Here is a 57,671-nt window from a genome sequence, read left to right as displayed (position 1 = left end):
CGGTGACGATCATGGCACCACCAACCTCGTTCAACGCCGCAACGACCTGCGACAATCCCTGATCGACCGCCTCACAAGCTTTGATCGCAGCCTGCAGATCGCCCGTGTGACCAACCATGTCGGGATTGGCATAGTTTGTGACGATCAGGTCATAACCCGCCTCAATCGCTTCAACGAATTTTGCCGTCACTTCGGCCGAAGACATCTCGGGCTGCAAGTCATATGTCGCAACCTTGGGTGATTTCGGCATATACCGGTCTTCACCTTCCTCTGCCGTTTCCTTACCGCCATTCAGGAAGAATGTGACATGAGGGTATTTTTCAGTCTCGGCCAGACGGAACTGACGCAGCCCCTTCTTGGCAACCCACTCACCCAAAGTGTTCACGATATTCCGCTTAGGGAACACGGTTGTCATATAGGCATTGTGGCTATCGGAATACTCGACCATCCCAAGCAGAGCGGAAAGCTGCGGTCGCGGTCCGGTGTCGAACTCCGTGAAGTTGGGCTCGCCAATCGCACGCAAGATTTCCCGGGCCCGGTCCGCGCGGAAATTCAGGCAGAAAACACCGTCGCCATCCTGAATGCCGTCGTAGCCCCCAAGAACAGTAGGTGCGATAAACTCGTCTGTCTCAGATTGGTTATACGCATGATCCACAGCGCCATGCGCGGTTGCAGCTGCCCGGCCTTGGCCTTTGACCATCGCTTCATAGGCCTCACTCACGCGTTCCCAACGATTGTCCCGGTCCATCGCGAAATACCGCCCGCAGACCGTGACGATGCGTGCCCCATCAGGCAATCGATCTTCAAGCTCTGCCAGATATGTATATGCAGATTTCGGCGCCACATCGCGCCCATCGGTCATAGCGTGCAGTGCAACTGGTACACCCGCATCGGTGATTGCCTGTGCAGCAGCAACGATATGATTCAAATGGCCATGCACGCCGCCATCCGAAATCAAACCCATCAAATGAGCCGTTCCACCTGAGGCTTTCACCTTCGCGATGAAGGCCTGCAATGCGGCATTGTCGAAAAAACTGCCATCTTCAATCGCCAGATCAATCTGCCCCAGATCCATCGCAACAACGCGGCCCGCCCCGATATTTGTGTGGCCGACCTCGGAATTGCCCATCTGGCCGCTGGGCAAGCCGGCGTCAGGTCCATGTGTAATCAGGGTCGCGTGCGGTCCATTGGCCATGATCGCATCAAAAGTCGGAGTGTTCGCAAGATACGGCGCGTTGGACTGCGTGTCTTCGGACAGACCCCAACCATCAAGAATGCACAGGACGACGGGTTTGGGGGCGGTCATTGCGGCTCTCCGGATTTCTGCTCTGGTCGGTCTTGTATCGCCTGACCTCGTGCAATTGAACCGCATTTTGCGCGCTATCGGGCAGATTTAATACTCGGGCCGTTTAACCTTTGTTCACGAGGTCCTTGAACGGGCGCGCTTTGCGGCCACGATACTTAACGGTCAGGTCCAGTGGTGCATCGTTTTCATCATAGACCCCAACGACGATCCCCCTGCCCCGACTTTTTGTCCGCATCTCGATCAATTGCCGTTCCGACCGGGTCGTGCGCTGCGACTGGCGGCGTGTCCAGGCGAAAAGGTGGTCGTACATTTGGGCAATAGTGTCGGCGTGCTCAGCACTGTCACCCAAATCGACCAACTCGTTGGGATCATTCTCAAGATCAAACAGGATTGGTCGATGGCCACCTTCGCAGTGGATTAACTTCCACTTTTTGTTGGCCGCCATAAACATGACAGCGTCCCGGACCGAGGCATTCAGCATGTCTGCAATCGGTGATGCAGAATAGTCGTATTCGCAGATCACAACATCGCGGAGTGTTTCTTTGTCCTGCCCGTGCAGGATCGGAAGCAAAGAATGCCCCTCAAGGATATGTCCCGCGACCTCACCACCCGCCACATCGACAAATGTCGGAGCAAGGTCGATGGATTCAACCAGCGCATCACTGACGGTGCCGCGCGTTCCGTCCGCTTCGGGTGACGGATCATAGATGATCAGCGGCACTTTTGTTGAGGCATCCTGAAAAAACGTTTTCTCACCCATCCAGTGGTCACCCAGAAAATCGCCATGATCGGACGTCAGCACGATCATCGTGTCATCCATCCGGCCAGTATTCTCCATCCAGTCAAACAGCCGCCCCATCTGGTCATCGGCTTGTTTGATCAGCCCCATGTAAGCTGGGATCACTGCCTCCCGCACGTCCTGTCGCGAGAATGCTTGCCCCACTTTAGTATCCATGAATGCCTTGAGAACCGGATGTGCATTCTGACGTTCCACTTCTGAGCGCACCACCGGCAAAACATGTTCCTGTCCATACATCGAGGCATAGGGCTCGGGAACAATGTAAGGCCAATGTGGCTTGATAAAACTCAGATGGCAGCACCAGGGGCCATCATGGTTCTTCATGAACTCCATGCCCCGATCGGTCAGATATGGGGTTTCGCTGTCCTCTTCCGCAATGTTGGCCGCCTCGGTTGAATTCTTCAAAAACCAGCCGGACAGGACGTTGCCGTCCGCATCCAACCCTGAATTGGCAAAGTCGTGCCAGGGATTGTCACTCTCATAACCCTTGGCAGCCAAATACTTGTTGTACTCTTTCGCACCGTCAGGATCGTAAAAGCCATCAGGTCCTTCGGGCAACATGCCATCGTCGCGTTCAAAAACATCAAAACCGCATTCAGCCACGCGCGCGCCGATCAAACTGTCGGGTTCCAGACCTAACCGGGCCATGCCTTCTGCATCCGCGCGCATATGGGTTTTCCCAACCAGCCAGCAGTCCATACCGGCCTTACGCAAATGATCCCCCATTGTGATCTCGCCGACCTTCAGCGGAATGCCATTCCATGAAGCGCCGTGCGAATGCACGTAGCGACCTGTGTAAGTCGACATGCGCGAGCTGCCGCAAATCGGGGATTGGATATAGGCCCGGTCAAAGCGGACGCCCATGGCAGCCAGCCGGTCGATGTTTGGCGTGTGCAAATGTGGATGCCCGTAACAGCTGAGGTAATCCCAGCGCAGCTGATCGAACATGATGAACAGGATGTTTTTGGCTTTGGCCAAATCCGCGCCCTCCCCGATATTCCTCGGGGATTACTTAGCCATTTCCACCACTATAGCGAAGCATAAACTGCGCTCAGGCCTGACGCTCCATCTGATCAAGCATCTTTTTGGCGCGCTTGCACTGCAACTGATCGCGCAAAGGCGAGTTGGGATCGACATCCTTCTGGCAGACCACGCATTTATCCGCGCCCGAGATTGCGTTCAGACCACCGCAGCTGCCTTTGATTGTCTTGCCCATCAGCATGACACCCAAGGACATGCCGACAACGATGATCAAAAGCAGAAAAAAGGCTATGATAAAGGTGCTCATCCCGGTTCCTATCAATCAGTTGGTGCCCAGTGCGTCTTTGAACGCGGTGCTGTGAACCGTAATATAGGCATCGTCGCCGCCTGTCACATCCCGCGAGATGAAATACACGGCAAGTTTATGTTCTTCGGCCAGTTCCAGGCCCTTTTCCTGACCCAGCGCCAACATAGCCGTCGCCCAGGCATCGGCCATCATCGCATTTTCGGCCAGAACTGTGACGGACGTTGTGCGATGAGTGATCGGACGACCCGTCGTTGGGTCAATGACATGCGAATACCGCACACCATCCTGTTCAAAGAAATTCTTGTAGTCGCCAGAGGTCGCCATGCCGAGATCGTCCAGCTGCACAACCAACTGTAGATTCTGCGCGCCCGCTTCGGGCTTTTCAATCCCGATCCGCCAGGATTCTCCCTTGTCGTTTTGCCCCATGGTGACCAGATCACCACCGATCTCGACCATGTAGTTTTCGATCCCCGCATCGCGCAGCGTCGCAGCCACGGCGTCGATGCCGTATCCTTTAGCGATTGCGGACAAGTTGATGCCAACGCCAGCGTCCGATTTGGCCAAAGTCCCGTTTTCGCTATCCAGTGCCAGCAGACGGTCCTGTCCGACGCTGTCCAGCGCCGCCTGAATCTCAGCGTCGGACGGTACAGGATCTTCCGGCTTGCGCGGGCCAAAGCCCCACAGCTCGATCAGCGGGCCAAGCGTGACGTCAAACGTGCCGCCGGATTTCTCGTGCACCTCATTTGCTGCATCGATGACCAGCGCGAAATCTTCGGAAATTTCGGTGGCTTCTGTGCTGGTCGATGCCGAGAATGTCGAAACCTCAGAGTTTGGGTCCCAATTCGACATCTTGGCATTCACATCTGCCAGCGTCTCTTGGACAGCAACGCCCAGAGCGGCTTCGTCTACATCCGTTCCGATGGCGGTGACGTTGAAGGTGGTTCCCATGGTCTCACCGGACAAACGCACCACCTCGGGCTCTTTGTCAAAGAGACATCCGGAAACAAGTGTTGCGACAGCCAGAACAGGCAAAAGGCGCATCGAGAGACCTCCTGAGGAAAACCGTGCCCGGCATATGCCAGCGGCCCCGTACAGAGTCAAACCGACTTCACAGCTTTAGCGGCAGGAATCCCAAAACCAGCAACCCAATTCCGGCAGGCACCCCAAACAACCAGGCCTTTTTCTGCCAACCGACGGGTTGCTGTTTCCAGGCCATTCGAAAGTTATGCCCACATACGACCACGGCAAAGAAAATCAGCGCTGCGATGGGTGGGGTAAGGTAAAGGTCAGACAACAGGCCGGATATCCTTGTTTTGCGGCAGTTTTCCCCGGTTTGGGCAATTGCACCCTATACAGACCGCATTGCTGCGGTAAGGTGTAGGGGAAGCCATCTCAAAAATAAGAGGAGATTGCCAATGGCCCCAACCTCATATCAGCCCCCCACCCGTGGCGACAAGGCCGATACAAGCACGCACAGTCAATCGGTGGAGTCCAATCTGTCGCACACTCAGACGACAGTTGCGAAATTGCTTTCGGGCAAAGGGGATGCTGTATTTGCGGTGCGCCCAAATGACACGATCCATTCGGTCGTGAACACCCTCAAGGACAAGCGGATTGGTGCCGTAGTTGTGACCGATCAGAACGGCACCCTTCAGGGTATTCTGTCCGAACGTGACATCGTACGGCGCATGGCCGACACGCCCGGCCAGACCCTACCGCAATCCGTCGAGGATCTGATGACGCGCGAGGTCAAGACATGCTCGCCGGACGATCTGCTGAATGATGTCCTGAAAACGATGACCGACGGGCGTTTCCGCCACATGCCGGTTCTGAGCGACGGAAAACTGCACGGCGTGATCACGATCGGTGACGTGGTCCATTTCCGGCTGAAAGAGCTGGAATATGAAGCTTTGCGCATGAAACAAATGATCGTCGGCTGACCGGTCCGGAAGAAAGTCCTTTGATCTTATCTGACCGTAAGCATGGGCGATGACCTGTTATCGTAATGGGTAAGGCAGAAGACTCATATCCGGATGACGGCGGATTTACTCAAGACTCAGGTCGTCGATCCACGGTAACACGTCTATGAGCCCCCCCCCAAAAAAACCGGCGCTAATCAGCGCCGGTTTTTTGTCAATTACCCGCCGAAATCGTCCAGCATGATATCTTCGCGGTCCACACCCAGATCCAGCAGCATGTTGATAACCGACTGGTTCATGATCGGTGGGCCACACATATAGAACTCACAGTCCTCTGGCGCAGGGTGGTTCTTGAGATACTCTTCAAACAGGACGTTGTGGATAAAACCGGTGTAGCCTTTCCAATCGTCCTCGGGCTGTGCATCTGACAGGGCGACATGCCATTCGAAGTTGTCGAATTCCTTGGCCAGATTATCGAAGTCCTCGACAAAGAACATCTCTTTCTTCGAGCGCGCGCCGTACCAGAAACTGATCTTGCGGTTGCGGTTCTCAAGGCGCTTGAGTTGGTCAAAGATGTGGCTGCGCATCGGTGCCATACCGGCACCACCACCGATGAAGACCATCTCTTTCTCGGTTTCGCGGGCAAAGAACTCACCGAACGGACCCGAGATCGTGACCTTGTCGCCCGGCTTCAGGTTGAAGATATAAGACGACATCTGACCGGCAGGGATACCTTCCGATCCCGGAGGCGGCGAAGCAACCCGGACGTTCAGCATGATCATGCCCTTTTCGTCTGGATAGTTAGCCATTGAATAGGCACGCTCGATTGGTTCGCTCACAACCGACTCGTACTGCCAAAGGTTAAAGCGATCCCAGTCCTCGCGGTACTCTTCCTCGACGTCGAAATCAGTGTATTTTAACGCATGCGCAGGCGCTTCAATCTGGATGTAGCCGCCGGCGCGGAAATTCACATCCTCGCCTTCCGGTAGATCCAGCGTCAGCGCCTTGATGAAGGTTGCCACGTTTTCATTCGAGCGGACGGTACATTCCCATTTCTTGACGCCGAAGACCTCTTCAGGAACTTCGATATCCATATCCTGTTTAACGGCCACCTGACAGGAGAGGCGGTCGCCGCAGGCAGCTTCACGCTTGGTGATGTGGCTTTCTTCGGTCGGCAAGATAGACCCACCACCCGAATGCACACGCACACGGCACTGCGCACAGGTACCACCACCACCACAAGCAGAGGGAACGAACAGTTTCTCAGCCGCCAGTGTTTGCAGCAGTTTGCCGCCCGCAGGAACCGAGATGGTTTTCTCGCCGTTAATAGTGATGTTCACGTCACCGGTCGACACCAGTTTCGAACGAGCTGCCATAATGATGGCAACCAGTGCGATAACAATCAGGGTAAAAAGGACGACGCCCAGGCTAAAAGTTTCCATGCGAGCCTCCCCTTACAGCTTCACGCCCGAGAAGGACATGAAGGCCATCGCCATCAGTCCCGCGGTGATGAAGGTAATACCTAGACCCTGCAGACCATCCGGAATGTCCGAGTACTTCAGCTTTTCGCGCACACCAGCCATTGCAGTGATCGCCAGCGCCCAACCAAAGCCAGAAGACAGACCATAGGTTGCGGCTTCGGCGAAGTTATAGTCACGCTCAACCATGAACAGAGACCCACCCAGGATGGCGCAGTTCACCGTGATCAGCGGCAGGAAGATTCCCAGCGCGTTGTAGAGCGGAGGGAAGTACTTATCCAAGACCATCTCAAGGATCTGAACCATCGCCGCAATCACGCCGATATACGAGATCAGGCCGAGGAAGGTCAGGTCCACATCGGGGAAACCAGCCCAAGCCAGCGCGCCCGGCTTCAGCAGATAGCTGAGCAGCAGGTTGTTCGTCGGCACGGTGATCGCCTGAACGACCATCACCGAAATACCCAGACCCAGTGCGGTCGAAATCTTCTTGGACACGGCGATGAAGGTACACATGCCGAGAAAGAAGCTAAGCGCGAGGTTTTCAACAAAGATGGCCTTCACGGCCAGTGAAATCAGACCTTCCATCAGTGGGCCTCTACCTGCTGAATTTTGTATTCACGTTCTTCGACCTGGTTCGGCTTCCATGTGCGGAAGGCCCAGATGATCAGACCGATGATAAAGAACGCGGACGGTGGCAGCAGCAGCATGCCGTTGGGCACGTACCAGCCACCATTGTTGACGGTTTCCAGAATTGTGACGCCAAACAGTGAACCGTTCCCGAACAACTCGCGGATGAAACCAACCAGCAGCAGGATCAGGCCATAGCCCATGCCGTTGCCCATACCGTCGATGAACGACGCGACCGGCGGGTTCTTCATCGCAAACGCTTCGGCGCGGCCCATCACGATACAGTTGGTGATGATCAGGCCGACGAAAACCGACAGGGTTTTCGAAATCTCAAAAGCGTAGGCCTTAAGGATCTGGTCCACCAGGATCACCAGAGAGGCGATGATCACCATCTGCACGATGATCCGGATCGAACCCGGGATCTGGTTGCGCAGGCACGAGATGAAGAAGGACGAGAACGACGTCACGAAGATCACCGCCAGCGCCATCACCATCGACACCTGCAGCGACGAGGTCACCGCCAGCGCCGAACAGATACCCAGCACCTGCAGGGTAATCGGGTTGTTGTCGACAAGCGGGTCGACCAGCATCTCTTTCTTGGTCTGGGACATCAAATCTCTCCTGCTTGCAGTTTGGCCAGGAAAGGAGCGTAGCCCGCATCACCCATCCAGAATTTAACCAGGTTATCGACACCTACCGAGGTCAGCGTCGCGCCGGCCAGCGCATCTACATAGAAGTCGGGACCTGCAGTTGGCTGGGACTTTGATACGGTGATCTGCAGATCACCCGCATCATCCCGCAGTTTCTTGCCATTCCACAGTGCTTTCCAGCGGGGGTTGTCCACCTCAGCACCCAGACCCGGCGTTTCACCGTGCTGATAGAACTGAAGGCCGTAGATATCGTTCCCGTTGTTTTCCAGCGCGATAAAGCCATAGAGCGTCGACCACAGACCATAGCCGTGCAGTGGCAGGATCACTTTGTCCAACGCACCGGAATCGTCGCGCAACAGGTAGACGACGCGGTACAATGCCTTGCGGCCAATGCCCGCCGGGTCATCATTCAGCGCAACGCTCAGTTCCGGGTCACTTGCCGCGGCCAGATCGTCGAAGGTTGCCGGATCAAATTGATCGTCAACAAATGCGCCCGTCGACAGCTCAAGAACGTGCGGCTCGAACGCGGCGAAAGCCTCGGAGACATCGGTGCCAGGTTCGTAGACACCGGCAACCTGCAGAACGTTGATCTGTTTGTCTTTTAATGCGTTGGCTTCCTGAACCGGGCGCAGGCTAACGGCCGCGGCGGACACCACCATTGAAGCCACCAGACAGACCGCGACGGCGATAAAGATCGTTTTACCGACCGAGTCCGGCGAGGCCGCCAGAAACTTGGCAATCGCGCCCTTGGGTTCTGGGGATTGCGTATCAGACATGGCGACGCGCCCTCCGTTTGATGTTTGCCTGAACGACGAAATAATCGATCAGCGGTGCAAAGACGTTACCGAACAGGATTGCCAGCATCATGCCTTCGGGGAAAGCGGGGTTCACCACACGGATCAACACAACCATGATACCAATCAGTGCGCCGTAGATATAGCGACCCATGTTAGTGTGGCTGGCCGAAACAGGCTCAGTCACCATGAAGGCCAGACCGAAGGCGTAACCGCCGACGACGACATGCCAGTACCAGGGCATCGCGAACATCGGGTTGGTGTCCGACCCAATCAGGTTGAACAGCAAGGTAAGACCTATGGTGCCTGCCAGACAGCCGACAATCAGGCGGAAATTGGCAATGCGCGTCATCAACAGAAATGCCAGACCGATCATACAGGCCAGCGTCGAGGTCTCACCAAAGCTACCCTGCATCTGACCCAGAAACGCGTTCCACCAGGTAAGTCCCTCGGTGGCCAATGCCTGATACCCTTCCGAGGCGGAAACGGACAATGCCGTTGCGCCCGAAAAGCCATCAACCGGGGTCCAGACCGTGTCACCCGACATATTCGCCGGATAAGCAAAGTACAGGAACGCTCGACCGACAAGCGCAGGATTCAGGAAGTTTTTGCCAGTACCGCCAAAGACTTCCTTACCGATGACCACACCGAAGATGATGCCCAACGCAACCTGCCAAAGCGGCGTGGATGCGGGCATGATCAGCGTGTAAAGCATTGAGGTTACAAGGAAACCTTCATTCACCTCGTGTCCACGGACGGTCGCAAAGATAACCTCGAAGATACCACCAGCGACCAGAGTGACGATGTAAATCGGTAGGAAATACATCAACCCGTGAATCACATTGGCAAAGATGCTGTTCGGGTTCAGTGAGATACCGAACATCTGCAGGATGGCAATCCGCCAACCTGTTGCAGAATCCGGACCAAGCGCGGCAATGGCCGAGTTCGCCTGGTATCCGGTATTGTACATTCCCCAAAGGATACATGGGATCGTGGCGATCACGACATAAGTCATGATCCGCTTCATATCCACATAAGACCGCGCATGGGGTGCAACGGTGGTTACGGTTTTCGGAGTGTAGATGAAGCTTTCGACCATCTCGTAGATGGGGAAATACTTCTCGTACTTGCCGCCCTTGGTAAAGTTCGGCTCGATCCGGTCAAAGAAGTTGCGCAAACCCATTCGGATCAGCCCTCCTTTTCAATCTTTGTCAGGCAGTCGCGCAGCGCCAGCCCATATTCATATTTCGCCGGACAGGCAAAGCCAACGAGGCCAAGGTCCTCTTCGTCCAGCTCCAGCGCACCCAGTGCCTGTGCGGTATCCGTGTCCATGACCAGCAAAGCGCGCAGCAACTGTGTCGGTAAATAATCCTGCGGCATCAGTTGTTCGAACGTGCCGGTCGGCACCATCGCACGACGCCCGCCATTCAGGTTCGACGTGAAGGCAAACAGTTTTTTGGCAAAGGCCGAACCCAGTACAGGCTGAACCGCATATTTCGATGGCATCGGAAGGATCCAGCCCAGCGTATGCTGATCATGGTCTTCGCGGATGATGCTGATCTGACGCGCGAAACGGCCCAGATAGGCTTGTGCCCCCTCAGCATGACGGCCCGACAGGATCGAGCCCGAGATCACACGGGCCGTGCCGTCCACATTGATTTCGTCACGGGTAAGATCATCGGTCGATGCCCCCATGACGGTGCGGATCAGGCGCGGCTGGCGCGCGCCGGGACCGGACAGGGCAATCACGATGTTCGGGTCCAGATGACCCGTCTGCATCAGACGGCCAATTGCGATGATATCCTGATAGCCGATCGTCCAAACCTGTTTTTCACCGGCCAGTGGCTCAAGGAAGTGGATGTGCGTTCCTGCCAGACCGGCAGGGTGCGGTCCGGAAAACGCTGCCGCTTCGACACCCGGAACGTCGGCGCCCGGAAGGGCGTTGCCCTCTTTTTGGCACAGATACGTCTTACCCTCGGTCAGCTTGGCCACAGCGTTCAGGCCGGCAGCAAAGGCGTCACCTGCATCTTGAATAATGATTGCAGCATCAGCGGCCAGAGGCTCGCTATCCATCGCCGTGACGAAAATCGCCGCGGGCTTTGTTCCCGGTGCGGGGATCTTTGAGTAAGGACGCGTACGGAATGCTGTCCACAAACCAGCAGCGCAAAGGCGTTCCGTCACGCCCTCGGCGGTATCGGCGTTGCCCACACCAGAGAAATCCAGCCCTGCATCGTTGGGGTCAGAGACTTCGATCACGACGCTCTGCAATACCCGACGTGCGCCACGGTTGATGGCCACGACCTTGCCACTGAGCGGGGCAACCATCATCGCTTCGGGCACGTCCTTGTGGCAAAACAGCGGTGTCCCCCGCTGGACCTCTTCACCCTCCTGAACCAGCATACGTGGTTTTAGGCCCAGATAATCTGCCCCCAATACCCCTACTGAACTGAATTCAGGACCTGGTTGAATCGTCTGCTCTGGTGCGCCCTGCACCGGCAATTCCAACCCTTTTTTCAGTTTGAAAGTTTGCATGTCGCTACTGTCTTCCAAGCCTCTTTCCTGCAACACATCATTCCTGCCACCGTATAGTGGCACAAAACGATCTGTATGTGGGAGCCTGCGAGCAAAAAAGGCGCATTGCACCCGTTTTCGTTCCAAGCTTCGTTTTGATCACGGACCCTTTACGCGGGGACGCTGCCAAAGGCAAACCCGTTACCGCTGAAATTGCCGATAAATTGTCAATTTAACTTGAAGGCGTGCATTTTAGACCTGCTGATTTTGCGTATCGCCCCCGCAACACTTCCGGTGTAAGCACCGAGGATGGAACCAAACGACGATTTTGAGATTTTTCTGGTGGCAACGCCCGGCCTCGAAGCCCCACTGCATGCGGAAGCGGTCGAGCAGGGATTCGCAAATGCAAAACCGTCGCCCGGCGGCGTGACTTGTCGCGGTGGCTGGCCGGAAGCCTGGCGCGCCAACCTTTGCTTGCGTGGTGCGAACAAGGTACTGGTGCGATTGAGCGGGTTTCCCGCTGTACACCTGGCACAGCTGGACAAACGAGCCAGAAAGTTTCCCTGGGCAGATTTTCTGCGCCCTGATGTTCCGGTCAAAGTCGAAGCTATTAGTCGCAAATCCAGAATATATCACGCGGGCGCCGCCCGTCAGCGTATCGAACGGGCGATAACCGAGACTTTGGGCGCACCCATTTCATCCGATGCGACCGTACGCGTCATTTTGCGCATCGAAAAGGATCTGTGCACCTTTTCGGTCGACAGTTCGGGCGAGCCACTGCACAAGCGTGGCCACAAACCAGCCATCGCCAAGGCCCCGATGCGCGAAACGATGGCTGCGATGTTCTTGCGAGAATGCGACTTCGAAGGGACCGAGCCCGTTCTGGACCCGATGTGCGGCTCCGGCACCTTTGTCATCGAGGCCGCCGAAATCGCACTGGGATTGCAACCCGGCCGATCACGCAGCTTTGCCTTTGAAAACTTGCCGAGTTTCGACCCGGTCCTTTGGTCCTCGATGCGCCAGCAAAAGCCAGTCGCATACTCCGACGTGATTTTTCATGGCTCAGACCGCAACGGCGGAGCGATTGAGGCATCGACCAAAAACGCCGCCCGCGCCGGAGTTTCTGAACTCACCAGGTTTCAGACGCACTCAGTCAGCGACATAAAACCCCCGTCAGGACCTTCGGGTCTTGTTATCGTCAATCCGCCCTATGGTGCGCGGATCGGGGATGAAAAACGCCTGCGCTCCGTTTACGGCAGTCTGGGTAAGGTACTGCAATCCAGATTTAAAGGCTGGCGTGTCGGCATCGTCACCAGCAACCCAAGCCTGGCCCGATCCACCCGCCTGCCGCTGCTTCCCCCCGGACCAGTTGTGGACCACGGCGGCACAAAGATCCGGCTGTATCGAACCGAAGTGCTGACCTGAAGCGAGGCTCGGGAAAGTAGAGCCAATTCGTGCAACCGACACGAAAAAGCCCCTTGCACATCCAAATATGCAGGTATAGATCACGCGCCACGGTCGGAGTGTAGCTCAGCCTGGTAGAGCACTGTCTTCGGGAGGCAGGGGTCGGAGGTTCGAATCCTCTCACTCCGACCAATACAATCAACCAATTAGTCAGGAATGAGCGGTACAGCTATCGCCGCATACCCGGAGTTAGCCCGGATTATTCTGTTTTCAAAGTCTGGATTCCGCCGAGGAGGTGGCCACTCGTGTCGGTCACGGCATGCAGCTTTGTGTTTATACCACTTTTGGTTCGCCCTTTCAGACGTCCACGGTCGCCGTTTTGAGCCACAAGCTGGAAGCCGTACGGGGCGCCCTGCAATCGGCTGCGTCAATTGAGATCGTCTTGCTACCCAGTTCTGCGGCAGCCAGCCCTGTCATAATGCGCGCAAAGACACCCATGTCATTCCATCGCTTCCAGCGATTTTTGAGCGTGTTCCGTGGGCTGCATTCATTGGGGGAGCCAAACTAGCTCAAGCCACTGCGATTGATGAAGGCAACACCACTTAGAACCCGTCGATCACCGACGCGCCGCACACCATGGCTTTTCGAAAGGTATGGTCGCAGCCGCGCCATTTTATCTTCGCTCACCCAGAAAGGATTACTCGTTTAACCGACATTCGCCGGGACCGCGAAGCCCCGATCTGGGCGACCCTGCATATGCCAGGCGAAATAGTCATCGGAGACGAGATGCTTTGACCGTTTACACTGGGTCATAACTGACTGCCGCTTCGAACTCGAACATAAGCCCGAAGCACACCAACCGCGTCGCACTCAGCAGGGCCATCGGAAGTGAAACCCTGTTGGAGGCCAGCAACAAATCGTTGGAAATTGTTGCAAGTTAACTGGAATGCAGGCAGCGTTGAATGAATTGCAAGAAATATTTGTGCCCCCAAGGTCATCCGTTCGTGAAAACGTCACACGAGGCAATGGATAGTACCTCCTAAAGCAGGAGCCATGTCATGGAATACAATAGGCTTTTTCAGTTGTTTGTTGTTCACAGCGAAGTTGAAGATGAAACAGTTTCCGGACGGTTGTTACGGGCAATAATACGCGCAGTGCGTGAGCGCGGCTATGAAGTGTTGACAGCGCAGTCTACAGAACAGGCCAAGTTTCAAATTCAGAATGATGCCTCCATTGCATGTTTTTTGATTGGCTGGGATGGCGGCGACCAAGGCCTGAACAGCGAAGAAATATTGGAATGCATCCGCCATCGGGGGCTGGAGGCCCCCGTTTTTCTGCTGACTGAAAGGCATCGGATTTCGGACCTGACAGACCACATACTAGAGCAAATTCGGGGCACGGTGTTCCCGCAGGAAGATACGCCTGATTTTATCGCAAAATATGTCCTTCGGGCCTACCGTGAGTACGTTGAGGGGCTGAAAACACCCTTTTTCGGCGGCATGATCGACTATGTCGAGGCGGGAAATCAGATGTGGCTCGCCCCGGGCCACAATGGCGGCATCTTCTACGAGAAAAGCCCTATTGGTCGTGTCCTGTTCGACTATCTGGGTGAGAATTTCTGGCGCGCGGATTTCAATTTTGTACCGGATCTGGGGGACATTTTCGGGCCAACCGGGCCATTCCTTAAGGCCGAGCAGCAGGCCGCCGAAATCTTCGGTGCGGATCGCACGTATTTTGTTTTGAACGGAAGCTCGACCTCGAACAAGATGGTCAACGGCTCATTGGTGGCGCCTGGTGATCTGGTTTTGTTCGATCGCAACAACCACAAATCTCATCACCATTCGGCTTTGATGCTGAACGGTGGTATTCCGATCTATCTGCCCGATGACCGAAACTCGTTCGGTATGGTGGGGCCCATCGAATTTGACGCTTTGGACGAAGACAAACTGCGACAGCAGATCCGGGACAACCCGCTGGTCACTGATCCGGATGCCTGGAAAAAGGACCGGCCATTTCGGGTCGCCTTGCTTGAGAACTGCACCTATGACGGCACCATCTATCAGGTTGAAACGATCCGTGAAAAGCTTGGGCATCTGTGCGATTATCTGCTGTTTGACGAAGCCTGGGGTGGGTTCATGCGGTTCCACCCGATCTATCAGAACCGATATGCCATGGGCTTGGAAAATCTGGGAACAGATGATCCCGGAGTGTTTGCAGTGCAGTCCACGCACAAGCAACTCGCGGGGATGTCGCAGGCCTCACAGTTCCATGTGAAGGACAATCACCTCAAGGGACTGGACCGGCGCGTCAATCACAAGCGGATCAATGAAATTTTCATGATGCACACCTCGACTTCGCCATTCTATCCCATGTACGCCTCGCTTGATGTCGGCGCCCAGATGATGAAAGGCAAAAACGGCACATTCTTGTGGGACGAGGCGCTGCGCCTCGGCATCGACATTCGAAAAAAAGCTCGGGAACTCGCGCACGGCTTCAGGGAAGACGATAGCGATCCCAGGAAAAACTGGTTCTTCGATCCGTTTGTGCCCGACAAGGTCACAATCGCGAACTCTGCCCATTGCGAGAATATGACCGACACCACCTGGGAGAAACTGCCAACTGATGTGCTGGTCAATGAGCAGCAATGCTGGTGGTTCCGCGAGGGGGCGGACTGGCATGGCTACACTCGGATCGTAGACGGCTATGCCATGGTCGATCCGACAAAGATGTTGTTCCTGACACCCGGCGTAGATCGGAAGACAGGCAATTACCAGGATTGGGGCATACCTGCTGCGATTTTGGGTGCATTCTTGCGAAGCCGTGGCATCGTTCCGGAAAAGACAGATTTCAATTCCATCCTTTTCTTGCTGACACCGGGTCTGGAACGCAGCAAGGCGGGTACATTGCTGGCTGAATTTGTCAGCTTCAAGCGTTTGTTCGACGCGAATGCTCTGGTTGAAGAGGTTTTGCCCGATCTGATACGGGATTTTTCTGAACACTATTCGGGCATGCATATTCAGGAACTCGCGCAGGGTCTCCACGATCTATACAAAAGACGCGATGCCAAGGCTTTGCAGAAAAAGCAGTTTCAGCAAGCGCATTTCCCGGAACTAGCGATGAGCCCGCATGACGCACACAGCGCGTTCATTGCCAATCACGCCGACTATGTTCCGATGTCCGAAGTCAAAGGCAGGGTGGCGGCCACGTTGGCGCTGGTTTATCCGCCCGGTATCGGCGTCGTTGTTCCCGGCGAGCGTTATGATGATCGCGCACAGCCACAAATCGACTACTTTATGCTGTTTGAGGAAACCGAAAACCTGTTTCCCGGTTTCGAGAACGAAGTTCAGGGTGTCTATCGCGAAGAAGTGGACGGGGCGATCCGCTATTACACATATGTTGTCAGGGAATAAATCCGTGGAACCCGGTGTGTCCTGAGTTACAATCCCCTGAAATTCCAAGGGTTATCTACAGATAACGCGGAGGTTCCTTGACCACGGGAAATCAACCCACGGACAATATCGCTGACGTAACAGCCGGTCCCAAATCCCTTGGGGTCTGGACCTGTACGGCACTGGTTGTCGGAAATGTCGTTGGATCGGGGTTCTTTTTAGCGCCTGCTGCACTAGCACCGTACGGATCTGTGGCCGTGATCGGATGGATCATTATGTCCATTGGCGCGCTGTGTCTGGGTCTGGTGTTTGCCCGACTTAGCCGGATTGCGCCCGAAACCGGCGGACCTTACGCTTATGCCCGGCTGGGGTTTGGGGATTTCGCCGGTTTTCTTGTGGCTTGGGGGTATTGGATTTCGATCTGGGCAGCATTGCCAGCCATCGCCATTGCCGCGACCGATTATCTGCAGGTCTTCCTACCTGCGATCAAGGGGTCGCCCGGCCTAAAGGCCGTCATTTCGCTTGGGTTGATCATCGGCGTGGCTTGCTTAAATCTTGCGGGCACAAAAGAGGCGGGGCGGTTTCAGCTGATCGTTGTTGGCCTGAAGCTGATCCCGTTCATGGCCGTATCCTTCCTGGGCTTGTTCTGGGTAGATTGGAGTCAGTTTGCACCCATTAACCCTACGCCCATGTCGTTTTTCCTGGCTTTGGCCGCGACAGCGCCGTTCATCATGTTCGCTTTTTCCGGTGTCGAATCCGCCACAGTTCCGGCCGGAGATGTCAAAAACCCGCAAAAAACAATCGCGATCGCCACCATCGCAGGAACCTTGATAGCCGCCGCGTTGTATACCTTTGGAACTCTTTCGGTGATGGGGGTGATGGGCCGATCAGCCCTGGAACAGTCCAGCGCGCCGTTTTCTGATGCTGCGGGCCTGATGTGGGGAAGCTGGGCCGGCTATGTCATTGCCGCCGCGGCGGTGCTGTCCTCGCTTGCCGCTCTCAACGGTTGGACCATGGTCATGGGGATGGTGCCGCTGGCGGCAGCGCGTCATGGTTTGCTGCCGCCTGTATTTGCCAAACTGAACAACAAGAACGTCCCGTCCAAAGGCATCATCATTTCGGTCACACTCGCTGTGGCAACGCTGATGCTGCAATCGTCCGGGTCCAAGGCCCTGATCAGCATCTATGAGTTTGTGGTGCGCCTGTCGACGGTTGCCGACATGGTACCCTACGTATTCTGCTGTTTCGCCGAAGCGATCATTCTGTTGGTATTGGGTAGACGTCAGGGATACCTGAACCCAAAAACATATCTGCCGGTAGCCGGGATTGCGTTTCTGTTCTCGATGGTCACGATTTTCGGCGCCGGAGCCGAAGCAGCTATGTGGGGGCTGCTACTGCTGCTTACCGGACTACCGGTCTACGTCTTGATCCGGACAAAGTGGACAGGCGGGAACTGAGAATCAGCGCGCTATTGGACGGTAAAAACTCACGCTTTGTAGACTTGTGGCAAACGCCCATCAAACAGCATCCAGATCGCCACGGCGGCAAGGGTCACCAGCAAGGCCGCCACCAGCAGTTCCACCTTGTTAAATGCAGGCCCGTCATGGGCACCTTCGCGGCGCGCCCAGACGAACACCGGTACGCCGATCGTATAGATGATTGCGCCGGCGAGCATGAACTGCACGCCCGCCGCGAATACCAGCCAAAACCCATACAGTGTCGCCAAAACGCTTACGACAAGAGCCGTCCGCTTACCGATCCTCGCCGTTTCCGGATATCCGCCCGTCCACATCAGTTTCCAAAGAAATGCGGCCGAGCCAATGTAAGCAGGCAGGACGACAACTCCGGTGATAGACAACATCACGTTCCACGCATTGTCCGAAAAATACACCAGTATCATCGCCGCCTGCATGATGAAGGTAGAGATCCACAGGGAAACCGATGGGATACCGGCCTGATTGGTCTTCGCGAACAGTTTTGGAAATGTGCCGTCCTTGGCGCAGGCCCAGGGCAGTTGCGCAACAAGCAACGTCCAGACCAGCCAGGAACTGAGCAGCGCGATGATGACGCCCAGGTTGATGAATATCTCTCCCCATAGACCCACCAAGTCTCCGAGGATCGCAGCGGTCGAGGGTGGCGCCAATTGGGACAATTCTCCTTGAGACAGGACGCCGAACGGCAAGACCGAAACCAATACAAAAAGACCTGTCGCTACAAGAAATCCGAGTAATGTTGCCCGGCTCACGGTTGCCGCATCCGCCTTGTCCGACATGACAACCGCGCTCTCAATCCCGATATACATCCATAGTGTGACAAGCATCGTGCTTTTGACCTGGTCAAGGACGCTGCCAAGCGGTTTGTCATGAGTTTGGTTGTCCGCCACGTTGCCCCAGAAATCCGAGGTGAACAGACCTTTCCCAATCGAAAAGTAGGCAACAATCAACAGGAACAGAATGAGGGGAACGAATTTCGCGATCGTTCCGATATTGTTCAAGATCGCCGCACCACTCGTGCCGCGCATTACCAGAAAACACATTCCCCAGATGATTGCAGAGGCCGCAAGAATGGCTTGCCAGGTGTTTCCTCCCTCAAAATAAGGTGGAAAGAAATAATTCAGGGCATCCATGAGCAGGACCGCATAGCCCACGTTGCCGAAAACGACCGACAGCCAATACCCCCATGCAATCAAGAATCCGACCAGCCGTCCGAAACCGGCCCGCGAGTACATGTATATCCCCGAAGTCATCTCGGGTCGAACGTCCGCCAGGACCTGAAAACTTCTTGCCAGAAAGAAGATGCCCAAACCCGAGACAACCCAGGCTATCAAAATGGCCCCGAGCCCTGCCGAGGCGGCCATATTCTGGGGAATATTAAAAACACCTCCCCCGAACATGGCGCTGACGACAAGCAACGTCATGGCAAAGAGACCAAGTTTCTTGACCTCTGCGGACTTTGACGAAGCCGCGCTTGAAGATTCTGAACTGCCGGAATGCTCTGTGTTTGACATAGTTCTCTGTTCTTCCGCGATGAGCTGGCATTCCCAACTGGTCGTGCCGAATAAATAGGAATTGAACGTAACTTATCGTGCTGCCGTGATCGTAGTCTCTAAGTCTGAGAAAAACCAATACCGTTAAACGGATGCGTGCCTGTTGGTGTTAGGGTCTCCAATAGAGTCTTCGCCCAACCTTAACATGAACAATCAGGAGAACAGCAACATGACGACTCCGTCCCGGTTCATGTGGTAGCCTCAACGCGGTCCAAATTCCGGTTCACGATGAATACTCCTGAACAAAAACGCAGACTTTTTGAAGTCGTCGGAGAAAACCCGCAGGCTCATCTGAGCCCGTACTGTTGGCGTAGCCGCATGGCGCTTGCTCATAAACGTCTGACGTTTGCCTCAGAGCCGTGGCACATCACCGAAAAGCAGCGGATTGAGCGTTCGGGCGGTGTCACTGCGCCTGTGTTGGTGGATGGTGGAATGTGGGTTCGCGACAGTTGGCAAATCGCATGCTACCTTGAAAAGACTTATCCCGATTTTCCGCTTTTTGGCGGCGCAGTGGCGCAAGCGCTGTTTTGCAATAAATGGGCGGATAACACACTGCATCCCTTGATCTTTCGCGCCGTCATTGCAGAACAGTTTCCCTTGACGGCGCGCTGCGACAAAATCTACTACGAGGAGAGGACCCAGCGAAAATTCAAGAAAAGCGTGGAAGAAATTGGCGCAGACCCCAAACCTGCGCGTCAGGCTGTAGTACAGGCGCTAGGCCCGCTTGAAGACACTCTGGCCGAGGTCTCATTTCTGGGGGGCGGAACCCCGGATTATTCTGACTACATCTTATTTGGCACATTCCAATGGGTCAGGGTTGTCAGCCACAGACCATTCTGGTCGTCAGACAGTGTATTGCACAGATGGTTCGAGGCACTGTTGGACGCGTTTGACGGAATGGGACGGGCACAACCGCCACGCAGCGAACTTTAGGGCAATAATGAAGATCGGTTGGTACGAATAAAATCTGCCGTGCGGAAGACGAGAGCAGCCAGTGTAGCCGTTGGATTGATCGCGCCCGGTGTGGGAAATAGGCTCGCACCTGCAACGAACACGTTTTCGACCTCGTGAATTTGCCCAAAGGAATTGGTCACCGAGGTCGTTGGATCGCTGCCCATTATCGTGCCGCCGATCATGTGCATGGGGGCTCGGGGGCCAGCCCAGGCTTCCCTGGTTCCGGCAGCTTTGAATATCCGCAATCCTTCGGATTTCGCCAGTTCCGACCTGGCAACATTTTCCTGCGGCAGCGAATTGATGACACGCGCCTGGGGCAATCCATAGCGATCTCGTTTTGACGGATCGAGGGCAACGCGGTTTTCCGGGATGGCGTCCTCTTCACAAAGCACGGTCATGTTTCCGTAGTGCGAACTGGCTCTGTGCAGATAGTTATTCAGGGCATCGCCAAACAATTCAGGTTTGGCCAGAGCTGTTCCAAGAAGATCATTTGGCTTCGCCGCTTGCGCAACCAGCCAAGCCCGACTGCCAAACGCGTCTTTCGCCGGCTGCTTTTTGTCGTATCCGTCAAGGCACAGGGTGTTGGCCCCCGTCACACCCGTATGTGGTTCCGTTTCCTGTTTAAACAGACCGTGAATCGTTGTGAGCGCATGAGACGTGAAATAGTGGCCAAGTGTCCCGCTGCTATTGCCCAGCCCGTCCGGGTACTTATCATTGGATGATAATAACAACAGGCGGGCATTCCAAATCGTATGGCAGGCGGCGATGACGACGTCGGCGGGTTGAAAATTCTCTTGCCCATTCTCATCAATGTAGACGACACCGGTTGCTCGAGATCCTGATGGGTCGGTCTCGATACGTGTGACGTAGGCATTGTGGCGCAACTTAACACCGGCCCTTTTCGCACGCGGCCACTGCAACACCAAAGGGTTTGCCAACGCCCCGATCGGGCATCCGGCATCACACCAGCCATCCAGAATGCACCCAGCTCTGCCATCATATGGAACGCTGTTCACCGCCAGCGTATTCGAGGTGAGTGTCAGCCCCTCGGCGTCAAATCCTCTTTTGATGGCTGCCGATTGGCTGGAGATGGGAATGGCCGGCATCGGATAGGATGCGCCCGGAGGGGCGCTAGGGTTTTTCCCACCAGAGACACCAAAATAGACCTGCGCGTGATCATACCAAGGCCGCAACTCCTCATAGCTGATCGGCCAGTCCAAACTGCGCCCATATTGAGAGCGGACACGGAAGTCATCCGGGTGTAGCCGATACCAATTGGCGTACCAATGAAGTCCGGCCCCACCTGTGCCCCATCCCATTGCGAAATTTGCGGCCCCGACGAGGTCCCCGGTTTCCTGAACCTCAGGCCCTGCCCACCGAAGTCGCCGTGACCAGATTTGTGAGCTGATCATTTCCGAGAGTTTTCTTTCGGGCCCAGCCTCCAATACCAGCACGTTGAAACCTGCCTCACCCAACTCAGCCGCCATTGTACTGCCAGCGATACCCGAGCCAGCAATGACGACTTCAACCTTTTCGCGTGAAATCTTCGCCATTTGACCTCTCAGTGCTGCCAGGGCTTTACCTGCTTTGAACTACCAGGGCTTAGGTGGCAGAATGTGCGCTAAATAAGGTATCCCCAGATCCGCGAACCCTGCTTCGGTGCCATAGACCACATCAACAGCGTCACTGCGTGAGATGAAGTAAAAGAAGTTTGGATCCGGATCGCGCCAGACCTGCATTTTCGACGCCACTGCCGCCGCTATCATTTCGTTTTGCTGACTCTTCTTCAGCTGAAGAAAGGATGCGCCAAATCGGTGATGGCTTTCTGCGTCAATCCCAATGATGCCCTTTCGGTAAAAACCGACCATATCGTTTGCGTTCAGGTATCTCAGCAGCAGCAGGGATGACGCCTGATCCCCTGACAAATTTTGGTCGACGAATTTCGCTACCCCTGCATTGCGGGCACCGGAAACAATAACGTCGCACCAGGCCGCAAGCGCATCGGCCTCACCATGTGTGAATTGTTTGTAGCTTGTTTGTTCGACAATCTTCGCCTGCGCATTTCGAGAAAGAATGCGCACGAATATGCTTGTCCAGATCGAAGCCCGGATCATGCGAGTCACAAAGCGTCTACGGCTCATCATTCGAACTGCCTCCGCTAATTGCGTAGGGAAACAGTATCTTCGCAACTATACTCTTCTTGTCAAATTGTCGGATTATGCAACGCCTGTAGAGCGCCGCAAAGATTCCTGTTGTCTCGCCCATATTGACAACGAAGCAAGAGAGACTTCGGTCCTTGATACGTGCTTCATTGACATTCGCCGAGGGGAACAGGTTTTTAGCGAAACTTAGCCTCAGGGCTTCTACCCAGCAAACAACGAGACCCGCGCGTGCGATTGCTGACAGGAAAGTCTTGGATCATTGGTCGCACCTCGCCGCCAGTCTTGCAATTTGCCGAACACGATCATCACAAGCGGGACACCGCTATCCAAGGCCTGTGACATCATCTATCGGGTTTCAGAAGACGTCGATCTATCCCTCGCCAGGCACAGCCTAGGATCCAAGGCGAACGTGACCCCGAACCCTACCCTTTCGGTCAAAAAACAAAAGCAACTTTTGCAGAGGATTCAGGAAACTGCCACCGGAGCAATCTCCGGGCCACTTCTGAATTCGCCCGCGAGACAGTCATTTCTTATCGCGTTGCCAATAACCCTGGACCCGACCTTCTAAATGGCTGTTGGTGAACGGACGTTACGATGACTTCAATTTGTTACATGATACTCAGACGGCCCGAAAGTTTCACTTTCTGTCCGACAAATTTTTTTTGTTAAGTTAAGCTGCTCCCAAAATGTGACATAGCAATTGGCAGGAAGGGGGCGGACCTATGGTTGATATTTCCAGGCGAAAGAACTTCGCTATTACGGTTGCCGAAGAAGCAGGTGCGCAAGCGCTGAAGTACTTTGCCAATCGAGATACTTTGGTAATCGACCAAAAAGGTTCGCAAGACTGGGTCAGCGAGGCGGATCGCAACGTCGAAACCTTCATACGCGCGCGGATCGCCAGTGCTTTTCCCGATGACGGGATTTATGGCGAAGAACACGCGGCGAAGACTGGATCAAGCGGGTTTGACTGGGTGATCGACCCGATTGATGGAACAACGAATTTCGTCAACGGCATTCCAGCCTGGACGATTGTCCTAGCGGGCGTTTCGAACGGAAAGACGCAGGTCGGTGTGATTTTCGAACCGAACGTAGATGAAACCTATGTTGCCATGAAAGGCAAAGGCGTCACTCTGAACGGGCAACCAATTCAGGTCGCTTCAAATGTGGGCCTGGCCAGTGGAACAGTGTCGGTTGGGTATTCGAACCGGGTTGAAGCATCCAATGTGATTCCGGTGATTTCAGCTCTGGTCGGACGCGGTGCTCTCTATCATCGCAACGCAAGTGGCGCTCTGTCGTTGGCGTATGTCGCAGCGGGACGCCTTCTGGGATACATAGAGGAACACATGAACGCCTGGGATTGCCTCGCCGGTCAGTTGATGATCGTGGAAGCCGGTGGTGTGATCGAGAATCAGGATGCCGAAAGCATGATCCAGTACGGTGGCCGTGTTATCGCAGGAACTCCGGATGTTTTCGACACGTTGAAATTGATCTGCGATGACGCCTGGGCCAAGTGACGTCTGTCAGGCAATCGGCTGCCACCCGCTTTCAGGTTGCAATGTCGCAATATCCGCGGTCCAGAAGTGGCCCTGCCCCGGTTGATCAAACCGCCGGTGGATTTCCTCGCCTGCAAGGTGGCACCACAGAAGTGTCCCAACCGCGCCATGGGTGACAATGGCCAAGTCTCTTCCGTCGTGGTCTTCGACGATTGACAGAACCGCTCGAACGATGCGCATTTGCGCAGCCTCGGCTGTTTCCCAGCCGTGATAGCTGGATTTTGCTGATGCAAAGAACGTGTCCGCGGCGGCCTCAAACAACTCCGGCGGAAGGAAACCGGTCGCGCTTCGGTCGTTCTCACCTAGTTCAGGGTGGGTGTTCACCGTCAGGCCAAGGGGCGTTGCAAGGATGGCTGCTGTCTCGGACGCCTTCCTCTCGGTACTGGTCCAGATATCGGTCACCGATGACATAGCCTTATTCTGCGCAAACGCTTCGGCTCGGGCGCGACCTGTTTCGCTCAAACGCCACTCGGTGATCGGGGTAGCAGGCTCGACGACAACCTCGGGGTGGGTGACGACGACAAGCTTTCCCACTCTACCCTTCCGGCAACAGAACAGGGCCGCGTTCGGCAAAGGACATTTTGACTTCGGTGCCGGTCTCCAGTGGCTCGTCCACGTCATCCTGCACGGCAAACACCTGCCCGAATGGGCCGGTTAGCGTGTACTCCATACGCACACCGACGTAAGTTGCCTTGGCGACTGTTGCAGTGATACCAGATTCCAACCCAATCAAAATCCGCGACGGTCGCACGGCCAGCGTTGCGGGCCCCGGTGTCAGATCGCGCGAGGGGAGCGTGTGACGATACCCCTCGATCTCGATGGTGGCCTGATCGCCTTCAACAGCAACAATTGTGCAGCCAATCAGGTTCGCCTCGCCAATGAAGTCGGCCACAAACCGGTCAATCGGTGCGTCATAAAGTTTCCGAGGCGTACCGATCTGAGCGATGGCGGCGTTTCGCATGACGACGATTTCATCCGATACGGCAAGAGCTTCTTCCTGATCGTGAGTCACATAAACGACCGTCAGGCCCAGATCCTGTTGAATGGCGCGGATATCTTCGCGCACCTGACGGCGTAACTTTGCATCAAGGTTCGACAGGGGTTCGTCAAAGAGCAACACCTGAGGTTCCAGAACCAAAGCCCGCGCGACGGCGACACGCTGTTGCTGCCCGCCCGAAAGCTCACTTGGTAGGCGACTGTCAAAACCCTTGAGGCCAACAAGTTCTAACCCATGCAACGCACGCGAGCGCGCCTCGCGCTTGTCGAAACCGGAAAAGGTCAACCCGTACATGACGTTTTCCAGCACGCTCATATGTGGAAACAGCGCGTAAGACTGAAACACCATCGACACGTCACGGTCGGTAGCGGGCAGTTTCGTCACGTCCCGGTCACCGATCAGAATCCGGCCCGACGTCGCCATTTCCAGACCCGCAATCATGCGCAAGGTCGTCGTTTTACCGCAGCCAGAAGGACCCAAAAGCGTTACCAGTTTGCCCGCTTCGACGTGCAGGTTGATGTTGTCGACGGCGACCACATCCTTGCCGAACACTTTCGAAACCCCCTCGAAACGGACTGGCGCGGCCTTACTTGCAATTGTCGTTTCGCTCATGTCGTTTTCTCAGCTCCGAGTTGCGTGCGTCGCCCGATCTGAACGCGGCCCACGAGGAATTGCAAAAGCCCGACTGCCGCCAGCATCACGAAGATCAGCGTTGTGGAATATGCGATTGCAAGACCGTAATCGTTATTCTCGACCCGACCGATGATATAGCTGGTAGCCATGTCATACTCGGCCGAAACAAGGAAAATCACCGCAGAAATGGCCGTCATTGCGCGGACAAAGCTGTAGACCAGCGCAGCCAGTATAGCTGGCCGCAAAAGCGGAAGGATCACGCGCCTGAAAGTTTGCCACGAGTTCGCACCAAGCGTCAGTGAGCTTTCGTCGAGGGATTTGTCCAGCTGCGACATCGACGCGATACCGGCGCGAACCCCAACCGGCATATTGCGGAAGATAAAGCTGACGACAAGGATAACGCCCGTGCCAGTGATCTCGATCGGGGGAACGTTGAATGCCAGGATATAGCTGACACCGATAACGGTGCCGGGAATAGCGAAGGATAGCATCGTGCCGAATTCAAATGCATTCTTGCCCGCAAAGCTTTGCCGCGTCAGCAGGTAGGCCGTGACCAGGCCCACGGCGGCAGTCAATGGCGCGGCAATGGCGGCGATGGTGATCGTGGTCCAGAAACTGTCCCAGGCGGCTCCGGTCCAGCGAATGCCCTCTTCCTCGAAGCGGACCGAAAAGGCTGTGACGTAGTGCTTGAACGTCAGCGAGTTATCGACGCCCCACAGTTCGACGACACTGCCATAGATGATCATCCCGTAAACCACGGCCGTGAAAACTGCCCAGGCAACAGCAATGCCCAGAACCGGTATGGCCAGGCCGCGTGGCATCAACGGATGCACACCGGCATCGCCTTTGCCGGAAACGGTTGTATAGCTCTTTTTGCCCAACCATGCGCGCTGAGCATAGAAAGCAGAAAGTGTGAAGAACAAAAGCACCATGGCCAGAACAGCAGCCCGACCCTGATCGTATTGCGCACCGACTATTGCGAAGAAAATCTCGGTCGACAGCACATCGAAATTTCCGCCCAGGACAAGTGGGTTGCCAAAGTCGGCCATGGATTCGATGAACCCCAGCAGAAAGGCATTGGCGAGACCAGGGCGCAGCAGCGGCAGGGACACGGTTTTGAATGTTTGCCAACGATTGGCCCGCAACGTTTGCGCGGCTTCTTCCATCGAAGGCGACACCCCTTCGACGACCCCTATCAAAACCAGAAAGGCGATAGGCGTAAATGCCAGTGTCTGGGCAATCAGCACCCCGGGCATGCCGTATAGCCAGCGTGTAGGCTGCACACCAAAGATCTCGGCAACAAATCTGGTGACCGAACCGGAAAGCCCGAACAACAGGATTAGCGCAAGACCAATCACGAAGGGCGGTGTGATAATCGGCAAGACCGTCAGCGCGCGCATCCCGCGTTTAAAGCGGAATCCCGAGCGTGTAACGACAAGCGCAAAACAAAGGCCAAGTGCGGTCGTAATGAAGCCTACGAGAATCGCAAGAAACAAAGAGTTCCAAGCGGCACCGCATTTGGCACCGGCAAAACAGCCCAGACCCCAAAGCCGGTCATCAAAGAATTTCGAGGCAAAAACCGAAACTGAATAAGCGCCTTCTTCTGTAATGAAAGCTGCAAACAGCATCTTCGCAATCGGGAAAAAGACGAAAACCGTGACAATGGTGATCACACCGCCAATTGCACTGACAACGAAGACATCGCCGTTTATGGCTCCGCGCGCGGCAATGCCCTGCGTCAGTAGAAACAGAAACGCTGTGGCGCAGATCATCGCGCCGTACCCCATGCCGAACTGACGGATCTTTGGCTCTCCGAACAGCTCCTTCATCCAGTCGAAATTGAACCCGCGAATGCCAATTGAAAATCCCTGCGCAATCAACCAGCCAAAACCCAAGGCACCGGCCAAAATCAGGATGCGAGCATATTGCGGGTCGGACTTCGGTTTGCCAAGCACCAGTAATGGCAAGGCAAGCGGGACCAATAGCGGCGCAAGCCAAACCTTTTCCCCCTGTCCGATCAGGAAAGCGGCGGGAGCATAATCTTCGTCGAACGGATATCCGTTGACCATCCACGCGAATGACCAAATTCCGTCCTCTACCATGAACCATGGCAGCAGGCAGAAACCGACCCACCCGGCAATGATCCAAAAGATCAATACCGGATGGGTCGTTTTTGGTGTGGTGTCAGTCACTTACTGAGGCAGAACAGAGACCTCTTCGTCCCATTTCTGCAAAAGGCGCTTGCGTTCGTCTGACGAGCCGTACTTTTTGAAATCATAGTCAATCAGCTTGATCTGGCTCATGTCTGGCGCGCTTTCAGAGGTTTCCGCATTCTTGTTGGACGGAACCTGGAAGGCGTTAACCTCAAGTGCTAGGTTCTGGGCCTCGGGGCTGAGCGCCCAGTCATAGAACTTTTTGGCCTCTTCTTCATTGCGGGCACCGTCGATGATCGACATCGAACCGATCTCGTAACCTGTGCCCTCGCATGGGGCCACAACCTTGACAGGAAAACCTGAAACGGCCTGCTTGACCGCATCGTGCATAAAGACGATTCCGATGGTGTTCTCACCCCGTCCGGCGGCCTTGATAGGGGCCGAACCCGACTTGGTATATTGGTTGATGTTCGAATGCAGGCCCTTCATGAACTCAAAGCCATCATCCTCACCAAATATCTGCACCATCGAGGCCAGCGTTGTATACGCGGTGCCCGAGGAATTCGGGTTCGCCATCTGTACATGCCCTTTGTACTCGGGCTTCAGCAGGTCTTCCCAACATGCGGGCTCGGGCAGGTTGTTCGCGGCCAGAAGGTCCGAGTTATAGCCATACCCCAGCGCGCCGGAATAAATCCCGATGGTCTTGTTGCCTGCACTCTCGGCCTGCGAGATCGCCCAGTCGTGAAGCTGATCACGCATCGGCGACATGTACTCCATCGTCAGGCCCTCTTCGGCAGCCTGCAAATGGGGATCACCGGTACCACCCCACCATACGTCGCCTTTGGGGTTCGAACTTTCGGCGCGAATTTGAGCGAATGTCTCACCCGACGACTTGCGGGTCATGTTGACGTCGATGCCAGTAGCATCCTCGAAACTGCGGGCCATAAGCTGACACCAGTCTTCCTGCGCCGAGCAATAAAACGTCAGCTTGTCAGCCTTGGCGGCACTTAGTGAAGCGGCAAAAGCGAGCAGCGATCCTGCCAGCGTAATCGTCAGTTTTTTCAAAGTCTTTCCTCCCCTATGTCCCGAACCGTGAATGTTAACGGGATACCGGTAATCTTATCATTGGAGGTATTTGCTAGAAGTGCTGCTTGGTCCTAAATTCGTTGGCCAGAACAAGGTCCGACCTGTCCCCCCATGATGGGAACAATCTCACCACCGTACCGTCGGTTCTGCAAGAAAAATCAACGAACACCCTTTTTGGCCCACCATGAATTGAGTATTCAAGTTGGGTTGCAGGAGTAAACTGGACCGGAAAAGCCAGCCTAATATCCGCACCGACTGAAAAGCTGTTTGGCAGGCTTGTGGTTCATGCCACCTCGGAACGAGAACACTTTTTTGATTGATCCGAGTTTGAGGTTTCCATACCCGCGCACAGCTTGTTCTGTCCGATTGAAACGAGCTGTCAACGCGGCCCGGCAAGTCGAAGCTTGCGCAACGCAGGCAGGAACTTGTTTTGTTTATCTACCGAACCTGTTGCGGCCATTCCAATACAGTATTTCGAGCATCGCTTGGTTGGGTGCAGGTGCAATTCGCGCAGTATTTTGTCGGCGATTCCATTGCCGCGCGCCGATTTGGTCTCGATGATGAACATATCAGGTTGTACCGCCCGAGAAACTCCGCCAGCCTCAAAATGTAGGCTGGTATCGATCGTCATCCGCTCTCCACCCTCTTTGGCAACCAAAGTTATGCGCTCATACCGCATGGCGATCACCGGGTGCAGCATCTTGCCAAAGTCTTCCGAGTAGATGTCGCGGTAGTTTTCTTCGACAAACTCAGCAGCCTGCCGGTTCATCGGGTTGGCAGGATCGTTGATCTTCAATCGTCGTTTCACTGTAATTTTACGCCTGTCTTTCAGCTTGACTTCAAGATAGCTGAATCCGGCATCCACGTACTCTCGAACCCGAACCTTACAGCGTTTGCGGCGCCCTTGATGATGGTCGTAGTAACCGCGCAACTCTTCATCGTCATAATAACTGGTTGCATAGGTGAAGGCCCGCTTGCCGCTGATTTCCAACACATCGAAATGCTCGGAAAACCTTTCCAAAGCGGGCCTGAAAGCATCGGCGGGCAGAATGTATTTGTTGTCCAGCCGTTCGAGCATGGCCGCTTTGCTGTTAAGCTCCCCAAGACTGATTGCCGCGAAACTCATGAGCGTCTGTGCGATGTTGGTATCCATGACGGTTTCCTGTAACTGGGCGCTTAGCTTTTGCGGAAGAAAACGTTGATGCGGGCCATGTCGTTGATGTAGTCGAGCGCGGTGATTTGATAGGACATCACGTCTACTCCCAACCGCTCTGACAGGTCTGCGCGCATGGCCCCGGGATCTGACAGAGCATGCGCGTCGATCTTGTCCAGCGTGATTTTGACACCATCCGCGGATTTCAGAATGCGCGGGTGGTCAAGCGCCCAGGCACCCAGAAGGACCAGCGCGACGATCACTCCGACAAAAGCCAGCTCTGTGCCGTGAATTGAGCATATGACCGCGATAGCGATAGAGCCGAAGAAATAAGTAATCTCGACTTTCGAGATTTGTTCGGACCGCAACGTGAACAGTGCCAGAATTGCGAACAAACCAAATCCTGCCGCCAGGCTGAATTCAACCGAAGATAAAACAGTCAATACGCCAAAGGCGAAGACGTTAAAAAGCGAAGCGGCAGTCACCAGTTCTTTGTCGCGGTAGCGACGGTAATACAACCCAAAGACCAACGCCATCATCGCGATGATGTTGACTACAAAGCGAATGGGAGTTTCGGGGGCGAGCGTAGTTTCCAACATACATATTGATCCCTGTTGCGAACCCTATTGAGGGCACTTGATGGATCAATTTTTCTCGTAACGTCTGAACTCATCCTGATTGTCAAATTGACTGCATGTTACAGTTTTATGAAAGTTTTATGACACCGAAATTTGTGTGTTGGCCTTGCAGACGCTCTCATCGGAGGATGAGAGGCTGCTCAACAAAAGCCCGCAGAGTGTACGGATTACCTGCCAATTTCAGCCATGGTTGCTTGCACTACGTAGTACCGTTGAGAATTGGGGGGATGGGTGCCCAAAAAGCGATCGCCTGGATCAGGAATTCGGGCAAAATACAACGCGCCCTTAAGCGGATCATAACCGGCATTGTAGGCAATGATCGTACCCAGCTTATCGGCTTCCAGTTCGAAATTTTTGGAATAACTGCGCCCACCAACAAAAGCCCCGATATCTTGCGCTGTGGCGATTTCATTCAAGCCGGTTCCCGCGAGTGTTGCGAGGCCACCTAATAGCACCGCGCCAGCTGCCGCGTTTTGGGCCTGACGCGCTAGATGTCCCTGAACATGATGAGCGGCCTCATGTGCCAAAACAAATGCAAGCTCATCAGAGTTATTTACATCACGTATCAGCGCTTGCGTCATCGTCAGAACCGGGCGCCCCGTCTTGTCCAAACTCTGATACGCGTTGGAAGGCGCGTTCTTGTTGGGATCTATCCGGATCAAAAAGTCGCAGTTTACCCCCTGAGTGCGACGGCTACATTCACGCTCTGCAACCGGCTCAATCCGGGCCACAACCTGACGGAATCTTGCTTTAGCCTGCTGAGCACTCACAGGTGTGCCTGCTCCTACTGGCTGAGGAATGGGTGCCGAAGGCGCGGTGGTGGTTGAAATGCATCCCGACAGCACCAAAACCAACAAAACGGGCAACACTCGCGTCATGAACGAACCTTTCAATCGACTAAAGGGACCGCAATTGAGACCTTGGTCTTCCCAAATGTAAAGCGTCGCGTTGGTCTGAGTGGGCTTGCGGCGCGCTCTCGCGCAGAACTGGCAACTTTTTTCCAGAGCTTTTTGTTCGAATCCCGAAATAGATTCAGCGCAAGTGCAATGGCATTCAGAACCGCACAAGACCGAACGCCTCATGATTTGAGCTTTGCCTTCGAGCCAATCCACAGAGGCAAAGCTCAGGTCATACGATATCCGACGTTTCTGAGTGTCACGATCCGCTGACCCTCAGCACCGATTTTGCGCCTAAGGCGCCCGACATAGACGTCAACAACATTGGTCAACGGGTCTTCATTCATGCCCCAAACCGAGTTTAAAATCCGTTCTCTGGACAATACGCGCCCGACATTGGTCAGAAACAGAAGAAGCAGGTCGCGCTCTTTTTTGGACAGCTGAATTTCCTGACCTTCGACTGAAACCTGAAGCGAGAGCCTGTCAAATGTTAGGGTTCCACACGATATAACAGTGTCGCTCAGATCATTCGCATAGCTGTTGGCGCGACGGTGCAGCGCCTCCACTCGCGCGATAAGCTCGTCAAAATCGAACGGTTTGGGAAGATAATCGTCCGCACCGATCTTTAGTCCTTCAACCCTTTCTTCAGGGCTATCCAAGGCGGTCAACATCAGGATCGGGATCTTTGATTTCCGAGCGCGCAACTTGCGACACACATCTTGCCCTTGAATACCCGGCAACATCAAATCCAACAAAATGATGTCGTAATTACTGGCGGCCACGTGTTCCAATGCATCTTCGCCGCTCGGCGCATGATCCACGGACCAACCTTCAGCAGATAACCCACGCCGAATAAAATCAGCAACGCGCGTTTCGTCCTCGACCAGTAAAATATTCATCTTGTGCCCCAGCTGTCGTTTTGTGCGAAACCGTGAAAATGCAAAACGGCGTGCCGCAACTCCGGGTCCAAAATCCGTACGCTGAATAAGAAAGCGAACATCAACCCGTCTCCCGCAATACGTCAGTTTTCACAACTTTCATCCGAGGTGCTTTGGGCAAGGTTATTGTGATCCTTAACCCGCCCTCTTCGCGATCGTGAAGGTCAACTGTGCCACCATGAGCCTCGACAATCGACTTCACCACCGGAAGCCCCAGTCCACTGCCTTCGATCCCCTGCCCCGAAGCGTTTGATCCCCGAAAAAACCGATCGAACGCTTGTGACTTTTCCGCAGCGCTCAGGCCGGGTCCGTCATCTTCGATTGTAATCGTGCAGGACGCCAGCCCCTCATCCAATACTGCGCTGATTGTCGGGCCTCCGTATCGTCGTGCATTCTGCAGCAACGCAAGTACTGACTGGCGAAGCCGAACCTCATCGACCGAAGCTATTACCTTACCATCCGGACTTTCGACCTGAACCGGATCAGGGAACATAGCCACGGCATCACGCACTACCTTTCGCAGATCCGTTTCCTTGCGATCCAGTCTGAGTTGACCGGCCTCAAATCGGGCGACGGTCAGCATATCATCTACGATTTGATTGGTGTGTTTTGCAGAATCCCGAATACGCGCCAGCGAGTCTGATGCGTCTTCTGACAGCGTTTCCGATGTCCTTAAGGTAACGTCGGCCTCTCCTAGGATTATCGCCAATGGCGTCCGTAGCTCGTGGCTGATGTCGGCCATCAAACGCTTGCGATTCTCTTCGCCGGTCTCAAGCTTATCGATAAGTTGTTGAAGCTCATATGTTCTGGCTGCGACGGTATCCTCAAGCTGCCTGTTTTGCTCAGCACGGCTAGCCTCTCGGGCAGCCAAACCTTCGGCCATGCCATTCAAAACGGTGCCCAATTCTCTGAACTCACGGCTGCCGCCAAGGCTTACTGGCTGGGAATAATCGGCTCTGCGCAAACGGCCGATACCATCTGCCAATAATATGAGCGGTCTTCTGATTTGGCGGTTGAACGACACGACCGCTACAAGCAGGACACCTACGGCGGCCAGCACAATCATGTAAACCAGTCGTTCATTCCATTTTCTGAAGGCTGCTGCCTCGGCCAGAACTTCTTCGACCTCCTCTACCTCTTCACCGAGTGCGGCCTGGATCTTTTGATCAAGTTCGTCATCAATGTCACCGTCCAACAGGGCAGCAAGACGTTCAATCCGGACAAAAGTTTCAATCCGGCTGCCTTCTTCTGACAGGTTGGCGATGACTGCATTGACGTATTCAATGTCGTCTTCAATCTCATCAAGAAGTTCGAGCTCTTCGATCTCCTCATCGCCCACCATCTGGATTTCGCGCGCGATCGTCATTCGGATCGCATCTAATGTCTGAGCAATTTTTGTCTGCAGCGCGGCTTCGCTGACTCCGTCGTCCCGATCACCGATGAGAAGAGCGTCGCCGTGTTGTTTGAACAGTCGGTATAGGTCTGCCTCAAGCCGCAGATGCAGGCCATAAGACTCCTGTGCCAGCGATATTCTAGCGTCCCACCATCGGGTCCTTTCAAGGCTGTACAGGGCAAGACCAGCCAGCCCACCCAAAAAACCGACGAGGACAGCCGCATAAATCCCAAACAATGTAGATGAACGCATATCAGACGACCTTTGAATTCTGATTCAAGTTAGGCGAGACGACATCTTCGGCCAATACGATGGTGGCCAAGGACAATTTCCGCAGAGCTTTGAGTAATTCAGTCTGGTGATGCTGGCACGAAACCCACCTGATAGAAGCGATGACGACGATGTCGGCCTTGCCAAGTACAGCGCGCACCAAATCCAAACGCAGAGTCTGTTCTGGTGACAGCCCGTTTCCATTTTCCGCCACCCGTTGATCAAGGCCGTTGGGCGCCGCAAGAAGCTCGGACAACCCGAATGTTTGCATGACCTCTGAGACCCTCGGATCGTTCGGGCGTTTCCGACACATCAAAGTTGCAGATCGGCGCAAACTTCCTTGAAGCCCGATATGTTCGTCCCCCACAAAGGCAATTTTTGGGGCATGACGGTTCGTGCCGTAACAAACATCGATACCTTCACAATCATCGAGCCCGACGATGCACATAGCGATGTATTTTGCATGCTTGCCCGTCAAAGTTGAAGTTGAGCCGGGGGCGGCTACGAAAGTGACAGGCGTTCGGCCAATTTCTCCGATGACTTTGATTGCAATAGGTTCGCCTTGCTTTGTACCTCCTCGATTCACTTGCGGTTCTGAAAGCAGTTTTTTGATCTTTTCTCGCGCCACGCTCCAAGCACAATAATGGTCCCATGCAGAGGCAAGGTTTTGCAATGGCAGGGCAATCAAGGCCAAGACAGAAAGACTAGCTGCAACCGTTGCTGGCGCAATGTCGTTCCGGCTAGCCTGCCAAAGCATCAAAAGACCCGTGAGCGCTACACCCAGTTGAAGTACTGCCTGAAGACTGGCGGTTCTGCCTCGGCGTGCCAACGCGTCGCGACGCAGCGACGCGCCCTGCTTGTCAAGTTTTCGCAGTTCGCGTTCGGTTCGACCCATCAGGTCCAGTTCCGGCGCGATGGTTATACGCTCAATCATGGAAATCGCGATATTGGAACGATTGCGACGTAGTTTCTGATGCCGACGTGCCAGATGCCAGGCTAGCAACCCCATGACAAGCAATGCGCAACTGAGCGAAGTAAGGCCATAGATCGCAAGGACAGGATCAAGAAAATAGAGAATGGATACCGCACCCGGAATGACAAATGCTGCGGACAAAACGTCTGGCAGACCACGACCAAACCAAAGGCGCGCCGCAGATAGGTCCCCGACAAATCGCAAGGATAGTGCGCCAACACGGCGTTTTTCATGCCGAGATTTGGGAAGCCTTGCGATCTGCCTATAAAGTGTGCGGCGCAAAGAAATCGCGTAACTTTGGCCAAGCGCTTCGGCGCGATATCGTAAAAAAAACAAACACGCAGCTGCAACTGTACCGGACATTGCCAATTGCAGGACCGTTCTCAATGTCAAAGCTTGGCCTGCATGAAGCGCGGCAAAGGCATCGCGTGTTGCAAACGCTGCGAACGCGAGTGCAATCGCCTGCACAACACCGCACAAAGTAAGGAGGACCGCATCAATGATGCGGTCCTTTGTGGCCAGTTCCGTGAGGGGGGTCATGCGGCCACGTTTTCGGTTTCACGTCGCATGAGCGGTGCGACATGCTTGGCGATCGTCACCGGCGACCAAAGGTCTTCGCGCGACAATATTGGGCGGTTGGTTGCTTCTGCGGCTTCGGTGGCGGCCATTGGAGAGCAGCTGACCAAACCGGAGATCGCAAACGGGCTGAGTCCCACCTTTTCAAGGACGGTCACGCCGCCCAATGCACTCAGCGCGTCAGGTGCCGCGAACAGGATACCATCCAACCGATCTCGTATGCGCGAAGACTGTAAAATGGCCCGTGTTTCCCGCTGGAACACACCATCAGCGATCTCAACCACCACGATTTCGGCGCCACGCGATGCTGCGGTCGCAACCAACGTATCAAACCCTGTTTCAATCGTTTCAAGTGGCATTCGGTATGTGGTGGCCATTCCGGCATCCGTAAAGTCAAGCGCCGGGGCACCCCCGTCTTCGAAACTGTTGAAATCACCAAAGGCGCCGGTCCCGGTCGCTTTGACACCAGCGACGGAGTATCCCGAACGCATTAGGCCGTGACCAAGGCTTGAGGCTGCTGTTGTTTTCCCCGAATTCATCGAGGCCCCGAAAACACCTATGACGGTGACTTGCTCGTTGCTTGGCAGTGAAGGTAACCCATAGTCTGACACGTTTATCACGTGACCTGAGGCATTTGTCAGAAGGCCGATGGGCTTCAAACGCGTTGGTTCATCCATACGGGCATGCGCGGCATCCACCCGGCCGGCAACACCGCCACCTGCAACCAGATCGACAAGATCGTCATCAATCACAGCACTGGCAAGAAACTGATCCGGAGCGTATCGGTCGCCCAGACAAAGGACGACGTAGTCACCCGGGTAACTGACCGAAGAACGCCGTTCGGCCAATTGGATTTTCTTGTGATGGCCGATCTCAACAATCTCACAGAGGATCAGATCCCCTGCCTTCGCGGTGCCCATCTGCGTGGAAAGCCCGCGCACATCGGATCGGTCAACTCTGCGAGTTGTAAATGCCCATTTTGCGACTTCGCAAGTGATGGGGGAGAGTTGCGGAAACTGTGTCATGCTTTACTCCGTGACTGGCTGTTCAATGAAATCACTGTGCCAGTGCGACGTGAGAAGAATTGCAAAGGTGAATGAAGGACTGGCCTGCGATCAGATGAACAACAAATGAATACTCGCCGTTGGCACGATTTTTCTGTGCCGGACCATCTACAAACAAGACCGATCTCCGTCTCATCACCCCCAAGGTCAGTCGGAGTGGGTTAACCAGAGCGGGTCGTATTGGGTTAGTCATCGTCGCCGCCATCATCACCATCGTCATCACGTTCGTTGTCTTGGTCTCTTTCGTCAGGCCCGTCATCGTCATGATCCCCATCTTCACGCTCATCCCGCTCACTACTTCCACCCTTTCTGTCGGCCTCGCCCCCCCGTAGTTCGGTGATCGTGATACGATCATCTCCGTCGCGATCGATCTCCTCAAGAAGCCTACGGGCACCGACCGCTCCAAACGCTGCGGTGAGTTCATTCAAGCTCAAAACCCCGTCGGAGTCCGTATCCACAGACCGAAAGCTGGCTGTTTGCGCTGAGGCATTGCTGAATTGACTGGCGCTAACCAAAGAGATGAGGACTAAGACTATGACGCAGGGATTTTGGCTGAATATCCTTGGCTTGCGTCGCACCATCCTACTTTCAGTCTTTGACACAGTTCACCCATTGCCCGTTCGCTGTTTCTGTGAACCAACGTTCTTCTATTCCAGTAGGACAATATGGCTTGCTGAGATGAAATTTGTTTAGTTGGAAAGTGAACGTCAGATGAACATCGCTATCCAGTCGAAAAGGCGGTTTGGCTAAGGGTGTCGAAGCCTGGTGAGACGAGCGGCTCAAACTTGCGTTCCTGCGATCCGCAGGTTCCGTGACGGAAAGGCGCGGTCGAAAACACCGACAACAGGCTGCTAAGAAACCTTTGTCGCTCCACCGCTTCCGGCAGTTATGGAGCGTCCTAAGGGACCCATATTCCTTGGGCGCATCACACCAAAGTTAACCGTTAAAATCGATAAAGTAATCCCGCTGAGAACGCGTCTGCATCAACGCGAGGCAAGATGCGCGGAACTGTAGGTGAGCCAATTGGAGCTTGATGCAACGCTTACTTTTGTCCCCTCGATCTGTAACTTATCTCGTATGACAATTTACAAGAACAAAGAACCACATTTACCTAGGTAAATGGCAGAACGCGAATTCGACCCCGCAGCCAATAGCTGGATGGTGAGACGCTGGCCTGTGATTCACCTTTGGCCCGTGAGGTAACCGATCAGTCGGTTTACACGCTGCGCGATGTCTTCTGCGGTAAATGGCATCCCGGCTATGCTTTGCTGGATGTAGTACCGGTAAGCGCCGTCCAGCATCACATAGATTTCCACACCACGCACATCATTCACCGCGAATTTTTTTCCAAGCTCATCACAAATCTCGACAAAGCGGGCCTCGACGTCAGCGACCCGCTGCCTGAGCTGGTTATCGAACATAGCCTGGTTGCGGATGTCGTACCAAAGCCTGTGTAGATGTGCATAGTTGACGATCGAATGGGCAAACAGTTCGACATATGCCTTGCGCGCCTCATGCGGGCTGAGGTTTGCAACAAGAATGTCGTTCAGCTGTAACGTGAATCGATCGACCGACAGGTCGACGCAATACAGCAGCAATCCCTCCTTCTCGGGAAAATAGTATTGTATTTTGCCAAGTGATACGCCGGTCGAGGCAGCAATATCCCGCAAAGTAGTGTTCGCGTATCCAGCCCGCGCTATTGTCGCTATCGCGTTCTCAGCAAGCTCGCGCCGTTTCTGTTCCCGGTTCTTGTCGCGCTGTTTAGCGCGATTCTCTGTCAAGTTTTGCATCATCGACCCGTCATAGCGCAAATCCCGTAAAAGTGTGAGCGGAACCCAACTATTTGTGAGAACTGGGTCAAACCACTGAAAATGCAACGTTTACCACGCAAGATTGTTTCAATTCAGTCGTACAATACAATTGTATTGAAAAGATTCGCTTTCTATGCAACAAAAGATTGTCACAAGCGACAAACAAGCCAGCCAACTGGCAAGCAACAGGGACAGATCTATGACCAATCCGGGATACTTTCGGATCACTGGCAGGGCGCGAGCAGAACAGATTGTTCTGGCGCGCGACGCGGACTCAGAAAGAGTGCGCCGAAAGCGTTCAAACTAAGAGCTCATCAAATGTCCCCAAACGTTGAGGAGGAAGCAGACCGGCACTACCCGCACCACGAAAATCAAACTCGATAACCGGCCTAACGCTGGGCTGCAAAAAACGACAGGGACTATGAAAAATCGCGCAATCGGCTTGTTCGCCGAACCAATTGGTTTTGCCTGCTGCATAGCCGTCCGCATTGGGGACGCGGCGAAGTATTCAATCGGAAGACCACATTCCGCTGTCGCACGTGGATGCGACGACATCGCTCTGCGCGCCTCCCTACTGCACAACAAACAGCCCTACAAGCCGGAAACGCACCCATTTGAAGACATGACATTGGATGGTTGCACGACGATACGCCGCTCGCGGCGTTTTCAACCGACCGATGCGCCCTGTGCGCCACGGCAACATCAAATCTTCTCGGCAGAATTAAAGAACTAAAGCCGAGGAAAGGGAGGGAAGAATGAAGAAAATCGCAACACTTGCATTGGGCGCGGGCTTGATTTCAAGCCCCGTACTTGCAGGCGGGATCGAAGGGTTCCCATCGGCAAACCGGTTCCTTTTCGAGCAAGGACGCTATGTCGAGATCACCGGAGGATGGGCTGACTCGAAAACCGAAGGTACCGAATTCGGCCAGCCCACGGGTGACGTCACACCCAGCATTAGCGGACTGTCCCTAGCGTACAAACAGGACATCGGTGACAAATGGGCAGTCGCAATCCATGGCTTCAACTCGGTCAACTATAAATTGCTTTACCCAACCGGAACGGGCGCCCCGTCCGCTGGCACCAACGTCCGGTATCGTGGTACCGAAGTCGCCCTGATGGCGCGGTACAAGTTCAATGAGAACTTCAGCGCTTTTGCCGGTGTAAGGTTTGAAAAGATAAACGATTTCAGCGGCGCGCTGATCAATCCCTCTCTCAGTTACTCGCTGGACTCCGAAGGGGACTTCAACCCCGGATTCCTTGTGGGTGCCGCGTATGAGATCCCGTCGCTCGCGTTTCGCGCCGACCTGACATACTACTCGGAAATCGATCACGATCTGGACGGTGTCGAACAGCTGCAACCCCTTTCACCCTCCGACGTGACCACGCAATTGAGCACCCCTCAGACTGTCGCTCTGAACGTGCAAAGTGCGATCAGCGGTCCTTGGGGTGCCTTCGGATCAATCCGCTGGAGAAACTGGGATGACGTCGCCGTAGAGTCCCCGGTACTTGGTGGTCCGCTTGCGGAATTTGCTGAAAACTCAATCGACTACCAGATCGGTGTCGGATACTTGCTGAACCCAAAATGGTACTTCTATGGCATTCTGTCCCGGTCGCAACCTGAAGGCGGTTTCGTTGGCTTTGACTACGAGGGCGGCGGCAAAGGTATCACACTGGGTGCCGTACATTCGATTGGACAGACCCGAATACTGGTCGATGTCACATATGGTACGCTCGGCGATGTGGATGAACCTGATGCCGGCCTGCAAATCCGGGATGTCTCGGGCACTGCAGTACGTGTGAGTTTGTCGCATAATTTCTGATCAAGTACCCGACCGCTGTAGCGGTCGGGTTCAGCACACTGCCCGGCGAATGGCCGCCACCATTTGTCCGTTTCATCGGCGGCCATCTGCTTTCCTAACGCTGTTGTTAGACTGCGTTGTCTAACATCTTTGACAAAAAACGATCCTTGTGATCTGCTTTGAGTGTTCGTTCACTTACTGACCTGCTGCAAGATTTCCGGAGGAGAAAATGAGTACCCGCACTGAAAGACCACCGGTCAGCATGCAGCTGTTTTATGGGGCTGGCGGCATTGCCAACGGCATCTTGTCAAACGGGCTGAGCTTTTTCCTGCTCATCTACTACAACCTAGTGATCGGGTTGCCAGCCGAGACAGTGGGCTTTGCACTTTTTATCGCCCTGATGTTCGACGCGGTTTCGGATCCTGTTGTTGGCTATCTGTCCGACAACACTCGTTCACGAGCGGGCAAGCGGCACCCGTTCATCTACGCAGCTATTATTCCCGTCGCCTTCCTTTTCTGGTTCATTTGGAACCCACCAGCAGCCCTGACTTCTGAGGCCCAACTGTTCTGGTTCCTGCTGATCACAACAATCCTTCTGCGAACTGCGATGACGTTGTTTGACGTTCCACACAACGCGATGGTGCCAGAATTGACCAAAGACTATGGCGGGCGAACCATGTTGTCTGGTCTAAAGGTGTCGGTCACCTGGATTGCCGGTCAGATCATGGTCATCGCGATGTATGTGATCTGGCTCGTTCCGACCGACACAATGCCATACGGCATCCTCAACCAGGCTGGTTATCAGGAAGCCGGGCTTGTTGGTGCAATCCTGATAGCGTTGGCTATCGCTTTCACTGCACTTGGCACGCGCCAATGGCAGGACAGAATGCTGGATATTTCGCATGATGCGACTTACAGCGCTTCAGGTTTCTTCAAACAGTTTCTGGCCGCATTCAGATTGCCAGCCCTGCGCGCGATCTTTGTCAGTTCGGCAATTTTTGCTGTGGGTGCCGGTATCGGGGCGGCTTTATGGACCTATCTGACGTCGTTTTTTTGGGAACTGAATAATGATCAGATTGCCTTGATTCTGATGGCAAACCTGATCGGCGCCGTGATAGCAGGACTAACCCTGAGGCCTATCGCGAGGTCCGGAGACAAAAAGTCGAGCGCGATCTACCTTTCGATCCTCTCGGCAGTTGTGGGTGTCGCCCCTTATATGCTGCGGGAAATTGGATTTTTCCCTGCAAACGGCACCGAGCTTTTGATTTGGTTGCTATTCGTTCATGGCATTCTGCAAATTACCCTGATTGTCTGGACCACATCCCTGTTGACGTCGATGACGGCGGATGTCGTCGAATTGGGCATCAGCCAGAACGGATTTCAAAACGAGGGGATCATCACCTCGGTGATCACCTTCGTGCTTAAAGCTGGTACTGCTGGAGGCTTGGCAACCTCCGGGATGTTCCTGGCATATGTTGGCTTTCCAGAAGCGCCGGACCAATCAAACCTAACGGTCGAAGTTACGCGTGCACTTGGATGGAACTATGCCTGCCTTAGCCTCGCAATTTACCTGGCCTCGATCGTTGCCCTGATGTTCTACCGATTGGACAAGGCGCAGTTCGAACAGCTTCAGGCGATCCATGAATAAATAGACGCTTGCGCGCGGAACCCCGTTCGCTCTGCGACGTAAGCCAGAATGAAGCACACCCCCTTAACGCCGGCAGTTTGCAGAGACACAGATAGTCCTCCGTCACACTCACTTTGATGCTGGCACAAACCCTGAAGTAAACAGAGAAGTTCAATGCAATACCTCAAATCTCACCCCTTTTCCTGGATCATTTTTCTATGCCTGCTAGTGGCGACGTGGTTTCAGATCTACTCGATATGGGGGCTACTATTCATGTGGTGGGCCGCGTCATCCTTTATGACTGGTCAGGCCTTTTTGATTGAAACAATCGACAGCCGGGAAAACCCGCCGCTCTTCTACGCCATTACGATCATGTGGTTTGCCTTCGGGCTGCTTTATGTCGTGCAGGACCTCGCATGGCGTCTGTTCGGAATTTACATCGGTTAACTGTTCAGGAGAAACTCAATGACCAAGACTGCATTCATCGCTGGCCTAATGGCGATTGCGGGATCTCAGGCTGTGGCCGGGGACATTCAGATCGATATCTCTGGTGTCGACGCAGGGCGCGGAGGCGTCATTCACGTCCTGGCCTTTGACGATAAGACGGCGTTTGACCAAAGCCAGATGGCGAAGATCGTCGGCTACGCAAAAATCCCGGCATCGGGCGGCTCAGTTTCCGGAACGCTCAAGAACCAGAAACCCGGACAGCTTGCGATCATGATCCACCATGACCAAAACGACAACGGCCAGTTCGAGATGAAAGGGCCGATCCCGCAAGAAGGTTGGGCGTATTCTAAGGGTGCTGGCGTCAGATCGATACCTGTGTTTGAAGACGCGGCGATCGAATACGATGGCAATAACTCATCGCTTGGCTTGAAAATGAATTACGCCAATTAAAGCGATCTATAGCTTGTTACCCCGACTGCCCCGGAAACGGGGCTTTTTTTTCGAAAATCGGGTCTTTCGGGTTGAAACAACGTGGTCAGATTATAATTTGTCTTACATGACAATAAAATGCTGCCTCACTCATGCTTGACAGGATTGAAGGACCGCCATCCACATGAAGTCATCTTTGGAAGACACTAGTCGATTTTTGATGCAAGCCACACTTGGGGCAGATCAGAAGCTGCTGCAACAAGTCAGCAAAATCGGCCCGGAAAACTGGTTGAACGATCAGCTGGACGCCTCAATCGAAAAAAAAAGGCCGTTCGAAAAATCCACCCGCAAGATTTGGAAAAGCTTCCGAAAGCGTTTGAAGCGCGCGCATGGTGAATGGGCGATCAATGGCGACGGCAACAACCCCGCCCTGCCCTATAAGTGGTATTTCCACATGGCCTGGTGGAACCACACCCTGACGCAGCGCGACGACCTGCTGCGCCAGCGTGTTGCACAGGCTCTGTCCGAGATATTGGTCATCTCGGACGCATCATCTCTGGAGCTCGATGCCATTGGGATGGCGAACTACTATGACCTGCTCTACAAACACGCATTCGGCAGCTATTCTGACCTTCTGTATGACGTGTCCATGCACCCGATGATGGGTATCTACCTGTCTCACATGACCAACCAGAAGGCCAACGAGGCCAAGAATATCCATCCCGATGAAAACTATGCGCGCGAAATCATGCAGCTGTTTTCGATTGGCCTGTTCGAACTGAACCCCGATGGAACCGAAAAACTGGATGCCAATGGGGATCCGATTCCGACCTACGATAATCGTGACATCAAGGAATTGGCCCGTGTTTTCACCGGACTACTTCCAGCGGCTTATAAGTACGAGTGGGACACGTCGTTCTGGGAAAGCAGCTATAACGGCTATCCTGTTCAGTTCGATGACGGAGTGGAAACGGCCTATAAGACGGTGCCGTTCATCGACGCAACCAAACCGATGATCGTGGAGGAAGCGTATCACGACCGCGGTGCAAAGTCCCTGTTGAACGGTCGCCTGATCCTGCCTGGCAACCAGTCCGGTCCGCAAGAAATTCGCTCGGCCGTCACCCAACTGGTTGCACACCCAACCACCGCGCCATTCATAGCGACCCATCTGATCAACCGACTGGTAACCTCCAACCCGTCGCCCGCCTATGTCGAGGCGGTGTCCCGCGCATTTGGTCGAAACGGAGACCTTAAAAACGCGGTCCGCACAATATTGACCTACCCGCTGACCAATGAAGTTGCCGCAAAACGTTTGTCTTCGGCCTACAAAACCTCAAACAAGGTTGTTCAGTCCCAAAAGCTGAAATCGCCGCTGCATCGCGTCACGCAGATTCTGCGCGCGTTCGGAGCACATAACCAGACCGGTAAACTGTGGCTGCTGGGCGATGACATTCAAGAGGCGCTGCAGATGCATCCATTGTCCGCGCCCACGGTCTTCAATTTCTACAAACCCGACTTCACTCCGCATGGTGCATTGCAGGAAATGGGCTTTCGCGCACCCGAGTTCGAACTGCACACAGCCGCGACCTCGGTCGCATATGTCAACAACATCTACTACTGGTTTTTTGGCGGTTATCTGCCGTTGGTCTCGACCCAGATCGGTTCTGGGCCTGAGCAGATGATGGTTATGGAGTTTGACCCCGATACATTATGGGCCAATTCCAAAAACGCGCTGCGTTTCGACTTAAGCGAAGAAATCAAAATTGCAAAGAACCGGGGCCGTCATGATGAGTTAATCGACAGAATATCGATTCTGTTGACTGGGCGGACAGATGCCAAAGCGCGCAAACGGATCAAGCAGGCTTATGTGCAATATTCGGACAATCCCGAATGGGTGGTCCAAACCATCGCCTTCATGATCGCAGTTTCCCCAGAATTCACCGTGCAAGAGGCCTGAGCCCATGCTGACCAAATCCTTTACCCGCCGCCAGTTCCTGGCTTCGACCGGTGTGACTGCCACGGGCGCAATGATGGGGGCCGCCCTGCCCGGTTTGGCGCAAGCCGGAACCAGAATGATTAAGCCTGCCAGAAAAGCACTTGTGTTTGTGATGTTGGACGGTGGTAACGACAGTTTCAACATGCTGGTGCCGAACGACAAGATTGCCCACGCCCAGTATTCAGAAACACGGGCCAACCTCGCCCTTGCGAGGGGTGATCTGCTGAACCTTGATACGCCCAAAGACCGGCTTAGCCGCAGCTTTGGCCTACATCCATCCATGCCCGAGGTCGCCGAACTGTTCAATCAAAAGCGCCTGTCTTTTGTTGCCAATGTCGGCCCACTGGTCGAACGGGTTAGAAAACAGCAATTCTATGATGGCTCCGCCGCGCTGCCCTTGGGATTGTTGAGCCATGCGGACCAGTTCAAACACTGGCAAACCTCACGCCCTGATTTACGCGTCAATGACGGTTGGTTCGGATTTTTTGCCGACGACTTGCAGCCTTCGAAGTCGGCACATGAGATCGGGATGAACATATCACTGGCCGGGAACAACATCGCTCAGAACGGAAAGGTCGACCTGCCCTATGCGATCACGGACAAGGGCAGCGTTGGCTTGTACGTGAAGGAAGAGAAAAGCCCACTCAACGATTTGCTACTGGACAGTTTCAACCGGATGATGAACGCCGATCAAAATGGCGATCCCTTCCGCGAGACATATCTGAACCTGACCCGCGACGCGCAATCCAAACACGAGACGTTCAAATCAGCAACCCGCGGGATCAAGATACCACGGTCCTTTCCGTCTTCGGACCTTGCGCAGCAATTGCGCATGGTCGCCAAGACGATTGCCGCCTCGGATCGGTTGGGTCACGAGCAGCAAACGTTTTTTGTACGCTATATCGGTTGGGATCATCATGATGAGCTGTTGGCGAACCATGCCCGCATGCTGCGTGTGTTGTCCGAAGCGTTGGGAGCGTTTCAGGCAACGCTTGACGATATGGGCCTGGCGGATCGCGTCGTGACGTTCACCGGATCAGATTTTGGTCGAACGTTGACGTCGAATGGCAACGGCACAGACCATGGCTGGGGCGGCAACACCCTGGTCATGGGCAACCCGGTCAAAGGGGGGCAGATCCTGGGGGATTATCCCGAACTTGGCCTGGCCGGCGACAACTCGCTAGATGTGGGCGACGGCGTGTTGATTCCAACGACCTCGACCGATCAACTGTATGCTGACCTGTCCCTTTGGTTCGGTGTGCAAGCTTCGGCATTGGACACTCTGTTCCCAAATCTCAACAGATTTGCGGATGTGGCAGGCGGAGAAAGGCTTGGGCTTTTCACCTAGCTCTGCTTACCCCGTGCACCCTGCCCACCGGGGTGCGCGGGCATCGCTTGCGTCAGACCTTCTTTTCAAACGATGGACAAACCTTCAAGAAACGTTATGCGTAAGTAATGCTTAAATTCTTGGGTCAAAGTAAATTGTCTAGGTTGACAATCTATTTAAACTAAGTTAATTCAAAAGATCTGTTTCTAGACAAAGGTATTCGCATGGGCCGCCCCTCTGTACAAGATCAACGAAAAAAGGAGGTCCTCGATGCATTTATGAATTGCGTCGTGCTGTACGGCGTCGAAGGGGCCACGCTTGAACATATCGCGGCACAAGCCGGGCTAAAACGTCCGTTGATCCGGCACCACCTTGGCAACCGCAAAGCCATGGTCCTGGCGCTGGGTGAGCACATCGCTGAAACGCTCACCAATCAAAGCGAGGCGCTACGTGTTGCACTGACAGATCACCCGGGCGTCCGCAATCTGATTGAGGCCTTGTTTAACTCAGATGGCGAGTTGGATCCGCGAACCAACATTTGCTACCAGGCGCTGATAAACTCAATCGAGATCTACCCGGAACTTCGCAAGCCATTGCTGGATTCGATGGAGGTTTTTTACAAAGTCGCTGTAGATATCGTTCTTGCCTCACACCCCAAAGCGGACAAACAAGCCTGTGAAATCGTCGCGCACGGGATCGTAAACCTGTACATCACCACGGATGCGTTCATTCCGCTCAAGCCGCCAAAGACATGGGCTTATTCATCCTACTTCGCCGCGCTGAAATTGGCTGAAACGCTCGAAGACAAATCCTGACCACTACGGCCCGGACCATGGCCCGGTCAATCGTAACTGACCGCAAGCTTGTCCGTTGTGGCGACAGCCTGGCACGACAGCACGGCACCACTCGCAATCTCACGATCATCCAATGCGGTTCGCGCGCGCATATGAACTGATCCCTTTTTCAATTGACACCGGCATGCGCCACAGACGCCCGACTGGCAGGAATACGGCGGCTCTAACCCCGCTTGCTGAGCGGCCTCAAGGATCGTTTGGCCGGACGCCACCTGAACCGAATGGCGTAGACCGTTCAGCGATATGTCCACGACGGCATCAACACCTTTGACACTGTCATCGGTCTCTTGTGCGCCACCGTAACTTTCCATGTGAATCCTGCTGGCGGGTACGTCCAGAGACATAAGCGCTTCTTTCACCGACTTGTTCATCCCACCGGGCCCACAAACATAATACTGCGCATTTTGGGCGTAGGGTGGGTGTTCGGTTACCAGCGCTTCGATCGCACCCTTGTCGACGATGCCTTTTCGCCAGTATTGAAAACTGGACCACATCGACGGCTTGGACAGAACGTGATGCACCGTAAGGCGTTCGTCAAACGCCTGTTGATACTCGGCAAAAGTATCCTTGAACAGGATACTGTCAGCATTCACATTGCCGTAGGCCAGATGAGCAAATGACCACGGTTCCGCCAGCAAAACCGACTGCAGCATCGAGTGAATTGGTGTGATGCCGCTACCTGCACCAAAAAAGTAGTGCGTGCGTCTCTCAGTCGAGTCGGTATCCAGACAAAAGCTGCCAAATGGAGGCATAACGTCGATCACATCACCCGGCTGAACCGCATCGTTGATATGGTTGCTGACAAGCCCCTTCTTCACCCGTTTGACCGTGATCTGTAGCGGATCACCTGAAACGGGCGAAGACGAGATGGAATAGCTTCTGCGCACTTCTTCGCCTTTGATCGAAAATCGAAGGGTCAGGTGCTGGCCAGCACGCCAGGCAAACTCTTGCGCCAGATGTGGCGGCACGTCGAACATGACGGTTTTCGCCTGCCCACCAATCTCATTGCGCGTTTCAAGCACCTCAAGCGGGTGAAATTCTATGGTCATAGGAGCCTCCGAAATTGATGCCATGCGGATGGGCAGGATGTGTGATGCTACCCGATGCGCACCGGGCTTTTGAATTGAAAGAGCTATGCATTGGCACCCTGTTTCGATGCCGGGGCGTTGATCCTCTCCGTGATTTCGGACAAACGCGCGAGGCTTTGCAGGACCATCGGCAATACTACGACCGATTGCACAAACTCGAACGAATAGGTGACAACCGAGAAGATTTGCCCGGCCGTCGCCCCACTTTGCGTCGCCGCGAACCAGAGGTTGAAAGCCAGCATGCTGAGCAGAACAGAAAATATCGCACCGTAGACCAGCGCCTCGGAATCCGACAATCGAACCTCATGCGCGCGCAATCTGAACAAATGCTGGCCGATCTTTTTCAGATCCAAGCTTTGCAGCGCGGTCACCTGTCTTTCGGATTGCTGGTTCAGCAACCCGTTCAGCCGGAAAAAACGACGTGAAAACAGAGTAAAGATGATCAGGATCAGAACCGCGGCAGTCCCCGCGGCAGTCGCAAGTGCCCCGTGAAACGACATCAGAATACCGACAGACACCAATACCTGCACCAACGCGCCCATGGACTCAGGCGCTTCACCCTCCAGGAAATCTACCAACTCACGCGCCATCAGAACGCGCGCATTCAGCACAGAGACCTCGCGCCCGACATCCCGTTTGGCCTGCGCCTTTCCCAACTCAACCCGTATCGTACCATAGGCCCGGGTGTCATAGACGCGCCGAAACGTCGACACGATTAACAGCGCGGCCATTGCAATGCCGAAATGTATGAACGACGTATGATCCCCCTTTGACAGCCCATCAATCGAATAGCCGATCAACAAGGGAAGGAGTGCAAACAGCGCCGTTTCTACCAGGGTCAGACCCCAAGTCATCGCTATTTTTGCGCGGAACACCCGCAGCAAAGTCGCAATAGACAACCGGTCGTCCGGCGTGATCATTTTTCCTGCAACCAATCGCGGACGACCCTTTGGTGCTGCACAACAGGGCTTTCCCCAACTGCCGCTGGCCCAACCTCAAAATAGGGCGAGGTCAGCGATTTCTGCTGCTGCTCACAGGCATAGATGTCCTCTTGCGTAAAGTCACCCGAGGCCATTGGGTCATTTTCATCATGAGCATCGTCGCCGTCGTATTTGCCTTTGATGCCAAAATTGCTCCAGAAGGAGGCCGACCGAGTAGCCTGTTTCGTGAACTCCCACCCTGACACGTTGGCAACCCGTGTCCTGTTCAGAATCCGCGTCCTGTCCGGCGCAAGCGGGGTGATGATAAAGACGTTCCACACGTCCTCGGAAGCGCCAATTCCAACCCCAGGAAACAGCATCGGCACCCACGCACCATTTTGATCCTCAGGAACGACACGCGGCATCTGCAGTTTTTTGTTCTGGTCCTTGGCGAACTCTTCGACCGGCGGCTCCCAAAAGATGTAGTGCGGACCGTACCAGCCATACTGCGCCTTGGCGTGGTCATACATCTGCAACGTGTTCGAATGCAGGTGGCTCAGATGGTAGACGTCAATGTAATTCTCTACGACGATCTTCCAATTGGCCTTGATCTCGTAGGTGTGGGACGTGTCCTCGTGCTCTACCAGTTCTTCTGGTACGTGCGACCCGACCTTGTCGTCCACGTCACCGAACCATTTCATGATCGATCCAGCGTTCGGGTCGGGATGCACAAACAACATGCCCTTCCAGATATCGACCGAAGCATGTTTCAGGCCAAGACAGGACTTGTCGACCGATTTATATTCGCGATGCTCATCCGGGACCGAGATCAGGTTGCCTTCAAGATCATAAGTCCAGTCATGATATGGGCATGTCAGCGCCTTTTGGGTCTTGCCCACTGCACGGATCAACTGAGTACCCCGATGCCTGCAGATGTTGTGGAAGGCCCGCAACCTGCGATCCCGGCCCATGACAATAAACAGGTTGTTCAACCCTGCCTGAACCGAAAGGTAGTGGCCTGGCTCGGGCAAATCTTCCATAAAACCAGCAAAACGCCACGTTTTAGAGAATATCTCTCGCTGCTCCCGGTCAAACCACTCCTGCGACGTATACGCGTCTGCGGGTAACTCATGGTACATTTGTGGCATGTTGTCCCCTCCTAGGGCCGTCGTCTTCACGGTTGGCAAGCTGATCATATTGCTCATGGCAACAGCGTTTGAAACAAGCCTGATCTTATGATGCTTCGAAGCGAGATAGGTAAACAAACTATCGCTGTCAATGATGACAATATAAAGAAAGTGAAGAGACGCCACAAGTAAGCGCAGTTTTGCTTTATCCGCCGCATCCATCGGTGTCGTCTTGCGCACAAATCCGTGACGCAACCGGATTGGGACTAGAGCGCGGAACTAGCACTCAACAACCCGCTCAAGTCCCGATATTGAACGGCATCCCTTTTGAGACGGACAACGCCCATGCCTTCATATAAGATCTGTGTCGTTTTTGCGCTGGCGTTAATGCTGACCGCATGTGCCGGCAGTTATAGTCGGACAGCGCTGGCGCCCACAGCCGAGAATTACGAATCCTTCCTGCCGGTCGGCGTTACATCAGACAGTCGGTATTTTGAGGATGACAGTCACGACCGCTTGGCAAGCCTCAATAGAGACATGCGCAAAACGCTGGCACAGGTTCCCAACGGTCGCGGCCTGAACGTTCTTGCCTTGTCAGGAGGCGGACAACACGGAGCTTTTGGGGCAGGCGTTCTAAATGGTTGGAGCGAAACAGGCACGCGCCCAACCTTTGACGTGGTCACCGGAATTTCGACCGGAGCAATAATAGCGCCCTTTGCTTTTCTCGGTTCGGACTATGATGGTCCCCTGAAGCGGTTCTATACCGAAACCGCGACCAGAGATGTCGTGCGGCTTGATGTTTCGGGGGCTGTGTTTGGCCGCGGTTTTCTGACCAAAGCAACACCGCTGAAAGCGGCAATCCGGCAAGAGCTGACAGACGACCTAATCCGCAAAATCGCAGAGCAGCATAGACAGGGTCGTCAACTCTTGATTGGCACCACCAACATCGACGCAGAACGGCCTGTTCTGTGGAACATCGGGGCGATGGCCCAAACCGACACCCCGCAAGCGCGAGATCTGATCCGGAATGTCATCCTGGCCTCGGCCTCAATACCGGTCGTGTTCCAACCTGTTACTATCAAGGTGACCAATGGCGAGGTTCGACGAGAGGAATTACATGTGGATGGTGGTCTGACCCGCGAGATCTTTGCCTACCCGTACGAGTTGCAGATGCGTCAGTTGTTGCGGGCCGCAGGTCTGAGCAATCGGAAGAACCGCATTTGGCTGATTCACAACAAAAAACTGGAACCGACCTTCGATCCGTTGCCCGGCAATGCAACTGCAGTGGCCAACCGGGCATTCGAGATGCTGATCCGCTCGCAAAGTCTTGGCAACATCGAAAGCATCTTGGTCCTATCCAACCGAGACGGGTTTCAGGCCAACATCACCTATATCCCCAAGGAGTTTCAGAAAAAACCGAAAGAGCCTTTCGACCCTGAATACATGAACGAACTCTTTTCTGTCGGATACTTGGCCGGACAGCATCGGCATGGTTGGATCTATGATGTTCAGGATTGGCAGTGACGACGCTTGACCGTGCTTACGGTTATTGGCGCGGTCATTCGAGAAGACATTTGAATAAAGCGCAAATAACTGCCAGATTGCAGGGGAATTTATGAGAAAAACGCATAGATGGTAACGCCGCGCCGCCTTTTCCCTTCAATCTCATCACTCCGCGCTCTGGAAGCATTGGACCGGCTTGGTTCGGCTTCTGCGGCCGCCGATGAACTTGCTTTGACCCAAAGCGCAGTCAGCCGCCAATTGCAAACGCTGGAAGCCCAGTTAGGCGTGGACCTGATCCGCCGGGACCGCAAACGCCTGCTACTTACGCCGGTCGCTCAGGAATACGTAACCGAGATCAGGCAAGGCCTGAACCAGATCGCTCAGGCCTCATTAAAACTTCATGTGGCACCTGTCGGCGGAACATTGAATCTTGCGATCCTGCCGACGTTCGGGATGCGATGGCTGGTGCCCAGACTGCCCGAATTTGCTCGCCTACATCCTGAAGTAACGATCAATATGTCTACCCGCCTGCGGCCATTCAGCTTCACATCGGAACCCTTCGACGCCGCGCTGCATTTTGGCGAACCTGACTGGCCCGGTACAGACCGGCTTCTGCTGCGGGTGGAAAGTGTGTTACCTGTTTGCGCACCAACCTTGCTGCCCAAAGGCGCGCCATCTTCACCGCGGGATCTACTAAAGCTACCTTTATTGCACATCCAGACCCGGCCCCACGCCTGGCAAGAATGGTTCAGCCACATGGGAACGAGCCATCCCGACGCGTTGCCCGGAACAATTTATGATCAATACACAACGATCAATCAGGCGGCGGTTCACGGTCTCGGCGTTGCCTTGCTGCCCAACTATTTGATCGAGCAGGACCTCGCGACCGGCAAACTGATCGCAGCCTTCCCCGATGCGGTCGAGATGATGGGGGCCTACTATCTTGTATGGCCTAAAACCAAGTCGGACGACCCGTCGCTGCGCAGCTTTCGGCACTGGCTTTCCACGCAGGCCCAATCCGAAGAGGGCTTGCCGCGATAGGCGCATCGAATGGTGCCGGGTCAAGCTGTCACAACGACTCTGCCAACAATGTAGCCGCTTGCTTCAATTCGGCGCGCCAAATGGCCGGGGCATCAAGCGCGGCCAGTGAGTCCAGCGATAGAAAAATCGTTGAAAGCCCCTGCGCGACGGATTTTACCCGCTCTGGCGCCGCGTTGGGCGACACGCGACGAAGAGATACTTCAATAACCGCCACAAATCTTGCCAATACTTCCAGCAATTGTTCCGCAAGCTCGGGGTGATCCCCGACAGATGCGGACAACCCCTGCCAGGCGGCCGTTAGTCGTGGGTCGATCTCCTCACTTCGGCAAATAGGATTTCCAATAACTGACCGCTCGTTTCGATCTGTGAAAGGTGAAAATTCAATTCCAATGTGAGGTCGTTAAACAAGTTTGCAACGTGTTGATTTAGCGCTGTTATCATCTGATCTCGGTTGCCGAGATAGTGCCGCAGCAATGGCCGTTTCACGCCGGCCTCAGCCGCGACACGCTCCTGAGTAGCGCCATCAAGCCCGTATCGAGCCACGCAAGTCATATATGCATCAAGAACTTCTTCAGACCGTTGCATTCTTAAACTCGGGCACGGCATGGCATTTCCAGTCGTTTCTTTTGGTTCAGAAAAGAACCTTTAAACCTTCAACCTTACGGCTTTTTCCCAAGCGTATTCCGGACAAACGAAAATTTAGTGAACAGTCACTTTGTATTGACATGTGCAGCACATCAGGTTACCTGTCAAGTTTGACAATAATGATATCCAGGTAGCCACTTGCGAGACGACATGCAACATCCCCACCAAATGCCAGAGATCGCCACTCAGGAGCTGCCTCCTGAGGCTTACACATCGGATGAATGGCTGGCACAGGAAAACAAGAAACTGTTTTCGCGAAGCTGGGTGTTTGCTGGCACCGAGAAAAAAGTTGCCAATGCAGGCGATTACATGGCGGCCAAGGCAGGTCACTTTACTCTGGTCGTAATCCGCGGAAACGACGGTAAGCTGCGCGCCTTCCACAACATTTGCCGCCATCGCGGAACCGAACTGCTGGACCGTGGCTGCGGGAATGCTGGCAAAACGATCGTGTGCCCCTATCATTCGTGGACTTTTGGTCTGGACGGTGCGCTGCGTGGTATCCCCGAGCAAAAAGCCTGTTTCCCGGACATCGACAAAAAGGAAAACGGCCTGCACAGGGCGTCTGTCGCGGTATTCAAGGGCTTTGTTTTCGTCAACCCCGAACCGGATCAGGACCTGTCCGATTGGCTCAGCGGATTGGAAGATGTCGTCTGGCCACATGACATCAACAGCCCTGAATTGATGTCCTACGGTGAGGCCGTCACCTATGAGCTACAGTGCAATTGGAAAGTGTTCTTTGAGAACGCGATTGACGGTTATCATCTGGCTTACCTGCACAAAAATACTCTGGGCGGCCCAACTCAGGACAAAAACATCTGGGATCCATACGGCGACAATCAGGTTTGGTATTCGACCGAGAACGAAACTGTACGTTCACGTGTTCCCAACTTCGTCTCGACCCGCATGGACAAATGGAATGCAAAGAAAATCCCGCACGCCGAGAAAGAAGGCTATGGCGGCGTTTATGCACTGTTTCCGACAACCCTGATCGTGGCAAGCCCGTGGTCATTCTCTGTTTCCGTGATGGAGCCGGTAAGCGCCGGTGTAACCCGGATGCACGTCTATGTCTGGGCCGCAAAATCATGGATGTCGAGCCGCGGATCCGTCAAGGACATCCCCGGATATGACAAAGTATCCGGCATGATCAAAAGCTCTCATTGGAAGGTACATCCACTGGAAACGCAGGACTTCCAGACCGAGGATGTATATGTGGTTGAGAAAATGCAGCGCGCGCTGATGTCCCCCAAATATGCGGTCGGCAAAATGGCCTCTGGTCCGGGCGCGGAGTCACCGCTAACCTATTTTCAAAGGTCCGTTCTGCGCCACATGGAGGCATAGGCCACATACACCGCAAGCCAGGATTTGGCCGCGCGCCTGCGGCCAAATCTCATTAACTCTTTTCGTCTTTCTTCGCCTGACCACAAGCATTCAGGCAGCACCGCTCTGATTGGCACCACTACAAATCTCGATGATTTCGCGCTTTTGTATTTTTCCAGTCGGACCTTTGGGCAAGGCGTCCCAGATCTCGATCTCTTTCGGGATCTTGAAATTTGCGATCTTGCCACGGCAGTATTCACGTAGCTCTGCGCCACTGACAACAACACCCGAGTTCAGGGTAACAACGGCATGAATCCGATCTCCCCATTTTGGATCGGGCAGACCAAATACACTAACTTCGTCGACTGCATCATGTTCGGCCAGGCAATTTTCGACTTCGACCGGGAACACATTGTAACCGCCGGACTTGATGCGGAACTTCGCGCGGTCCTTAAGGTGGACGTAACCCTCTTCATCAATCACAGCGATGTCCCCGGTATGCAACCAGCCATCGCGGACAGTTTCCGAGTATTCTACTGCCTGATTCCAATAACCCGGTATGACATATGGCGAATGTATCAACAGCTCACCCGCCTCCCCGCCGGGAAGGTCATTGCCCTGTTCATCCACAACCCGGACGTCCACGAAATACAAAGGCCGTCCCGCGCTTTCCAGACAGTTGTGCCCGTCCTTCAGTGCGCGTTCATGATCTGTTGCAGTCAGCATCATGCCCATGCCCATCAACTCGGTCGTACCGAACATTTGAAGGAACTTGCACCCGAAAGCCTTGAGCGCATCACGCACTGTCGCGGGGGGAATAGGTGCAGAGCCATAGCCCAGTTGCCGGATCGACGAGCAATTGTATTGCGTGATCAGGCCGGAAGACAGCAGATCGTTCAGCATTGTCGGCACCAGAACGCAAATCGTCGCCTGTTCGCGGTCGATAAGCGTAAGCGCAGTTTCAGCATCCCACTCGCCCACGATGGCGCATTTGGTGCCGTGGAACATGTTGCGCAGCAGGTGAATGATCGGAACACCCGATGCTGGCATCGCGTGCAGCCAGACATCGTCAGGGCCTGCACCTTCCGTCAGCGCGATTGCACCCATCGACTCGATCATCAACTCATGGGGATAGATTGCGCCCTTCGGCAAACCGGTCGACCCGGTGGTATAGCAGATCATCAGCTGTTCATGCGGGGTTTGGGCGAACGCGCCGTTATCGGCCGCAGCCGCGATCAGGGCTTCATAGTCCTGCACCAGCTTGTGCTGAGTGCCAACGCCGACCACTACCGGCTGACGTTTACTGAAGGTTAGCGCCTCTTGGGCGATGTCGACTTTGGTATCCTGCACGAACAGAACGTCCACACCGGCATCGTCAATCAAAGCACCAATTTCGCGCGGAGCAAGACGGTAATTCAGTCCGACCCGGATCGCGCCAGCCTTGGCGCAAGCTCCGATGGTTTCTGCGACCTCGATGCAGTCGGGCAAAATCACGCCAACCCGGTCACCTTTGCGGATATCCAATGACCGCAGGGCGTGTGCCAACGCATCCGTGCGGCGACCCACCTCGCGCCATGTACGGCGGCGATCCAGTTCTACATAAGCGTCCAGATCCCCAAAACGGTCTGCGTTTCGGTCGATCAGCTGTCCAAGCGTCGGCATTAATGTATCCTCCCGGGCATAATCACGGCATATTTTCCAATTGCGTGATTGTCTTTATTTGGCGGCACGAGGCGTGCAGGTTCGGGCAAAATACTCACCCCTGCCCTGCATCAGCCCTCCAGCGGTGTAAGTTTATGAAATCCTTTGCGCCCATAAATGAGCGCTGATTTTTCCGGGTTCAGGTGAACTTCCTTCACCATGCCAAAGAACACAGCATGTGTCTTTGTGTTTGCCCAATTGTCGACCACGCACTCAAAGGACACGACGGATTCCTGCAAGATGGGCAGTCCCAGATCGCCTTCGATCCAGGTTCCGGCTGCCTGGAATTGTTGTTCTTTGTCCATTTTCGACGAAAAGGCACCAACGACCTCGGTCATGTCATCCGGTATCAGGTTTACAGCGAATTTCCGGCTGTCCATTACAACGCCATATGTTCGCGCGGTTCGGTTGATACAGACCAGCAAAGCCGGTGGATCAGCGGTCAAAGAGCATACTGCTGTCGCCGCCATCCCGGCGCGCGCGCCCTCGAATTTTGAGGTGATAATGGTGGTTGAGGCCGCCAGCAGCTGCATGCCGGTCTTGAACCTGTCTTCTGTGGTCAGGGTCATACTGCGCTCTTGCTAATTAGTGAACGATCACTTACCTTCCATATTGCCGAGAAAATGTCAACGCAGACTTCACATCCCGGCAACGAAGAAACAAATCCCGACCCTTGTGAACGGGGGATCAAAACGGGCACACAAACCAACAGGACGGCGGTTGCGCACCGCAGGACGAACGGCAGGAGACACATATTGAACCAGCATAGCCCCAACCACGCCGAGAGCCTCTCAACGCTTTTGGAAACTCAAAAGGCCCGTAGGGCTGAGCACGGCGCGCCAAACGCGGCTGAACGCAAGGATCGCATTGTCCGGCTGATTGACCTGGTTCTGGATAATCGCGACGCCATTGTTGACGCAATCTCGGCGGATTTCGGCAACCGGTCGCAACACGAGACGATTACCGCCGACATCGTTGGCACGGCAAAGCAGCTAAAATTCGCGCGCGACAACCTGGATCGCTGGATGCGCCCTGATAAGGCCAAAGTCGAGTTTCCGCTGGGGTTGTTGGGCGCACGTGGTCGCATCCAATATCAACCGCTGGGCGTCATCGGAATTGTCAGCCCCTGGAACTTTCCAATTTATCTGTCCATCGGGCCAATGGCCGAAGCTTTTGCGGCCGGCAATTCGGTCATGCTGAAACCGTCAGAGTTTACCCCCCGCACATCCGACCTTTTGAAATCGCTGATTGAAACAAACTTCGCCCCGTATGAGGCTGTGGTTGTGACTGGCGACGTCGAAGTCGCGCAGGCGTTTACTGCCCTGCCGTTCGACCATCTGCTGTTTACCGGGGCCAGCAATATTGGTCCGCACGTTCTGCGCGCAGCGG

51 protein-coding genes, 1 tRNA gene and 2 pseudogenes (2 of these 54 cut by a window edge) are annotated in these 57,671 nt (G+C 54.4%); 18 read left to right on the top strand and 36 right to left on the bottom strand.

The features are described from left to right. The 5 genes from gpmI to GOW16_RS13105 all read right to left on the bottom strand — a co-directional run. Positions 1–1,306 carry the 5' portion of a 2,3-bisphosphoglycerate-independent phosphoglycerate mutase gene (gpmI, locus tag GOW16_RS13125; RefSeq protein WP_170415675.1) on the bottom strand. 212 nt of this gene lie to the left of the window's left edge, so 1,306 of the gene's 1,518 nt are visible here — the first part of the coding sequence; the start codon lies at positions 1,304–1,306; the stop codon falls past the left edge of the window. Between the two features lie 103 nt (positions 1,307–1,409). Beyond that, positions 1,410–3,083, bottom strand: coding sequence for a sulfatase-like hydrolase/transferase (locus GOW16_RS13120; RefSeq protein WP_170415673.1), 1,674 nt, complete (start codon positions 3,081–3,083; stop codon positions 1,410–1,412). A 73-nt stretch (positions 3,084–3,156) separates the two neighbouring features. Continuing rightward, a complete protein-coding gene (nqrM, locus tag GOW16_RS13115; RefSeq protein WP_170415671.1) occupies positions 3,157–3,393 on the bottom strand; it encodes a (Na+)-NQR maturation NqrM in 237 nt (78 codons plus the stop codon). Positions 3,394–3,408: 15 nt separating this feature from the next. Then, on the bottom strand, positions 3,409–4,434 hold the full coding sequence (locus GOW16_RS13110; protein ID WP_170415669.1) for an FAD:protein FMN transferase: 1,026 nt from the start codon (positions 4,432–4,434) through the stop codon (positions 3,409–3,411). A gap of 67 nt (positions 4,435–4,501) precedes the next feature. After that, the gene (locus tag GOW16_RS13105; protein WP_170415667.1) at positions 4,502–4,687 is read right to left on the bottom strand and encodes a hypothetical protein; all 186 of its coding nucleotides are present in this window, start codon (positions 4,685–4,687) and stop codon (positions 4,502–4,504) included. Positions 4,688–4,808: 121 nt separating this feature from the next. On the opposite strand from GOW16_RS13105, the gene GOW16_RS13100 reads away from it, so the two are divergent. Continuing rightward, positions 4,809–5,333, top strand: coding sequence for a CBS domain-containing protein (locus tag GOW16_RS13100; RefSeq protein ID WP_170415665.1), 525 nt, complete (start codon positions 4,809–4,811; stop codon positions 5,331–5,333). Positions 5,334–5,530: 197 nt separating this feature from the next. Here the strand turns inward: GOW16_RS13100 and nqrF are convergent, their stop codons facing one another. From nqrF to GOW16_RS13070, 6 genes are read right to left on the bottom strand one after another with little or no spacing between them, the layout of a single operon-like run. Then, positions 5,531–6,754 carry an NADH:ubiquinone reductase (Na(+)-transporting) subunit F gene (nqrF, locus tag GOW16_RS13095; RefSeq protein WP_170415663.1) on the bottom strand — a complete coding sequence of 408 codons (1,224 nt, stop codon included), beginning with the start codon at positions 6,752–6,754 and terminating at the stop codon, positions 5,531–5,533. A gap of 12 nt (positions 6,755–6,766) precedes the next feature. Then, complete coding sequence (gene nqrE / locus GOW16_RS13090) at positions 6,767–7,375, bottom strand: NADH:ubiquinone reductase (Na(+)-transporting) subunit E (protein WP_010441340.1); 609 nt, start codon at positions 7,373–7,375, stop codon at positions 6,767–6,769. Beyond that, entirely contained in the window at positions 7,375–8,028 is a 654-nt protein-coding gene (locus GOW16_RS13085; RefSeq protein ID WP_170415660.1) for an NADH:ubiquinone reductase (Na(+)-transporting) subunit D, read from the bottom strand. The genes nqrE and GOW16_RS13085 overlap by 1 nt, the downstream gene beginning before the upstream one ends. Further along, entirely contained in the window at positions 8,028–8,843 is an 816-nt protein-coding gene (locus tag GOW16_RS13080) for a Na(+)-translocating NADH-quinone reductase subunit C (RefSeq protein ID WP_170415658.1), read from the bottom strand. The genes GOW16_RS13085 and GOW16_RS13080 overlap by 1 nt, the downstream gene beginning before the upstream one ends. Further along, positions 8,836–10,044 carry an NADH:ubiquinone reductase (Na(+)-transporting) subunit B gene (locus tag GOW16_RS13075; protein WP_170415656.1) on the bottom strand — a complete coding sequence of 403 codons (1,209 nt, stop codon included), beginning with the start codon at positions 10,042–10,044 and terminating at the stop codon, positions 8,836–8,838. Before GOW16_RS13075 ends, GOW16_RS13080 begins: the two co-directional genes overlap by 8 nt. Before the next feature lie 5 nt (positions 10,045–10,049). After that, complete coding sequence (locus GOW16_RS13070; RefSeq protein WP_170415654.1) at positions 10,050–11,393, bottom strand: Na(+)-translocating NADH-quinone reductase subunit A; 1,344 nt, start codon at positions 11,391–11,393, stop codon at positions 10,050–10,052. Positions 11,394–11,681: 288 nt separating this feature from the next. Between GOW16_RS13070 and GOW16_RS13065 the strand changes: the two genes are divergently transcribed. Together GOW16_RS13065 and GOW16_RS13060 are read left to right on the top strand one after the other, a co-directional pair. Beyond that, entirely contained in the window at positions 11,682–12,797 is a 1,116-nt protein-coding gene (locus GOW16_RS13065) for a THUMP domain-containing class I SAM-dependent RNA methyltransferase (protein WP_170415652.1), read from the top strand. 94 nt (positions 12,798–12,891) lie between these two features. Next, positions 12,892–12,968, top strand: a tRNA-Pro gene (locus tag GOW16_RS13060). Between the two features lie 106 nt (positions 12,969–13,074). Here GOW16_RS13060 and GOW16_RS22790 read toward each other — a convergent pair. Next, a pseudogene (locus GOW16_RS22790) lies at positions 13,075–13,448 on the bottom strand (transposase); the annotation flags it as partial. 386 nt (positions 13,449–13,834) lie between these two features. Between GOW16_RS22790 and GOW16_RS13055 the strand changes: the two are divergent. Beyond that, positions 13,835–16,186: an Orn/Lys/Arg decarboxylase N-terminal domain-containing protein gene (locus tag GOW16_RS13055; RefSeq protein WP_170415650.1), complete on the top strand. Its 2,352-nt coding sequence runs from the start codon at positions 13,835–13,837 to the stop codon at positions 16,184–16,186. Positions 16,187–16,263: 77 nt separating this feature from the next. Beyond that, on the top strand, positions 16,264–17,622 hold the full coding sequence (locus tag GOW16_RS13050; RefSeq protein WP_217354611.1) for an amino acid permease: 1,359 nt from the start codon (positions 16,264–16,266) through the stop codon (positions 17,620–17,622). A gap of 29 nt (positions 17,623–17,651) precedes the next feature. On the opposite strand, the gene GOW16_RS13045 is transcribed toward GOW16_RS13050, so the two are convergent. Next, entirely contained in the window at positions 17,652–19,172 is a 1,521-nt protein-coding gene (locus GOW16_RS13045; RefSeq protein WP_170415648.1) for a basic amino acid/polyamine antiporter, read from the bottom strand. 267 nt (positions 19,173–19,439) lie between these two features. Here GOW16_RS13045 and GOW16_RS13040 point away from each other — a divergent pair, with 267 nt between their 5' ends. Continuing rightward, complete coding sequence (locus GOW16_RS13040) at positions 19,440–20,144, top strand: glutathione S-transferase N-terminal domain-containing protein (protein ID WP_170415645.1); 705 nt, start codon at positions 19,440–19,442, stop codon at positions 20,142–20,144. On the opposite strand, the gene GOW16_RS13035 is transcribed toward GOW16_RS13040, so the two are convergent. Beyond that, the gene (locus GOW16_RS13035; RefSeq protein WP_170415643.1) at positions 20,141–21,718 is read right to left on the bottom strand and encodes a GMC oxidoreductase; all 1,578 of its coding nucleotides are present in this window, start codon (positions 21,716–21,718) and stop codon (positions 20,141–20,143) included. The two genes, GOW16_RS13040 and GOW16_RS13035, sit on opposite strands and share 4 nt — an antisense overlap. A 39-nt stretch (positions 21,719–21,757) precedes the next feature. Further along, positions 21,758–22,306, bottom strand: coding sequence for a gluconate 2-dehydrogenase subunit 3 family protein (locus tag GOW16_RS13030; RefSeq protein WP_170415641.1), 549 nt, complete (start codon positions 22,304–22,306; stop codon positions 21,758–21,760). Between the two features lie 743 nt (positions 22,307–23,049). On the opposite strand from GOW16_RS13030, the gene GOW16_RS13020 reads away from it, so the two are divergent. Further along, positions 23,050–23,841: an inositol monophosphatase family protein gene (locus tag GOW16_RS13020; RefSeq protein WP_170415636.1), complete on the top strand. Its 792-nt coding sequence runs from the start codon at positions 23,050–23,052 to the stop codon at positions 23,839–23,841. A 6-nt stretch (positions 23,842–23,847) separates the two neighbouring features. On the opposite strand, the gene GOW16_RS13015 is transcribed toward GOW16_RS13020, so the two are convergent. The 14 genes and pseudogenes from GOW16_RS13015 to GOW16_RS12950 form a co-directional block, all read right to left on the bottom strand. Continuing rightward, positions 23,848–24,414, bottom strand: a complete 567-nt coding sequence (locus GOW16_RS13015) for a histidine phosphatase family protein (RefSeq protein WP_170415634.1) — start codon at positions 24,412–24,414, stop codon at positions 23,848–23,850. A gap of 1 nt (position 24,415) precedes the next feature. Continuing rightward, the gene (locus tag GOW16_RS13010) at positions 24,416–25,489 is read right to left on the bottom strand and encodes an ABC transporter ATP-binding protein (protein ID WP_170415632.1); all 1,074 of its coding nucleotides are present in this window, start codon (positions 25,487–25,489) and stop codon (positions 24,416–24,418) included. Further along, complete coding sequence (locus GOW16_RS13005) at positions 25,486–27,702, bottom strand: ABC transporter permease (RefSeq protein WP_170415630.1); 2,217 nt, start codon at positions 27,700–27,702, stop codon at positions 25,486–25,488. The genes GOW16_RS13010 and GOW16_RS13005 overlap by 4 nt, the downstream gene beginning before the upstream one ends. Continuing rightward, complete coding sequence (locus tag GOW16_RS13000) at positions 27,703–28,728, bottom strand: ABC transporter substrate-binding protein (protein ID WP_170415628.1); 1,026 nt, start codon at positions 28,726–28,728, stop codon at positions 27,703–27,705. A gap of 400 nt (positions 28,729–29,128) precedes the next feature. Then, complete coding sequence (locus tag GOW16_RS12995) at positions 29,129–29,902, bottom strand: polyphosphate polymerase domain-containing protein (protein WP_170415625.1); 774 nt, start codon at positions 29,900–29,902, stop codon at positions 29,129–29,131. Positions 29,903–29,925: 23 nt separating this feature from the next. Next, positions 29,926–30,501, bottom strand: a complete 576-nt coding sequence (locus GOW16_RS12990) for a DUF4956 domain-containing protein (RefSeq protein WP_170415623.1) — start codon at positions 30,499–30,501, stop codon at positions 29,926–29,928. Between the two features lie 206 nt (positions 30,502–30,707). Further along, positions 30,708–31,652: a M48 family metalloprotease gene (locus tag GOW16_RS12985; RefSeq protein WP_368039896.1), complete on the bottom strand. Its 945-nt coding sequence runs from the start codon at positions 31,650–31,652 to the stop codon at positions 30,708–30,710. An 11-nt stretch (positions 31,653–31,663) separates the two neighbouring features. Beyond that, on the bottom strand, positions 31,664–32,335 hold the full coding sequence (locus GOW16_RS12980) for a response regulator transcription factor (protein WP_170415621.1): 672 nt from the start codon (positions 32,333–32,335) through the stop codon (positions 31,664–31,666). A gap of 100 nt (positions 32,336–32,435) precedes the next feature. Next, on the bottom strand, positions 32,436–34,019 hold the full coding sequence (locus tag GOW16_RS12975) for a sensor histidine kinase (protein WP_170415619.1): 1,584 nt from the start codon (positions 34,017–34,019) through the stop codon (positions 32,436–32,438). Between the two features lies 1 nt (position 34,020). Continuing rightward, a complete protein-coding gene (locus GOW16_RS12970) occupies positions 34,021–35,550 on the bottom strand; it encodes an ABC transporter ATP-binding protein (RefSeq protein ID WP_170415618.1) in 1,530 nt (509 codons plus the stop codon). After that, complete coding sequence (locus GOW16_RS12965) at positions 35,547–36,611, bottom strand: hypothetical protein (protein ID WP_170415616.1); 1,065 nt, start codon at positions 36,609–36,611, stop codon at positions 35,547–35,549. Before GOW16_RS12965 ends, GOW16_RS12970 begins: the two co-directional genes overlap by 4 nt. Positions 36,612–36,835: 224 nt before the next feature. Beyond that, positions 36,836–37,078: a hypothetical protein gene (locus GOW16_RS12960; RefSeq protein WP_254429765.1), complete on the bottom strand. Its 243-nt coding sequence runs from the start codon at positions 37,076–37,078 to the stop codon at positions 36,836–36,838. 421 nt (positions 37,079–37,499) lie between these two features. Then, positions 37,500–37,630, bottom strand: a pseudogene (locus GOW16_RS12955) (IS5/IS1182 family transposase); the annotation flags it as partial. Positions 37,631–37,831: 201 nt separating this feature from the next. Beyond that, a complete protein-coding gene (locus tag GOW16_RS12950) occupies positions 37,832–38,431 on the bottom strand; it encodes a TetR/AcrR family transcriptional regulator (RefSeq protein WP_170415612.1) in 600 nt (199 codons plus the stop codon). A gap of 785 nt (positions 38,432–39,216) precedes the next feature. On the opposite strand from GOW16_RS12950, the gene GOW16_RS12945 reads away from it, so the two are divergent. The 7 genes from GOW16_RS12945 (at position 39,217) to GOW16_RS12915 (ending at position 46,901) form a co-directional block, all read left to right on the top strand. Continuing rightward, the gene (locus GOW16_RS12945; RefSeq protein WP_170415610.1) at positions 39,217–40,281 is read left to right on the top strand and encodes a hypothetical protein; all 1,065 of its coding nucleotides are present in this window, start codon (positions 39,217–39,219) and stop codon (positions 40,279–40,281) included. A 208-nt stretch (positions 40,282–40,489) separates the two neighbouring features. Then, positions 40,490–41,908, top strand: a complete 1,419-nt coding sequence (locus GOW16_RS12940) for an MFS transporter (protein ID WP_170415608.1) — start codon at positions 40,490–40,492, stop codon at positions 41,906–41,908. A gap of 153 nt (positions 41,909–42,061) precedes the next feature. After that, a complete protein-coding gene (locus GOW16_RS12935; protein ID WP_170415606.1) occupies positions 42,062–42,334 on the top strand; it encodes a hypothetical protein in 273 nt (90 codons plus the stop codon). An 18-nt stretch (positions 42,335–42,352) separates the two neighbouring features. After that, positions 42,353–42,784, top strand: coding sequence for a DUF2141 domain-containing protein (locus tag GOW16_RS12930; RefSeq protein WP_170415604.1), 432 nt, complete (start codon positions 42,353–42,355; stop codon positions 42,782–42,784). A 163-nt stretch (positions 42,785–42,947) separates the two neighbouring features. Next, on the top strand, positions 42,948–44,720 hold the full coding sequence (locus GOW16_RS12925) for a DUF1800 domain-containing protein (RefSeq protein ID WP_170415602.1): 1,773 nt from the start codon (positions 42,948–42,950) through the stop codon (positions 44,718–44,720). 4 nt (positions 44,721–44,724) lie between these two features. Next, complete coding sequence (locus GOW16_RS12920) at positions 44,725–46,107, top strand: DUF1501 domain-containing protein (RefSeq protein WP_217354607.1); 1,383 nt, start codon at positions 44,725–44,727, stop codon at positions 46,105–46,107. Positions 46,108–46,364: 257 nt separating this feature from the next. After that, positions 46,365–46,901, top strand: coding sequence for a TetR/AcrR family transcriptional regulator (locus tag GOW16_RS12915; protein WP_170415600.1), 537 nt, complete (start codon positions 46,365–46,367; stop codon positions 46,899–46,901). Positions 46,902–46,927: 26 nt separating this feature from the next. Here the strand turns inward: GOW16_RS12915 and GOW16_RS12910 are convergent, their stop codons facing one another. From GOW16_RS12910 to GOW16_RS12900, 3 genes are all read right to left on the bottom strand, one after another. Beyond that, the gene (locus GOW16_RS12910; protein WP_170415598.1) at positions 46,928–47,989 is read right to left on the bottom strand and encodes a 2Fe-2S iron-sulfur cluster-binding protein; all 1,062 of its coding nucleotides are present in this window, start codon (positions 47,987–47,989) and stop codon (positions 46,928–46,930) included. A gap of 83 nt (positions 47,990–48,072) precedes the next feature. Next, on the bottom strand, positions 48,073–48,948 hold the full coding sequence (locus GOW16_RS12905; RefSeq protein ID WP_170415596.1) for an ABC transporter six-transmembrane domain-containing protein: 876 nt from the start codon (positions 48,946–48,948) through the stop codon (positions 48,073–48,075). Next, the gene (locus GOW16_RS12900; RefSeq protein WP_170415594.1) at positions 48,945–50,096 is read right to left on the bottom strand and encodes an aromatic ring-hydroxylating oxygenase subunit alpha; all 1,152 of its coding nucleotides are present in this window, start codon (positions 50,094–50,096) and stop codon (positions 48,945–48,947) included. The genes GOW16_RS12905 and GOW16_RS12900 overlap by 4 nt, the downstream gene beginning before the upstream one ends. Positions 50,097–50,420: 324 nt before the next feature. Between GOW16_RS12900 and GOW16_RS12895 the strand changes: the two genes are divergently transcribed. Beyond that, complete coding sequence (locus GOW16_RS12895) at positions 50,421–51,599, top strand: patatin-like phospholipase family protein (RefSeq protein WP_170415592.1); 1,179 nt, start codon at positions 50,421–50,423, stop codon at positions 51,597–51,599. A gap of 108 nt (positions 51,600–51,707) precedes the next feature. Further along, a complete protein-coding gene (locus GOW16_RS12890) occupies positions 51,708–52,619 on the top strand; it encodes a LysR family transcriptional regulator (RefSeq protein ID WP_170415590.1) in 912 nt (303 codons plus the stop codon). A gap of 28 nt (positions 52,620–52,647) precedes the next feature. Here GOW16_RS12890 and GOW16_RS12885 read toward each other — a convergent pair whose 3' ends face one another. Then, entirely contained in the window at positions 52,648–52,857 is a 210-nt protein-coding gene (locus tag GOW16_RS12885; RefSeq protein WP_170415588.1) for a hypothetical protein, read from the bottom strand. 59 nt (positions 52,858–52,916) lie between these two features. Next, on the bottom strand, positions 52,917–53,204 hold the full coding sequence (locus GOW16_RS12880) for a TetR/AcrR family transcriptional regulator (protein WP_254429764.1): 288 nt from the start codon (positions 53,202–53,204) through the stop codon (positions 52,917–52,919). Positions 53,205–53,414: 210 nt separating this feature from the next. On the opposite strand from GOW16_RS12880, the gene GOW16_RS12875 reads away from it, so the two are divergent. After that, positions 53,415–54,602, top strand: a complete 1,188-nt coding sequence (locus GOW16_RS12875) for an aromatic ring-hydroxylating oxygenase subunit alpha (protein WP_170415584.1) — start codon at positions 53,415–53,417, stop codon at positions 54,600–54,602. A gap of 90 nt (positions 54,603–54,692) precedes the next feature. On the opposite strand, the gene GOW16_RS12870 is transcribed toward GOW16_RS12875, so the two are convergent. Continuing rightward, positions 54,693–56,243 carry a class I adenylate-forming enzyme family protein gene (locus GOW16_RS12870; protein ID WP_170415582.1) on the bottom strand — a complete coding sequence of 517 codons (1,551 nt, stop codon included), beginning with the start codon at positions 56,241–56,243 and terminating at the stop codon, positions 54,693–54,695. A gap of 110 nt (positions 56,244–56,353) precedes the next feature. After that, positions 56,354–56,851: a flavin reductase family protein gene (locus GOW16_RS12865; protein ID WP_170415580.1), complete on the bottom strand. Its 498-nt coding sequence runs from the start codon at positions 56,849–56,851 to the stop codon at positions 56,354–56,356. 186 nt (positions 56,852–57,037) lie between these two features. Here GOW16_RS12865 and GOW16_RS12860 point away from each other — a divergent pair, with 186 nt between their 5' ends. Further along, positions 57,038–57,671, top strand: the beginning of a protein-coding gene (locus GOW16_RS12860) for a coniferyl aldehyde dehydrogenase (protein ID WP_217354605.1). The gene runs 806 nt beyond the window's last position; only the first 634 of its 1,440 coding nucleotides appear in the window; its start codon is at positions 57,038–57,040; its stop codon lies beyond the right edge, outside the window.

The organism is Ruegeria atlantica, from assembly GCF_013033965.1.
GTDB classification, from domain to species: Bacteria; Pseudomonadota; Alphaproteobacteria; order Rhodobacterales; family Rhodobacteraceae; genus Ruegeria; species Ruegeria atlantica_D.
The sequence above is the reverse complement of the archived record's forward strand: the minus strand, read 5'-3'. Positions and strand labels throughout refer to the sequence as shown.

Coding starts and splice junctions, on each gene's coding strand:
- GOW16_RS13045 (WP_170415648.1), bottom strand. CDS start 19,172: ATGTCAAACACAGAGCATTCCGGCAGTTCAGAATCTTCAAGCGCGGCT.
- GOW16_RS12965 (WP_170415616.1), bottom strand. CDS start 36,611: ATGACACAGTTTCCGCAACTCTCCCCCATCACTTGCGAAGTCGCAAAA.
- GOW16_RS12900 (WP_170415594.1), bottom strand. CDS start 50,096: ATGCCACAAATGTACCATGAGTTACCCGCAGACGCGTATACGTCGCAG.
- GOW16_RS13075 (WP_170415656.1), bottom strand. CDS start 10,044: ATGGGTTTGCGCAACTTCTTTGACCGGATCGAGCCGAACTTTACCAAG.
- GOW16_RS12905 (WP_170415596.1), bottom strand. CDS start 48,948: ATGATCACGCCGGACGACCGGTTGTCTATTGCGACTTTGCTGCGGGTG.
- GOW16_RS13055 (WP_170415650.1), top strand. CDS start 13,835: ATGGAATACAATAGGCTTTTTCAGTTGTTTGTTGTTCACAGCGAAGTT.
- nqrM (WP_170415671.1), bottom strand. CDS start 3,393: ATGAGCACCTTTATCATAGCCTTTTTTCTGCTTTTGATCATCGTTGTC.
- GOW16_RS12920 (WP_217354607.1), top strand. CDS start 44,725: ATGCTGACCAAATCCTTTACCCGCCGCCAGTTCCTGGCTTCGACCGGT.
- GOW16_RS12875 (WP_170415584.1), top strand. CDS start 53,415: ATGCAACATCCCCACCAAATGCCAGAGATCGCCACTCAGGAGCTGCCT.
- GOW16_RS12935 (WP_170415606.1), top strand. CDS start 42,062: ATGCAATACCTCAAATCTCACCCCTTTTCCTGGATCATTTTTCTATGC.
- GOW16_RS12970 (WP_170415618.1), bottom strand. CDS start 35,550: ATGACCCCCCTCACGGAACTGGCCACAAAGGACCGCATCATTGATGCG.
- GOW16_RS12990 (WP_170415623.1), bottom strand. CDS start 30,501: ATGTTGGAAACTACGCTCGCCCCCGAAACTCCCATTCGCTTTGTAGTC.
- GOW16_RS12995 (WP_170415625.1), bottom strand. CDS start 29,902: ATGGATACCAACATCGCACAGACGCTCATGAGTTTCGCGGCAATCAGT.
- GOW16_RS12925 (WP_170415602.1), top strand. CDS start 42,948: ATGAAGTCATCTTTGGAAGACACTAGTCGATTTTTGATGCAAGCCACA.
- GOW16_RS12915 (WP_170415600.1), top strand. CDS start 46,365: ATGAATTGCGTCGTGCTGTACGGCGTCGAAGGGGCCACGCTTGAACAT.
- GOW16_RS12890 (WP_170415590.1), top strand. CDS start 51,708: ATGGTAACGCCGCGCCGCCTTTTCCCTTCAATCTCATCACTCCGCGCT.
- GOW16_RS12865 (WP_170415580.1), bottom strand. CDS start 56,851: ATGACCCTGACCACAGAAGACAGGTTCAAGACCGGCATGCAGCTGCTG.
- GOW16_RS13020 (WP_170415636.1), top strand. CDS start 23,050: ATGGTTGATATTTCCAGGCGAAAGAACTTCGCTATTACGGTTGCCGAA.
- GOW16_RS13010 (WP_170415632.1), bottom strand. CDS start 25,489: ATGAGCGAAACGACAATTGCAAGTAAGGCCGCGCCAGTCCGTTTCGAG.
- GOW16_RS13065 (WP_170415652.1), top strand. CDS start 11,682: ATGGAACCAAACGACGATTTTGAGATTTTTCTGGTGGCAACGCCCGGC.
- GOW16_RS13040 (WP_170415645.1), top strand. CDS start 19,440: ATGAATACTCCTGAACAAAAACGCAGACTTTTTGAAGTCGTCGGAGAA.
- GOW16_RS12880 (WP_254429764.1), bottom strand. CDS start 53,204: ATGCAACGGTCTGAAGAAGTTCTTGATGCATATATGACTTGCGTGGCT.
- GOW16_RS12895 (WP_170415592.1), top strand. CDS start 50,421: ATGCCTTCATATAAGATCTGTGTCGTTTTTGCGCTGGCGTTAATGCTG.
- GOW16_RS13070 (WP_170415654.1), bottom strand. CDS start 11,393: ATGCAAACTTTCAAACTGAAAAAAGGGTTGGAATTGCCGGTGCAGGGC.
- GOW16_RS12945 (WP_170415610.1), top strand. CDS start 39,217: ATGAAGAAAATCGCAACACTTGCATTGGGCGCGGGCTTGATTTCAAGC.
- GOW16_RS13035 (WP_170415643.1), bottom strand. CDS start 21,718: ATGGCGAAGATTTCACGCGAAAAGGTTGAAGTCGTCATTGCTGGCTCG.
- GOW16_RS13080 (WP_170415658.1), bottom strand. CDS start 8,843: ATGTCTGATACGCAATCCCCAGAACCCAAGGGCGCGATTGCCAAGTTT.
- GOW16_RS12940 (WP_170415608.1), top strand. CDS start 40,490: ATGAGTACCCGCACTGAAAGACCACCGGTCAGCATGCAGCTGTTTTAT.
- GOW16_RS12870 (WP_170415582.1), bottom strand. CDS start 56,243: ATGCCGACGCTTGGACAGCTGATCGACCGAAACGCAGACCGTTTTGGG.
- nqrE (WP_010441340.1), bottom strand. CDS start 7,375: ATGGAAGGTCTGATTTCACTGGCCGTGAAGGCCATCTTTGTTGAAAAC.
- GOW16_RS13030 (WP_170415641.1), bottom strand. CDS start 22,306: ATGAGCCGTAGACGCTTTGTGACTCGCATGATCCGGGCTTCGATCTGG.
- GOW16_RS13110 (WP_170415669.1), bottom strand. CDS start 4,434: ATGCGCCTTTTGCCTGTTCTGGCTGTCGCAACACTTGTTTCCGGATGT.
- GOW16_RS12975 (WP_170415619.1), bottom strand. CDS start 34,019: ATGCGTTCATCTACATTGTTTGGGATTTATGCGGCTGTCCTCGTCGGT.
- GOW16_RS13085 (WP_170415660.1), bottom strand. CDS start 8,028: ATGTCCCAGACCAAGAAAGAGATGCTGGTCGACCCGCTTGTCGACAAC.
- GOW16_RS12980 (WP_170415621.1), bottom strand. CDS start 32,335: ATGAATATTTTACTGGTCGAGGACGAAACGCGCGTTGCTGATTTTATT.
- GOW16_RS13100 (WP_170415665.1), top strand. CDS start 4,809: ATGGCCCCAACCTCATATCAGCCCCCCACCCGTGGCGACAAGGCCGAT.
- GOW16_RS12930 (WP_170415604.1), top strand. CDS start 42,353: ATGACCAAGACTGCATTCATCGCTGGCCTAATGGCGATTGCGGGATCT.
- nqrF (WP_170415663.1), bottom strand. CDS start 6,754: ATGGAAACTTTTAGCCTGGGCGTCGTCCTTTTTACCCTGATTGTTATC.
- GOW16_RS12910 (WP_170415598.1), bottom strand. CDS start 47,989: ATGACCATAGAATTTCACCCGCTTGAGGTGCTTGAAACGCGCAATGAG.